Consider the following 56637-nt stretch of genomic DNA (forward strand, 5'->3'; position numbering starts at 1 on the left):
CGCACGGTCGCGATAAATGAGGCGTCCCACGGCAGGTCCTTTTCTGGCGCGCCGAAGCGTACCGGTTGAGCAGAGGGCGGGACCACGCCGGGAAGCGAGGCAATGCGGGGACAACCATTGTGCCATCCCGAAGCGTTCGAGAACGGCCTCAGCGCTTTCCAAGCGACGGCGGATACGGTTCTCCTCACCATCGACGACCCACGAGAGAGAATCCCCCGTGAGCCATCCCCGCACCTCCCCCGACCAGGAGGGCCGATCTTCGAGCCCCCTCGTTTCGAGAGGGGGTGAGATCCGATGCTCGCTGCTGTCCTGACGCTGCTTGTCGGCGTCGTCGTGACGCTGGCGATCATCGCCGCCTGCGGCTTCTTCGTCGCACAGGAGTTCGCGTACATGTCCGTCGATCGGGCGCGCTTGGCGGCGCGCGCCGAGAAGGGCGACGTGCAGGCGAAGCGTGTGCTCGCGATCACCCAGCGCACGTCGTTCATGCTGTCGGGCGCGCAGCTGGGCATCACCGTCACGGGCCTTCTGATCGGCTACGTGGCCGAGCCGCTCATCGGGGCCTCCATCGGGACCCTGCTCGGCGGCGCGGGCGTCGACCCCGGCGTGTCGATCGCGATCGGGACGGTCGCGGCGCTTCTGCTCGCGACCATCGTGACGATGATCTTCGGTGAGCTGTACCCGAAGAACCTCGCCATCGCGAACCCCGAGCCGCTCGCCCGGGCGCTCGCGGTGCCCACCCGCATCTACCTGCTCGCCTTCGGCTGGCTGATCACCGTCTTCGACGTCGCCGCCAACGCGCTGCTGCGCCTGGCGCGCATCGAGCCGCTGGAAGACGTCGACGAGAGCGCGACCGCGCGCGATCTGGAAGCGATCGTCGAGGAATCCCGCGCGAGCGGCGACCTGCCCGACGACCTCTCGATGATCATCGACCGCATCCTCGACTTCCCCCGGCGGGACGTCGAACACGCCATGATCCCCCGGTCGCACGTCGACTCGGTCCGTCCCGACACCACCGTCGGCGAGGTGCGGACGCTCATGGCCACCGGGCACACGCGCTACCCCGTGATCGGTGACGAAGACTCCCCCGTGGGAGTCGTGGAGCTCATCGACGTCCTCCGCGAGAAGCCGGATGCCGATACCCCGGTGTCGTCGGTCATGCGTCCGGCCGTCGTCCTTCCGACGTCGATGCTTCTGCCCGTCGCCCTCGACCGCATGCGCCGCAGCCGTAACGAGCTCGCGTGCGTGGTGGACGAGTACGGCAACTTCGATGGCATCCTGACGATCGAAGATCTCACGGAGGAAGTGATCGGCGAGCTGTCCGATGAGCACGACGTCGAGGTCGACGAGGTGGCCTCCATGGGCGAGGCCGCGTGGACCGTTCCCGGTGACCTGCACCTCGACGAACTGGAACGACTGATCGGGTACGACCTCGCGGACGGCGACGTCGAGACCGCCGCCGGCCTCGTGATCGACACCCACGGCGACCTCCCCGTCGTCGGTGCGGTCGTTCGGGTCGACCTGCCCGAACGGGCCGGCGAGGTGGTCCAGGGAATGCACGTGGATCGCTGGCTCGACATCGAGGTCATCGAGGTCGACCGGCACGTCCCGTCGCAGCTCGTCGTGCGTCTGCGCGAGAGGGACCGGGATGCCGACCCGGTCGAAGCCGCCGATGAGGAGGTGGCCCGATGAGCTGGTGGGTCGTCACCCTGATCACCGCGGCGCTCATCGTCGCGAGCGCGTTCTTCGTCATCGTCGAGTTCGCGCTGCTCGCCGCCCGCCGTCACCGGCTGGAAGAGGAGGCAGCGACCAGCGCCTCCGCGCGTGCGGCCCTGCGAGGAGTCAATGAGCTGACGGTCATGCTCGCGTTCGCGCAGCTCGGAATCACGGCCTGCACGTTCCTGCTCGGCGCGATCACGAAGCCGGCGATCGACTACGCCCTGGCGCCCGTCCTCGCGCAGTGGGGTCTGCCCGCCGTGCTCGCCGACGTGATCGCCTTCCTGCTGGCGCTGATCGTCGTGACGTTCCTGCACCTCGTCATCGGCGAGATGGCACCGAAGTCGTGGGCGATCGCGCACCCCGAGACGGCGGCGAAGGCCACCGGCATCCTGGCCCGCGCGATGACGTGGCCGCTGCGCCCGTTCCTTCTGTGGATCAACCGCATCGCGAACCGTCTCGTGCGCGCGTCCGGCGTCGAGCCGGTGGACAAGGCGGCGGCCGGCGGGCAGGACGCCGACACGATCCGCGAGCTCGTCGCGCACTCGCGGCGCGCGGGCACCCTCGACGAGCAGTACTCGGGGCCCATCGCCCAGGCCATCGAGATGGGCACGGTCACGGTCGGCGACATCGTCCGCACCGACCGGACGCCGACGGCGGTTTCGGCGGATGCCACGGCGGCCGACGTGCAGGCGGCGGCCGCGGCATCCACGCACCTCCGGATCCTCGTCGGAGCCGGTGCCTCGGCGCGGGTCGCGCACGTCCGCGACACGCTCGACGCAGCACCCACGACGCCCGCGGCGGCGATCGCGCGCGATGCGCTCGCCCTCGCCCCGGACACCTCGGCGTACGACGCTCTCGGCCGCATGCGCCGTGGCCGCGTGCAGCTGGCGACGGTGGTGGACGGCGAGCGGCTGCTCGGCGTCGTGACCCTCGATGACCTGCTCACGCGGATCCTGCCCGGGGCGGGACAGGTGGCGGACGCCGCGCGCTGAGCGCTCCGTGCCCCTCACCGCAGATACGCGTCGACGAGCAGCGAACCCCGGATGCCGCGGAACGTCTCGACCAGCCGGTCGAGCGCTCCGCGGTTCCAGGCCGTGAGCTGCAGATCGTGGGGGCCGAGGGGCTCGAGCTTGCCGGTGCGCAGGCGGACGACCTCCCAGCCGACGGCGCGGAGGGCCCGGTCTTTGCGGCGGTCGGCCTGCTCGCGTCGGCCGACGTGCTCGAGCCCGTGCCGCCCGATCGAGTCGTACTCGACGGCGATGCGCAGCTCGGGGAGCACGAGGTCGGGCCAGATCTCGAGGTGCTGGAAGAACGGCCGGGCCGCGCGGACCGCGTTCACCCCCTCGGTGAGGGCGAAGCGACCGAGCAGGTCTGCGCGGAGGCGGTCTTCGACCGCGGAAGCCGGTCGGGGGGCGCAGACCGAGACGAACGCGTCACCGGGGGGTAGCTCCGGTGTCTTCTCGCACACCGGCGGGGCCTTGCGCGGCCGTCGCGCGCGCAGCACGGCGGCTTTCGGCGGTGAGGGGTCGTCGACGGACTCGCGCATCGGCAACGCCACGACCCGGGTCGGCGCGGCGAGTTCGCTGCACTCCGGACACCACGCGCTGCGCCGCCGCTCGCGGCCCGGCCGGAGCCGCTGCTCGGTCGGTGTGGCCGCGAACCGGTGCCCGGAGTCGCACTGCCACAGCAGCAGCACGTCCGCGGCGGGCGGCACTTGACTCAGCGCGATCCCCGCGTTGAGGTCGGGGTGGTACTGACGGATCAGCGCCGGAAATGCGGCCCACGCCTCTCGGTATGCCCCGACCGCGTACGGCACATCAGCACCCTTCGACCACTGCCGCCGGGCCCACCACGCTTCGACTCGCTCCGCCACGCGAAGACGGTAGCGGTGACCACCGACACCGGGTCTCAGTCGTCCCAGCGGTCAGCGGCATCCCCGTCATCCGCCCGATCCCACGCGAGCCGGAAGCCGCACTCCCGGCACTCGTCGGCGTCGATGCCCTCGTCGATGAGCGGGTGCATCGTGATGCCGCACGAGGGACAGATCGGCTGCGCGCCGTCGTCGGGGTAGTCGGGGTAGCTCATGGTCACTCCGCTCGGGTCCGGCCCCACCCATCGCGGGTGCCCTCGACGAGAACGTTCCTGGTCCGCGGCGTGTTCCCGTCGTGCACCCCCGCCCGGGCGTCGGCCGCGAGATCACTCGCGTTTCCCGAGATGACCCGCCCTCGTCTGGAATGGCGGGTCGTGTCGGCGAAGGGCGGTGATCTCGGCGGCGGGCGCCGGCCGCGCCTCAGCCCCGCGCGCCGGCCGCGGCCAGCTCTGCGCGCGTGCGGGCGCCGTGCTTCCGGAGGAGGTTCGCGACGTGGAACTTGACGGTGTTCACGCTGATGCCGAGTCCTTCGGCGATCTCGCGATTGCCCACGCCGGTCGCCACGAGCCGCAGGACGTCGCGTTCGCGTTCTGTGAGGTCGGAGTCGGCCGCCGCTTCGGCCGAGCGCGGCGACGGGTCCAGCGGGAGCGAGATGTCGAGGGTGGAACCCCATCCCGGTGTGGACGCGATCGCGAGGTTCCCCTCGAGGGCGACGACCCGCTCCGCGATCGGACGGACGGCGTCGTCGTGCGCGCCGAGGGTGCCGGCTCCGTCGTCGCGCAGCTGCATAAGGAGATTCCGCCCGTCGCAGTCCCACTGGATGCGAACGCGGCGCGCCTCGCCGTCGTCGACGAGCGCCAGCACGGCGGTGCGCACGATCGCCCGCGCGCTGTGCGCGACGTCGCCGGGGAGTGCGCGACCGGTGGTGGGCGGTTCGACGAACTGCACGTCGAGTTCGCCGAACCGCACGAGGGGCCGCAGGTCGGCGCGCAGGCGCGAGAACGCACCGGTCACCGGCTCGAGCAGGGTGCTGCGCTGCCGGTCGGTCGCGGTGCGCAGCTCGATGAGGGCGGCGGAGGCGATCTCGACGGCTTCGGCGCGGGCGGCCGCGTCCGACAGACGCCCGGATCGGAGCGCCGCGAGGAGGGATTCGAGCGTCAGCGCGTGCGTGTCGGCCTGGTCCGCGACGGTGCGGGCGTGCTCGGACGCCGCCGTGCGGCTCGCGTGGATCTCTCCGTCTGTCGCCATGCGCTCGAACCTACTCGTCCTACCCGAAAGAGCGGTCCCACCCGATCGGATGGGGATGCCGCCTGGCCGGGCAGCAGCGGATGTCGCGGATCACGACGAGCATCGAGCCATGCCCCCCACCACGATCGCGGACGCCCTCGGCACGATCGGCAGCGAACTGCAGGACGTCGTGTCCGCTCTCCGCCACGCCGATCCTGCGCCGTTCGAGAGCGCGCTCCTGCTCCTGAGCGATGCCGACCGGGTGTTCGTGCACGGCGCCGGCCGATCCGGGTTGGCACTGCGTTCGACGGCCATGCGCCTCATGCACCTGGGACTCACGGTGCACGTCGTCGGCGAGGTCACGACCCCGGCGATCCGCCGCGGTGACCTCCTCCTCGTGGCGAGTGGCTCGGGCACGACCGGGGGCATCGTGCAGGCAGCGCGGACCGCGGCCGACGCCGGAGCGCGCGTGCTCGCCGTGTCGACCACCGATTCGTCGCCGTTGTCCGACCTCGCGGACACCACCGTCGTCATCCCGGCGGCGACGAAGACGGATCGGTCCGGAACGGCATCCGTCCAGTACGCCGGAAGCCTCTTCGAGCAGGCGGTCGCGCTCCTCGGCGACGCCGTCTTCCATGCCCTGTGGCAGCGCAGCGGTCGATCCGCCGACGACCTGTGGCCCCGCCACGCGAATCTCGAATGACCCGCGCCGGACACCCGGCGGCACACCCCACCGAAAGGACATCCCCCATGCAGCTCCAATTCGCCATGGACACCCTGACCACCGAGCACGCGCTCGACCTTGCGGGCAAGGCCGCGCCGTACGTCGACGTCCTCGAGCTCGGCACCCCGCTGATCAAGAGCGCCGGCCTCTCCGCGATCACCGCGGTCAAGCAGGCTCACCCCGACAAGATCGTCTTCGCCGATCTCAAGACGATGGATGCCGGCGAGCTCGAGGCAGACATGGCCTTCCAGGCCGGAGCCGACCTGGTGACCGTGCTCGGCGTCGCCGGTGACAGCACGATCGCCGGTGCCGTGAAGGCCGCGAAGGCGCACGGCAAGGGCGTCGTCGTCGACCTCATCGGGGTGCCCGACAAGGCCGCCCGTGCGAAGGAAGTGACCGCGCTCGGCGTCGAGTTCGTCGAGATGCACGCGGGCCTCGACGAGCAGGCCGAGGACGGCTTCACGTTCGAGACGCTGCTGCGCGACGGCGAGGCATCCGGTGTCGCGTTCTCGGTCGCCGGAGGCATCACCGCCGGCACCGTGCGCGCCGTGCAGGAGTCCGGCGCCCGGATCGCCGTCGCCGGCAGCGCGATCTACAGCGCGGACGACGTCGCCGCCGCGGCCGCCGAGATCCGCGCCGCGATCACCGCGGCTTGATCCGTTCGAACCGAAACGGGGGCTCGGCGCCGAAAGGTACCGGGCCCCCGTCGCTCGTTCGGGCCTCTGCGGCTGGGCCGCGGGAGTAGGGCGGGTGGGACTTGAACCCACGATCGTCGGGTTATGAGCCCGCTGCCTTGACCAGCTTGGCCACCGCCCCTCGCGGTTCCCGAGCCTACCGGCATCCCTCCCCGGCCGTGCGGCCGTGCTTCGAGCGCCGAGGACACACGATCCGGCCGAAAGCGCACGCCCGGGCCGTCCCCAACGTGTGCTCTCGACCCGAACGTGTGCCTTCGACCGAGCGTGAGCGCGGGACGGACCCGGGTCAGTGGACGCGCGGCTTCTTCGGCTTGCCGTCGGCCGTCAGCTGCGGGTGGTGGCGGGTCAGCTGGATGACGCCCCACGTGGCGATCGCGCCGGCGATGACGAAGCCGATCAGCGCCCACGCGGGGGCCGTCGACGCCTCACCGAGCACCGAAAGGCCGATGAGCACGGCGACGATCGGGTCGATCACGGTGAGGCCGGCGATCACGAGGTCGGGCGGACCGACCGAGTACGCGGTCTGCACGAAGTAGGCCCCCACGGCGACCGCGGCCAGCAGCGCCACGACGCACAGCAACGTCAGCCACTCGAAGTTTCCGGCCTGGATGCGGCTGATGATGACCTTCGCCAACGTGGCGACGAAACCGTAGATCACGCCCGCGGCCATGATGTAGAACAGCGCCTGCGCGCGACGCCGCACGAGGAACCAGAACACCCCGAACACGACGACGACCACGGCCAGGATGCCGAGGATGATCAACAGCTCGCGCGAGGTGACGACGTGCTCGGTGGCGAAGAACGCCGCGATCGTGACGAAGATGAAGATGCCGCCGACACAGGCGGCGATCGCGATGAGCGACTGCCGCGTGGGTTTGTGGTGGGTGACGCGGGCGTTGAGGATCGTCGTGATCACGAGCGCGATCGCGCCCAGGGGCTGCACGAGGATGAGCGGCGCGACGGACAGCGCAGCGAGCTGACACACGATCGCGAGACCGAGCATGACCGTGCCGGCGACCCACGACGGGCGCGTGAGCAGCGACGTCATCTGCGAACGCGACAGTCCGCCCGTCGTCTTGCCGGACAGGCGCTCCACCTTCTGCACGCCCCGGTGCTGATACTGCGCGCCGAACGACATGAAAACCGCGCCCAGCAGCGCCAACGGGATACCGAGCAGAATGCGGGGATCGCGGAAGACGCCGACGAGCTGATCGATACCGTCGGTGAGGGAGACATCGAGCGGAATCACCCTCCGACGATAGCCGCCGCATCGCCGCATAGGCTGGTGACGTGGCCGTTCTCGCTATCCGCATCATGGGCGATCCCGTGCTGCACGCCCCCGCTTCCCCTGTCGACGAGATCACCGACGACATCCGCACCCTCGTCGCCGACATGTTCGAGACGATGGATGCCGCTCCCGGCGTGGGCCTTGCCGCCCCCCAGGTCGGCGTTGGCCTGCGGATCTTCACGTACTCGTACGAGGACGACGAGGGCGAGCCGTGGCGCGGTGTCGTCATCAACCCCGAGCTGTGGATCCGTCCGCTCGAACCGGGCTACCCCGACCCCGATGAGGAGTCGGAAGGATGCCTGTCGTTCCCCGGCGAGCGGTTCCCGCTGCGTCGATCCGATGCGGCGCTGCTGACCGGCGTCGACCTCGACGGAGCGCCGGTGCGCATCGAGGTCTCGGGGTGGCGTGCTCGCATCCTGCAGCACGAGTTCGATCACCTCGACGGCGTGTTGTACGTCGACCGTCTGGACGAGGAAGACAGCCGCGCCGTCGCGAAGATCGCGAAGAAGCGCAAGTGGGGGAAGCCCGGCGCATCCTGGATGCCGGGCGTCGACGACATCGACGCGTGACGGGCTTCAGTACAGTCCGCGTGCCTGCAGCTCCTGCTGAAGGATGGGCGCGAGACGCTCGGCGAACGCCGGCGTCAGATGCGTCTCGTCGTACCGCACGGGGGTGTCTCCGGCGAAAGCCGGGCAGACGTTCTGCCAGCACGTGAACGGCAGCGCGCTGATCGCGTTGTTCCCCGTGGCCGCGGCTTCGGCCTCGGTGGCCGACTCCATCTGGGTCCACACGTCGTCCACGGCGGCGAGGCACGCGGACGGCCCGGTCACGGGGGAATAGCACCGGTCGAGGTCGGCGCCGTGGGGCGGCGGTGACAGGAAGACCGTGCGGCCGGGTGGTGCCCAGGCCCCGACCTCGGCGAACGTCGCCGTGGCCAGTTGCGCGGCGTCGAGCGACGCTCCGCCCACCGCCGTCCCGAGCGTGAACGCGTTGGACACGATCACGAGATCGGCGGGGTCGGCCGCGACCATCGCCCGCACCTGCTCCTTGCGCGCCGCGCAGTTGGCTGCGACCGCCGGATCACGGGTCTCGATCATGACGTCGGTGAAGCGGCATCCGTACATTCCGACCGTCGTCGCGCGCCACGCTCCCCCGCTCTGCTCGGCGAGGGTCGCGATCGTCGGCGCGTACGCCATCGCACTGGAGTCACCGACGAGATAGAGATGGTGGGATGCCGACGGGTCGCCGAACGTGCAGCGTCCGGGGTCGGGCGTGGCATCCGGCGTGAAGCAGTCGTGGGCACGGTTGTCGGAGGACGACTCGCGGATGACCTCGTCGAGTCCTGGATGCAGTTCCGGCCAGGCGTCGGCGCTCACGGCCGCGGCGAGCTGCGCCTGCAGCGTGGGCAGCGCGTCGGCGACTTCGGCCGGGTCGGGCGCGGCGACGGTTGTGATGCCGGGCAGCTGCAGGACCGGCGCACCGTAGGTCACGAAGACGGACAGCACCGTTGCTCCCGCCCCGATGGTGAGCACGGCGGCGGCCAGCCCGATGCGGGCCGAGAAGCGCTCGCGCCACGCGGCCCAGGTGAGCGGACGCGAAGGCGGAGCCGTCTCGGCGGCGGGCTCGGGCTGCGGATCGGGCGCGGTGGCGCTCGCGTGGTCGAGCGCGGCGGCGGGGACCGGCGCGGGCTCTGGCAGCGCCGAGGTCACGTGTTCCGGCTCCGGCAGTGCCGGGGTCACGTCCTCCGCCGGCCGTGGACGCGCGCCCGGGTAGTAGCGCTGGCCGGGCACCCATCCGGCAGGTCGGGATGCCAGCGCCGCCGGCCGAGCGACCGGTGCCGGCTCCGGCGCGACAGAGACGGGTTCGGAAGCGGCCGGGTTCTCCTCCGCGGCGGGGCGATGGCGCTCGAGCCACGGCGACCGGTGGATGGGCTGCTCGAGGCCCAGGTAGGTGGCGACCGTCAGCACGACCGTGGCGAGGAGCACGATCGGCATCCACGCGGGTCCGGCGGGCAGAAGGACGCCCGCGAACACGATCACGGGGAGGTGCCAGAGGTAGAGCGAGTACGAGACGTTGCCGACGGCCACGCTGAGGGGGTTCGTCAACGGGAAGAGATGCCGATGGCGCGGGTCTCCCCCGATACCGGCGGCGACGACCAGGGCGGCGCCCGTCACCGGCAGGGCAGCCCACGGTGCCGGGAACGGCGACGTGGGGTCGATGACGACGAACGCGGCGACGACCGCGCCGACGCCGGCCCAGGCGAGCAGGACACGTAATGCCGCCGGCATCCGTCCCAGGACGGGCGCGAGCGCGGCGAGGACGGCTCCGACGCCGAGCTCCCCCACGCGGGCGAGGGTCGAGAAGTACGCGCCGGTCGGGTCGCTCGCGGTCAACTGCACAGCGGCGACGGCGGAGGCGGCGACGAGGACGATCGCCACCCCGCCGACGAGCCAACGCCCCCCGACGCCCCGGCGGGAGGTGCGCGGGAGCAGCGCGATCACGACGAGGAGCAGCAGCGGCCACACGAGCGAGAACTGCTCTTCGATGGACAGCGACCAGAAATGCTGCAGCGGCGAGACGTCGGTGGAGGAGAAGTAGTCGCGCCCCTGGAGACCGAACCGCCAGTTCGACACGAGCCCCAGCGCGGACAGGGCGTCACCGAGCGTCTGTTCCGCGCGGGTCTGGTGGAAGAGGGCGAACCCCAGTGCCACGACGGTCGACAGCACGAGCAGTGCGGCCGGGAGCAGCCGCCGGATGCGTCGAGCGAAGAAGGCGCGCAGATCGATCGTCCCGGTGGCCGCGAGATCACGGAGCAGGATGCCGGTGACGAGGAACCCCGACACGACGAAGAACACGTCGACCCCCGCGAAACCGCCGGTCGGCCATCCCGTGAGATGGCTCGCCACGACGCCGAGAACGGCCAACGCCCGAAGCCCCTGGAGGTCGAGGCGGGTACGGCGGGGAACGACGGGCACGGGCGGGGCTTCCTCTCGGGTCGCGCAAGACGACCGCAGAGAGCTTAATGGAACCGCTCCCAGTGTGCCCTTCGGGATCGTCGGAAGAGCGCGTGTCGTGCGGGAGTCGCCGCTCAGCCGACCTCGAAGCTGTGGATGGCGAGGTCGTCACTCAGCGCCTCGCTCATGATGCGCCCGCGGACGCTCGTGCCCTGCTCATCGAGCGGCGGGCTCACGGTCGCGGCGCCGAGTCGTCCCGGGGCCGACAGGACGATCGCGCCGGACACGCTCGATTTCGCCGGGATGCCGACCGCTCGCATCCACCGACCCGATCCGTCGTAGACGCCGCACGTCGCCATCACGGAAACGACGTCACGAGCCACACGACGCGGGACGACGCGCTCGCCCGTGCGCGGGTTGAACCCACCGAAGGCGAGCGTGGCGCCCATGACCGCGAGGGTTTCTGTGTCGACGAGGGTCGCGCACGCGCGGGCGTACACGGCGACCGCGTCGTCGGCGCTCGGCGTGAGTGTGCCCTCGGCCCGCATGAGGTGGGCGAGCGCGTGATTGCGATCGCCGAGCAGGTGCTCGTTGTGGGCGACGTCATCGTCGACGTCAAGGGTCCGTCCGGCGAAGGCGGAGAGCCCCCGGGCGATGCGGTCGGCTCGCGCCTCCGCGTCCGAGCCGTCGACGAGAGAGGCCGTCAGCAGCGCACCGGCGTTCACCATCGGGTTCGGCGGACGCCCGGTGTCGCTCTCGAGCTTCAGCGCGTCGAAGGCCTCGCCGGTCGGTTCGATGCCGACGCGGTCCAGCGCCTCGCCGTCGGTGTCGAGGAGCGCAAGGGCGAAGAGGAACGGTTTGACCGCCGACTGGAGACTGAACGTCACATCGCAGCCGGTGCTCGTCCGCGCCGTGCCGTCGGGCAGCACGAGCGCGATGGCGACCAGGTCCGGATCGGCCTCGGCCAGCTGCGGGATGCTGTCGTCCACCCTCCCGCCGCGTTCGTCGCGCACACGTGCGCGCAGCGCTTCGAGGTCGTACCGGCGGGGGTCCGAGGGCGGGTTCACTCCCCCACCCTCCCAGTGATCGGTCGCATCGGACACCGTCCGGCCCCTTGTGGCTCCGCGATGTGCGACGGGAACGGGCGAGCGTGCGACTCTCGGAACGGCGCGCGGACGGCGTGTGAAGCACCGAAACTTTCGCGAACAGGCCGTAGAATCGCCGCATGAGCGCCGCAACCGGAGGGTCTCGCGTCCGTCTCGCCGACATCGCCGCCGAGGCGGAAGTGTCCGTCGCGACGATCTCCAAGGTGCTCAACGGCCACGGCGACATCTCCGCAGCCACGCGTGCTCGCGTCGAGGCATTGCTGACCGCGCGCGGCTATTCGCGCCGTGCCGTCGGCGAGAAGCCCCGCGGGGATCTCATCGAACTCGTCTTCCACGAGTTCGAGGCGAGTTGGTCGATGGAGATCATCGCCGGCGTCGAGGAGGTCGCGAAAGAGCGGGGACTCGCGGTCGTCGTCACAGAGAGCGGTGGCGCGCACTCCCTCGGCGAGGATTGGCTGGAGGGCGCCCTCCGACGTCGTCCCGCCGGCATCGTCCTGGTCGCCTCCGCGCTCGTGGGCCGTCAGCGGTTGCGCCTGGCCACCCGTGGCATCCCCCTCGTGATCGTGGACTCCGCGGGCGACCCGCCGGCGGACATCCCCTCGGTGGGTTCGGCGAACTGGTCGGGCGGTCTCGCCGCCACGCGGCATCTCATCGAACTCGGACACCGGCGTATCGCAGCGATCAGCGGGCCGAAGGACATGCTCTGCTCGCTCGCCCGCGTGGACGGGTATCGGTCCGCGATGGCGAGCGCGGGTCTGGACGTCGACCCGCGATGGGTGCGCTTCGGCACCTTCTACGTCGAGGGCGGGCGCGACGCCGCGCGCGAGCTCCTGTCGATGGACGACGCGCCCACCGCGATCTTCGCCGGGAACGATCTGCAGGCGCTGGGGGTCTACGACGCGGCGCGCGAGCGGGGAATGCGACTCCCCGACGATCTCTCCGTCGTCGGGTACGACGACATCGCTCCCGCGCGGTGGGTCAGCCCCGCCCTGACGACCGTGCATCAACCGCTGCGGCGGATGGGGGCGGAAGCGACGCGGATGGTCCTGGATGCCGCCACGCGCAGCGCCCCCGAGGTGGTCCCCCGCATGGATCTCGCGACGCATCTCGTCGTTCGCGGCAGCACCGCGCCGCCGCGCTGACCGCCTCCGGAAGGTCCGAGAGGCCGTGGGAGCGCGCCCACGGAACTTTCGCCGTGGTTTCGTAACGTTTGCGTAACCTGGCGATACGAGACCGTGGTCCGCGCGCATATGTTGTCTGCCACAACCAAACGCGCAAAGGAGCGCTCGTGCACAGACGCATATCCCCCCTGGTCTCCCTCGCCGCCGTGGGAGCCCTCATGCTCGGCGGTGCCGCCCCCGCGGCCGCCGCCCCGACCACCGTCAGCTCGGTCGACTTCGAAGACGGCACCACCGGCACCTGGACCCGCAGCGGCGGGACCGATGACACCCTGCGCGTCATCGACCTCGACGGCGGGAAGGTGCTCGAGGTCGCCGGACGCGACGCTGATTACGTCGGCATCCAGAGTCCGACCGGCATCTACGAGGCCGGCGCCACCTACGATTTCTCGCTCCGGGTGCGGTTGGCTCCCGGCACCCCCGACACGAGCGCCCGCCTGGTCATGAAGCCGGCGTACACCTGGATCGGCAACACCACGGTGACCGCATCGGGGTGGACGACGATCTCCGGCAGCTACACCGCCGAGGCCGGTGACGTCTCGGGGCTGCAGGCGTACATCGGCACCCCCGACATCGCCGGCACGCCCGCGTTCACCTACTACGTCGACGACATCCTCGTGACCTCCGAGGCCGCCCCCGGGGGCGGCGAAGCGCCCGACGTCGCACCGGGCGGTGCCGTCAACCCCACGGCGACGCCCGTCTCCGCCGCGCAGGGGACCGGGAACGTCGCCGCGCTCACCTTCGATGACGGGCCGAACCCCGGAACCACCCCCGCGCTGCTCGACTTCCTCGCCGAGAACGACATCACGGCGGTGTTCTGCGTCATCGGCCAGAACATCACCGCCCCCGGTGGTGCCGACATCCTCCGGCGCATCGTCGCCGAGGGGCACGTGCTCTGCAACCACTCGACCACCTACGACGACATGGGCTCGCTGACGCAGGCGCAGGCGTCCGCACGCATGGCGGAGAACCTCTCCCTCATCCGGACGGCGTTGGGGGACGACGACTTTCCCGTGCCGTTCTTCCGCGCGCCGAACGGTTCGTGGGGCAACACCCCTGCCGCGGCCGTGTCGCTCGGGATGCAGCCTCTCGCCGTGACCAACACGATCAACGACTGGGAGACGCAGGACGTCCCGACCCTCACGACGAACCTGCGTGCCGCGACCAAGGCCGGCCAGGTCGTGCTCGTGCACGACGGCGGAGGTGACCGCAGCGGGTCGCTCGCCGCGGTGCGCACGGTCGTGCCCGAGCGGCTGGCCGACGGCTGGACGTTCTCCCTTCCGGTGGGGGCGCCCGCCGCGCAGCCCGGTGGTGGCGAGGGTGATCCGCAGCCCGGGGACGTCCTCATCGAGTCCGACTTCGATTCCGGTGACCTCGACGGCTGGTCGGCTCGCGCGGGATCGGACACGTCGGACCCGGAGATCACCGTCGTCGACGGCGGTGCCGACGAAACCGTCTCGGCGGTTCAGGTCGGGCAGCGCACCCACGAGGGTGACGGCGTGCAGCATGACATCGCGGGTCTCCTCGAGCCGGGCGAGACCTACGCCGTGAGCGCGGCCGTGCGCTTCGCGCCCGGATCGACCACCGGCCAGGGGCTCACCCTGTCGGCACGGACCGTCTCCGGCGGCACGCCGAACTTCTCGAACCTGCTCCAGATCGAGAACGCGACCGCCACCGGGTGGACGACCGTGCGCGGCGAGTTCACGGTGCCGACCTACGACTCGGACGCCGAGATCTACTTCGAGGCTCGCTACAACAGCGGCAACACCTCGACATTCCTCGTGGATCAGGTCCGGATCTCGGTCCCGGAGGCCGCGCAGGTCGACACGGATCTCACCGGGCTGAAGGAGACGGTGGACTTCCCCCTGGGCGTCGCGATCGACTCCCGCGAGACGACCGGTGCTGCGTCACAGCTCCTGCTGCACCACTACGACCAGATCACTCCCGAGAACCACATGAAGGTCGAGGCCTGGTACACCGGTCCGGGGCAGTTCGCGCGCAACCCCGAGGCGACCGCCCTGCTCGACTACGCGCAGGCGGAGGATCTGCGGCTGTACGGGCACGTCCTGGTCTGGCACTCGCAGACCCCGGCGTGGTTCTTCCAGGACGACGCGGGTCGTGAGCTCACGACTTCGGATGCCGATAAGGAGCAGCTGCGCGAACGTCTGCGGACGCACATCTTCCGGGTGGCGGCATCCATCGCGGACGACTACGGACTGTACGGGTCCGACACGAACCAGCTCGTCGCGTGGGACGTGGTCAACGAGGTGATCTCGGATCAGGCGACGCCGGACGGTCTGCGCACCAGCCGGTGGTACCAGGTGTTGGGAGAGGAGTTCATCCGGCTCGCTTTCCGATACGCGGACGAGGCGTTCAACGATGAGTATGCGGCGCCGGGCACGGATCGTCCGGTCAAGCTCTTCATCAACGACTACAACACCGAGATCGACGCCAAGGGCGCACAGTACGAGGCTCTCGTCCGGCGACTGCTCGACGCGGATGTGCCGATCGACGGCGTGGGCCACCAGTTCCACACCTCGATCAACACGCCGATCTCGGCGCTGCGCGGTGCACTGGAACGGTTCGAAGGACTGGGTCTCCTGCAGGCGGTCACCGAGCTCGACGTGACGATCAACCCCGCCGACGACCCCAACCGGGTCCGGCAGGGCTACTTCTACCGCGACGTGTTCGCCCTCCTGCGGGAGTACCAGGCCGCGGCACCGGCTGCGGAGAAGATCTTCTCCGCCACGGTGTGGGGTCTCACTGACACGCGCTCATGGCGCGCCGAACAGCAGCCGCTGCCGTTCACGGGCGGACTCCAGCCGAAGCCCGCGTACTACGGGGCGATCGACGACAGCGCGGGACTCCCGCCGCTGGTCACGACCGCGAACGTGTTCGAGGGCGACGTTCAGCCCGGTGCCGGGTTCACGGACGCGCCGGAATGGCGCAACCTCCCGTTCCACCCGCTGACGGCGGATGCGGGCGGGTGGCAGGCGCGCTGGAACGACGACCACCTCGCGGTGATCGTCCGGTCGGCGGCGACGCCCGATCGGGTGGCCTTCACCTACGGGGGTCAGGAGTACTTCTTCGCCCCGGGTGTCTCCGGCTCGGTCGCGGGTGCGCAGGAAGTCGTCGACGGGGTGACCTTCACTCTGGCCCACCTGCCGCACTCGGGCGTGGAGGCCGGACAGGGCGCCGACTTCGACGTGCGTCTCCTGCGCGGAGGCGAGGTCGTCGGAGGGTGGAACTCCCCCGGCGCCACCGGCCGGCTCTCCTTCCTCGAACCGCTCTCGTTCCTGCAGGTGCCGGAGCTCGCGGCGCCGACAGTGGACGGGCAGGTGGATGCCGCTTACGCCGACGCCGCGGTGGCGACCACCGGTCGCACGGTGGAGGGGTCGGACGAGGGGGCGAGCGCCGAGGTGCGCACGCTCTGATATGGGAGTGGGGTTTGTCAAGGGGCAGGGGTGAGCGGACGCCGTGCCCGTCGGCTGCGGCGTCCGCTCGTTCCGGTCGTGTCGGGTGGTGACGCGCGTGTCGTGTTCGACGCGTTGTCACTCTGATATGCGCGGGTTGGTTACCGCATGACGGCTTGTTCGGCGGGGCGTTCACGCGAGTCTAGAGATCGAGCGTGGCCTGCTGGGCGGGTTGCTCATAGGGCGTGTCGCGAGTCGCCCGGACGCTGCCGTCACCACCGTCGGCGGCCGGAAGCTCAGGGCCGGGGTCAGGTCATGACGGCCAGGGACCAGCACCAGCCGGCCAGCTCGCGGGCGATCGCGGCGTTGGCGACGACGCTGCGCTTCCTGCGCGCCTGGAACCTGACCCACCGGTCGTGCAGACGCTGGTTGCCGGCATGCCCGCGGGCTCTCGCCTGGGCGCTGGCCCGGTCCCAGCGGGCGCGCATGACCGGTGAGGTGGGACGGTAGACGGGGCGGTGATGCCAGGCCGCTTCGATCAGCAGGCGACGGGCGTGGCTGTTGCCGGTCTTGGTGATCCCGCCCAGTGCGCGAGACGCGCCGGAGGAGGACTCTGACGGGGTCAGCCCGACATAGGCGCCGATGCGGTGCCCGTCCAGCCGGGTCCAGTCGCCGATCTCGACCGCGAGAGCGAAGCCGGTCAGCGTGGACACTCCGCGCAGGCAGCAGAGCCTGTTCACGACGTCGGTGAACTCGCTGTCCGCGGCCATGCGTGCGATCGCCGCGTCGAGTCGGTCACGGCGGTCGACGGCCTGGATCATCGCCTCGTAGGCAGCGTCGAACGCGGCCTGCAACCCGACCAGCTCAAACCGCTGGGATCGCAGCCACCCGTCGTGCGCGACGGTCCATGCCTTCCCGCCCGAGTACTGGATTCCCTGCCGCAGCAGCAGCTTGCTGACCCGGTGACGGGCGGACATCAGATCCCCGCGGGCATCCTCCCGAGCCCGCACCAGATCCCGGGCCGACTCCGCCTCGATGCTCGGGACCACCACCTCGACGACCTCGCCCAACCGCAGCAGCCGAGCCAGATGCACCGCATCCCGCGCGTCGGTCTTCACCCGGTCGCCCACCGGGCGCTGCAGCTTCGACGGAGCCGCGACCACGCACCGCGCTCCGGCAGCCGTGAGAGCGCGCGCCAACCCGAATCCGGTCGGCCCCGCCTCGTAGGTCGCAGCGACCGGCCCCGGAAGACCCGTCACCCAGGCGACGATCTCCTCGATGTCGGAACCCATGCGTCGCTGCACGAGCTCCCCGGTTCGCTCATCGATCGCGGCTGCGACCACGCTTCGCGCGTGCACATCCAGCCCGACACTCGTACGCTCAGATATCAACTGGGGCCTCCCTCACGTATGTGGCTCGGCAAGCCGGAACACCGGCCCGCAACCCACGGTCTACGCGAGTGGAGGCCCCAGGCTCAACCACTCATAGCGTCTGGCAGGGCAACACGCTCTACGCTCTGTTCGACGTGACCGACCCGGTCATCGATCTGTCGGGGAGCGATCCGTGGCAGCAGGACAGCGTCGAGCTCTTCCTGGACCTGGGGAACGCCAAGGCGGGCACCTACGGTCCGAACGACACCCAGATCCGCATCTCGGCGGACAACGTGCTGTCGTTCGGCTCGGGCAACACCGCCGTCCAGCAGGCGCGGGTGTCGTCGAGTGCCACCGCGCGCACCGACACGGGGTACCGCGTCGAGGTCGCGATCGATCTGGTGGGGCAGTCGGGCGGGCAGAGCAACGTGCCTCTGGGCGGTCTGGAGACCGTGCACGGCATCGACTTCCAGGTCAACGATGGTCGCCCCGACGGGCGGTTCTCGGTGAAGACCTGGGCCGATCCCACCGGCACCGGGTATCAGAGCACCGCCCGCTGGGGTGTGGCCGAGCTGGCGGCTGAGGTCACGGATCCCGGCACGGACCCCGGAACGGATCCGGGCACGGACCCCGGAACGGATCCGGGCACGGACCCCGGAACGGATCCGGGCACCGACCCGGGAACCGACCCCGGCACGGACCTCGGTACGGACCCGGCTACGGATCCCGGCACCGTTCCGGCCCCCGGCTCGGCATCCGGACCCGTGCCGCCGTCCCGCGGGTCGGCGGACGAACTGGCGACCACAGGCGGCGCGACGTCGCTGGGTGCCCTCGTCCTGGGCGCTCTGATGGTGCTCGGCGGCGCGGGGCTCGTCATCCATCGGCGACGGCAGCGCACCTGACCTTCCCCCCCGGGTCAGGCAACACGGAAGGGGGCGACCGCTCAGGCGGGCGCCCCCTTTCGCCGTGCTGCTCGACGTCGAGCTCACCGGCGAAAGGCGAAAAGAAAGGCCCGGGGTGGAAGCCCGGGCCTAAGGTGAGAGCCGCGCTAGATCAACGCGGGTCTCTCGCTCCCCGGCTTGGACTCGAACCAAGAACCTATCGGTTAACAGCCGATTGCTCTGCCAATTGAGCTACCGAGGATCATGCCCACCTGGCGGCGGGCAACCAGACGATACTAACAGCACCGCGGCGTCGCGAGAAAATCAGCCGGCCGAAATCCGTCGGTCGGGCGCGCCGCCCGGCGTCCACTGCAGGTCGTCGGTTCCGTGGCCGTAGGCGACGACATGACCGGCGCGCAGCACGAGAACATCGGCATCCAGGTCTCGGGGGGCATCGGAGTCGTTCGTGACGATGAGGGCGGACATTCCGCGCTCGTCTCGACGGCGAACGATCGCCGTCCGCACCGCCTGACGCACCTCGACATCGAGGTTGGCGTAGAGGTCGTCGGCGACGAAGAGGCGCGGCTCGAGGATGAGGGCGCGCGCGAGCGCGACGCGCTGCCGCATGCCCGCGCTCAGCTCGTAGGGGTATTTCGGTGCGGCCCCGAGCGGCAGTTCCATCTCGTCGAGCAGGGTCGCGACGCGCACCGCCAGGGCACGCGCGTTGACGCGGCGATCGCGTGCCGTGATCGGTTCGGAGATGACCTCGGACACCGTGAGACGCGCCGGCAGGTTCGCCCCCGCCCCCTGCGGGAGATATCCGGTGTGGAAGGTCCACTCGCGAACGGCGCGCCCGGGATGCCGCGCCGAGATGCCGTGAACGCGGGCGTCTCCCCCGACGACGGCGAGTCCTTCGTCGGGCCGTCCCGCCAGGAGCGACGCCAACGAGCTCTTCCCCGATCCCGTCGGTCCCATGACCACGAGGGTGTGTGCCGCCGCCAGGGTGAGGGTCACGCCGTCGATGACGCGGACGCCGCTTCGGGCGAGCGAGAGGTCATCGGCGCGGACGGCGACGGCGGTGTCGAGGGACCGGGGCATGTGAACATCCTCCCTGACCGGCGGCGCCGATGCCACCGCGACGTTTCAGGACTCGGTCAGCCGCTGGCGGTCGGCGTCCAGCTCGCGAAGCCGCAGACCCAGCTGGCGCGCCTCTTCGGAACCCGGCTGCACGCGCTGGATTCCTCGGACGAGTTCGGCCTTCTGCCGATCGAGCTCGCGCAGGAGGACGCGCCGCGCGAGGTCGTTGGCGGCCGCGACCGCACCTTCCTCGTTCCGCGCCGGGAAATCCGCCGTCAGCAGTTCGACGCCGAGCGTACGGAACGGTTCGCGGACCGCCTCGACCGCGGTGACGGCCCATCCCGGTTGAGAGAGATCGGTGGATGCCAGGGTGCTGCGCACCGCTTCGAGGGCGGGGTGGCCGAAGGGTGTCTGCAGCGCGCGGACGAACAGGTCGGGTTCGATCCGGTGGCCGTACTGCAGGAAGGCCATCATCGCCCCGCGCTCGAGGGCGACGTCGCGCGTGTTCGGCAGAGACGCCAGCGTGACCGACACGGCGACGGGCGCCGGAGCCTCGGTGCCTCCTCCGCGCTGCGCCTCGCGCTTCTCGGCTCTGTCGGCACCACGGGCGGCACGCTCGACGGCGCTCTGGACTTCGGGGATGTCGAGTCCCAGGCGCCGCGCCAGTACCCGCACGTACCCGGGGCGAAGGGCGGGGTCGCGGATGTCGGACACGATCGGAGCTGCAGCTCGCAGCGCGCCGGCGCGCCCCTCCACGCTGGAGAGGTCGTAATCCTTGAGGCGCTGGTCGATGACGAACTCGAACATCGGTGCTTTGTTGTCCATCAGCGCGCGCACCGCGCCGTCGCCGCGCTGGAGCCGCAGATCGCACGGATCGAGGCCCCCAGGGGCGACGGCCACGTACGTCTGGGCGGCGAAACGCTTCTCTTCGGCGAAGGCGCGGAGCGCCGCCTTCTGGCCCGCGGCATCCGGGTCGAAGGTGAAGACCACCTCTCCCGAGGCACTGTCGTCGCCCATCACGCGCCGCAGCACCGTGATGTGGTCGCTGCCGAACGCGGTGCCGCACGACGCGATCGCGGTCGTGATGCCGGCGAGGTGGCAGGCCATGACGTCGGTATAACCCTCGACGACGACGACCCGGTGCTCGCGTGAGATGTCGCGCTTGGCCAGATCGAGGCCGTAGAGCACCTGCGCCTTCTTGTAGATCGGCGTCTCGGGGGTGTTGAGGTACTTCGGTCCTTGATCGTCGTCGTACAGCTTCCGGGCGCCGAACCCGATCACCTGCCCGGTGACGTCGCGGATCGGCCAGACGACGCGCCCGCGGAAGCGGTCGTAGACGCCGCGCTGCCCCTTCGACACCAGCCCTGCCTGCACGAGCTCGTCGCGCGAGAACTTCTGGGCGAGCAAGTGGTCCATGAGCGAGGACCAGCCCTTCGGCGCATAACCCACGCCGAAGTGTGCGGCGGCTCCCGCGTCGAATCCGCGGTCGCCGAGGAAACGGCGAGCCGTGTCGGCCTCGGGCGACATCAACTGCGCGCGGTAGTACTCGGCCGCGGCCGCGTTGGCGGCGTAGAGGCGTGATCGCCCCGTCGTCTCGGGTGCGGCTCCGCCGTCTTCGTAGTGGAGCGTGTATCCGACGCGTGCGGCCATCCGCTCGACCGCCTCGGTGAAGGACACGTGGTCCATGGCGCGGAGGAACGAATAGACGTCGCCGGATTCGCCGCACCCGAAGCAGTGGTAGTAGCCGACCTGCGGGCGCACATGGAAGCTCGGGCTGCGCTCGTCGTGGAAAGGACACAGCCCCTTCATCGAGCCGACGCCGGCGGGCTTCAGCGCGACGCGCTCACCGACGACGTCGGCGATGTTGACCCGCGCCTTGACCTCGTCGATGTCGGCCTGCCGGATGCGCCCCGCCATCAGGCATCCGCTCCCCGCGGCGGTCGGGCGCCGGGCGCCCAGACGCCGAGCTCGGCGGCATCGACATCGCCCACGAGACGCCCGTACCAGGCGATCGCGAGCTGGTCCGTGAGGCTCGCGACCTGGTCGACGACGACGCGTCGACGGGCGACGTCGTCGGGGGCGTTCTCGAAGTCGGGTCCGTGCAGGGTGTCGAGAGACCCCGGGTTCTCCCACAGGGCGGATGCCAGTCGCTTCAGCACGCGGCGCTGCTCACGGTAGAGCGCCTTGCGGCCGTCGATCGACACGACGGTCGCGCCGATGATGCCCTTGAGGACGGCCATCTCGGCCTCGACGACGCGCGGGACGACGACATGCGCGCGATACCGCGTGAGATCGCGGACGGCGTACGCGTCGCGGGTCGCCGTCGTGGCGGCGCGTGCGAAACGTCCGATGAGGTCGGAGGTCAGGTTCTTCAGCCGGGCGAGCGCGGCGCGCGAGCCGTCGAACGCGTCGATCCACTCGGGCAACCGCATCAGGCGGTACAGGGCATCGGCGAGTTCGTCGCGCGAGAAGTCGTAGCCGACCCACGTCTGGATCGCGGTGAGGAGCGACTCGTAGCCCGCCGGGGATGCCAGGGCGGCGGGGTCGATGTATCGATTGACGACCGCGTCCTCGAAGTCGTGCACGGAGTAGGCGATGTCGTCGGAGAGGTCCATGACCTCGGCCTCGATGCACCGCACGCGGCCGGGGGCGCCCCCGCGCATCCAGTGGAAGACGGGTTCGTCGTCCGGGTAGACGCCGAACTTCAGCCGGCCGCCCGGGTCGGGAAGCGGCGCGTCCGCCGTCCAGGGGTACTTGCACGTGGCATCCAGGCTCGCCCGCGTGAGGTTGAGACCGAAGGAGTGGCCGTCGGGGCTGATGACCTTCGGCTCGAGGCGCGTGAGGATGCGGAGCGTCTGGGCATTGCCCTCGAAGCCGCCGATGTCCTCGGCCCACTCGTTGAGCGCCCGTTCGCCGTTGTGGCCGAAGGGCGGATGGCCGAGGTCGTGGCTCAGGCATGCGGTGTCGACGACATCGGGCGAGAGCTCGAGCGCCGTGGCGAGCTCGCGACCGACCTGCGCGACCTCGAGCGAGTGAGTCAGGCGGTTGCGCGCGAAGTCGGCGGGGCTCGCGGGGCTCAGCACCTGGGTCTTGGCGGCGAGGCGACGCAGCGCCGCCGAGTGCAGCACGCGGGCACGATCGCGCGCGAAGTCGTCGCGCAGCGAACGGTGCTGCTCTTCGTAGAACCGGGCGGCGTCGACGTCGTCGTACCCGGAGGGTCGAGCGAGGCCCGACGCGGTTTCACCCGCCACTGTGGTGGAGCTCCGCATCTGCGAGGGCAAGGCCCGCGGCGTCGCCGATCTCGCGGGAGTCGAGCCAGCCGTCGGGCAGGGCCGGGCGCTTGGGCGTGCCGGCGCGACCTCGCTGGCCCTCGGCGGCCTCGCCGGGGTAGGGTGCGTCGAGGTCCATCGTGGAGAGCAGGTCGTCGATCTCTTCCAGAGTCGAGGCGGTGGCGAGGCTGGCGCGCAGCTCGCCGCCGACCGGGTACCCCTTGAAGTACCAGGCGACGTGCTTGCGGATGTCACGGCATCCGCGACCCTCGTCCTCGAAGAACTCGACCAGCAACTCCGCGTGCCGACGGAACGCGCGCGCGACGAATCCGAGCGTCGCATCGACGGGTTCACCCGACGCGGCACCGGGGCGGCCGAGAGCGCGCGCCAGGTCTCCGAACAGCCACGGGCGGCCGAGGCAGCCGCGGCCGACCACGACGCCGTCGCAGCCGGTCTCGTCCATCATGCGGACCGCATCCGACGCCGACCAGATGTCGCCGTTGCCGAGGACCGGAACGCTCGTGACCGTCTCTTTGAGCTTCGTGATCGCGCTCCAGTCGGCGGTCCCGGAGTAGAACTCGGATGCCGTGCGCGCGTGCAGCGCGATCGAGGCGACACCCGCACCCTCCGCGATGCGGCCGGCCTCGAGGTAGGTGAGATGGTCGGCGTCGATGCCCTTGCGCATCTTGATCGTGAGTGGGAGGTCACCCGCGGCGCGCACCGCGCGCTCGACGATCTCGCGGAAGAGAGTGAGCTTCCACGGCAGCGCGGCCCCGCCGCCGCGCCGCGTCACCTTCGGCACGGGGCAGCCGAAATTGAGGTCGATGTGGTCGGCGTGGTCTTCCGCGACGATCATCTGCACGGCGGCCTCGACGGTCGCCGGGTCGACGCCGTACAGCTGGATCGAGCGGGGCGTCTCCGACTCGTGGTGGCGGATCAAGCGCATCGTCGTGTCGTTGCGTTCGACGAGCGCACGCGTCGTGATCATCTCGCTGACATAGAGCCCGGCGCCGTACTCGCGGCACAGTCGCCGGAACGCCGTATTGGTGATGCCGGCCATGGGCGCGAGCACGACGGGCGCGTCGAGTTCGATGGGGCCGATGCGCAGCGCACGCGCCGGGGCCAATGCCGTGGTCATCGTTCCATTCTCCCAGACCCCGCGCCCGTGCGGTGTCGCGGCGGGCGCGGGGCGGTCTGGGGAGGAGGGGTCACGCCTGCGCGGTCTCCGGCTCGCTGGCCGCCGCGCGACGCTCGCCCCACACCTGACGGGCGATCTGCGTGAAGGCCTCGACCGGCTGCGCGCCGCTGACGCCGTACTTGCCGTCGATCACGAAGAACGGCACGCCGCTGATGCCGTAGGCCTGCGCCTGTGCCTGGTCGGCGCGCACCGCGTCGCGGAAGCGACCGGACGTGAGCGCCTCACGGGCGAGCTCGGCGTCCAGGCCGATCTCGACCGCGAGCTCGATGAGGTCGTCGTCGCGGCCGACGTGCTTGCCCTCGAGGAAGTACGCCGCCATGAGGCGCTCGGACAGGTCGAGCTGGCGACCCTGCTCCTTGGCGAAGTGGAGTAGCTCGTGCGCCTTCACGGTGTTGGTGTGCTGCAGGATGTCGAAGCGGTACTCGAGACCCGCCTCCGCGGCGACACCGGTCACGCGGTCGAGCATCTCCCGCGCCTGCGAGGGCGAGATGCCCTTGTGCTGCGACAGGTAGTCCACCTCGCCGCCGACGAAGTCGACGGGGGTGTCGGGCGAGAGTTCGAACGAGTGGTACTCGATCTCGACGACGGGCGCGTCGTCGTCATCGGCGGTGGCGGCGAGGCCGTTCTCGAGGTTGCGCTTCCCGATGAAGCACCAGGGGCAGGCGATGTCGCTCCACACGTCGATCTTGATGGCATCCGTCATGTCGTGAGAAACCTTTCGGGTGACGGGCTTATTCCGAAAGCGGCATTCACTTCGTGTCGGGTGTGTCGACGGCGCCGCCGAACCGTCGATCGCGGGAGAGGTACAGGCCGATCGCGTCCCACAGGTGCGTGCGACGGAAGTCGGGCCACAGGGTGTCAAGGAACACCATCTCGGCGTACGCCGACTCCCACAAGAGGAAGTTCGAGGTGCGCTGCTCGCCGCTCGAACGCACGAACAGATCCACGTCGGGCATGTCGGGCTGGTACAGGTTCCGGCGGATCAGCTTCTCGGTGACGGCCGACGGCTTGAGCCTCCCGGCGGCGATCTCCTCGCCGATCCGGCGGACCGCGTCCACGATCTCGACTCGTCCGCCGTAGTTGACGCACATCGTCAGGGTGAGGCCATCGTTGCCCGCGGTGAGTCGCTCGGCCGCCTGCAGCTCGTTGATGACCGAACCCCACAGGCGCGGCCTGCGGCCGGCCCAGCGGATGCGCACGTTCCACTCGTTCAATTGGTCGCGGCGTCGGTGGAGGACCTCGCGGTTGAAACCCATGAGGAAGCGCACCTCGTCGGGCGAGCGCGACCAGTTCTCGGTGGAGAAGGCGTACACGGACAGGTGCTTCACGCCCGCCTGGATGGCTCCGGCAGCGACGTCGAGGAGAGCGGCCTCGCCTTCGCGGTGCCCCTCGATGCGGGTCAAGCCCCGCCGGTTGGCCCACCGGCCGTTGCCGTCCATGACGATCGCGACGTGTTCGGGTACCGAACCCTTGGGGAAGGTCGGGGGGTACTCCCCCGTCCAGTCGAGCGGGCGGTACGGGACGGCGTCGCGGTGCGTGTACGGCTTCGGGGTCATCGACTCGATTCCAGGTGCGAGAGGGAGCGGATACCCCGCTCCAGATGGAATTGGGTGTAGGCCGCGACGAGACCGGAGGCGGAGGCGGTGGTGCGGTCGGGGGCGGCATCCACGACGTCCCACTCCCCCGCGATCAACGCGCGCATCAGGTCGACGGTCTCGCGGGCGACGCGCGGCGAACCCGCCGGCGCGCACGCGGAGCACACGACACCGCCGAGCTGGGCGAGGAAGTAGTCGTGGTCGCCCACCGTGCCGCAGCGCGCGCACTCGCCCAGGCCGGGCGCCCACCCCGACAGCGCCATCGCGCGCAGAAGGTAGGAGTCGAGCACGCTGCGCGCGGCGTGATCGCCGCGCGCGAGGGCGCGGAGTCCCCCGACCAGGAGCAGATACTGCTGCGGGGTCGCCTCGGCCTCGTTCAATCGGTCGGCCGTCTCGACCATCGCACTGGCGGTGGTGTAGCGGTCGTAATGCTGCGCGATCTCGGCACCGTACGCCCCGAGGGACTCGGCTTGCTGGACGATGTCGAGGGTACGGCCCTGGTAGAGCTGCACGTCGGCGACCATGAACGGCTCGAGCCGCGACCCGAACCGCGATGAGGTGCGCCGGACGCCCTTCGCCACCGCGCGGATCTTGCCGTGGCGACGGCTGAGGAGGGTGACGATGCGGTCCGCCTCCCCGAGTTTGTGGGTACGCAGGACCACGACTTCGTCGCGGTAGGTGGGCACAGTCCATTATCGTCCCGCGACCCCGGGAGTCGGCGGTGCGCCGCGCGCGGGCCTGCGCCGGCGGGGCGGGAGAATGGATGCCGTGAACCCGCCCGTCTTCATCATCCCGCTGTGGGCCGACCTCACCGCCGTGGCCCTGGGCGGAGTGCAGGGCGCGCTCTTCGCCTCCGGCTTCCAGGGACAGCGCCGCCTCGATCTCCTCGGCGTGGCAATCATCGGCATCCTGCTCGGGATGGGCGGCGGACTCATCCGCGATCTCCTTCTCGGGCTGACCCCCGCGACCCTGCAGAACAACTGGTATCTGCTCACGGCGATCGCCGCATCGCTCGTGGGCATGTTGCTGTCGGGGATCTTCCAGCGCCTGAACCGCGCGATCATCATGCTCGACGCCGTCGTGATCGGCCTGTTCGGAGCGTTCGGCACGTCGAAGGCGCTCGCGCTCGGTCTTCCCGCGGTGCCCGCGGTGTTCGTCGGCGTCGTGGCGGCGGCGGGTGGGAGCGTGTTGCGCGACGTGCTGATGGGGCTTCCGGTCGCCATCATGCACGTCGGTTCGCTCTACGCGGTCGCGGCCGGTGGTGGATGCGCGGTGCTCGCGACGGCCGCGGCTTTCGGCGTGCCTCTGCCCGTCGCGGCGGTGATCGGTGTCGTGGTCACGACGGTGATCCGCATCCTCGCCGTGCTGTTCGATCTCTCGCTGCCCGAGCAGCGCAAGCTCCACCGCCGCAAGGTCGCGGTCGAGACGACGGGCATCCCGATCATCCGGGTCGACGACCCGGACGTGTGAGGGGCCACGCTCTGTCGCTTCGGAGGCCCGTAGGTGACCGATAGTGACCTCTCACGCGCGCGGTTCGAGCAGCGCGCCGAGGATGTGCGCGGCCTGATCGCCGTCGACATCGCGGAGCGCGGGAAGGTCGAGGAAGTGGCGTGCGATGGTGACCCCCAGGATGCTCGAGACCAGAATCGCGGCGCGCGTCCGCCCCTCGTCACCACGACCGTCGGCGAGTGCCTCTGCACGGTTTTCGAGGTGGGCGCGCAGAGCCTGAGCCGCGTCCGGCGACGTCAGCATCGATCGCAACAGGGCTCGTGTGGCGGGATCGAGTACGCGGAGGCGCACGTCGAGCACGTCGCTGAGGTGGGACTCGACGTCCCTGTCGCCGAGGTCGGCCACCGGTTCGACCGCGAGCGCGAACAGTGCGGCCTTCGAGCCGTAGTGCTGGAGCACCAGGGACGGGTCGATGCCTGCGCGCGCCGCGATCCCCCGGATCGTCGCGCCCTCCATCCCGCGGTCGCCGAACTCGTCGCGGGCCGCCCGGAGAATGCGTTCCGCCGTCGCCGCCCGCTTCTCGGCGCGTGATCCTGAGACGTTCATGTGTTCACTCTACAACTGATGAGCGAAGGCGTAGAGTTCCACTCATCGCTTGTTGAGTGGAGGATGCCATGACACACACGCCCCTGTTCCACCGGTCGGTTCTCGTGGTCGGTGCCTCGCGCGGTCTCGGCCTCGCGATCGCCCGGGCTTACGTCGATCGCGGCGCACACGTCGTCGCGACCGTGCGCGGCGATGTTCCTGAACCGCTCCGGGCGGTGCGGGATGCCGCGTCCGACCGCGTCGAGTTCGAGCACGTGGACATCGCCGACGGCGCTCAGATCGCCGCTCTGGCGAGCCGTCTGCGCGGCCGCACCTTCGACCTGCTGTTCGTTGTCGCCGGAATCTCGCTCGCGCCTCGAACCCAGGCGGCGGCCGACATCGACGACGACGACTTCGCCCGGACTCTCGCCACCAATGCGCTCGGGGCGATGCGTGTCGTCGAGAGGCTGCACCCGCTGGTCGCTGAGACGGGAACGATCGCGGTCCTGTCGTCGGGCCAGGGCAGCATCACGAACAACACCTCAGGGGGATTCGAGGTCTACCGCGCCTCGAAGGCGGCGTTGAACCAGCTCATGCGCAGTTTCGCCGCCCGTCACGCGGACGACGCGCGCGCCCTACTGCTCCTCGCCCCCGGTTGGATCCGCACCGACATGGGTGGTGCCGGCGCGGGCCTCGAGATCGACGAGGCGATTCCGCCCCTTATCGACACCGTCGAGGAGCAGCGCGGCACGCCCGGCCTCCGCTTCCTGGATCGAACCGGCACCCCGGTCTCCTGGTGACCGGACGCGCGAGGGGTCACTTTCTGTCGCTTCGGGCGCGCCCAGGCGACAGAAAGTGACCCCTCAGGCGAGTCAGGAGCGGGCCAGGATCTCGCCGTGGGGCATCAGGAACCAGCCGTCGGGATGCTCGGCCCACTCGCGCCACGCGTCGGAGATGCGCTGAAGCAAGGCGTGGTCGGCGAGACCCAGGCGCAGCGCGTGCCCGGCGAACGCCGAAGCCAGGATGCGGTCCGCCCACATCCCGCCCCACCACGCGCGCTTCTCCGGCGTGTCGAACACCCAGACGCTCGCACTCGCGTCGATGCGCGTGAAGCCCGCCTCGCGCGCCCACGCCTTGAGCACGCGTCCGGCGTTCGGCTCGCCCGACACTCCGCGGTGCACCGCGTCATAGAGCACGAGCCACTCGTCGAGAGCGGGGATCCGCGGATGCCAGATCACGCCGCCGTAGTCCACGTCGCGCGCCGCGACGAGGCCGTCCGGGCCGGCCACCCGCCGGAACTCCCGCAGCGCGTCCACCGGGCGGGCCAGGTGCTGGAGGGTCTGATGCGCGTGGACGATGTCGAACGAGCCGTCCGGAAGGTCCAGCGCGTACGCGTCGCCGACGCGGAACTCGACGTTCGTGCGGTCCCCCACCGCGGCGCGCGCGATCTCGATGACGTCGGGCGCGGCATCCATCCCGACGACGCGTCCCGGGGAGACCCGGTCGGCGATGTCGACGGTGATGGTGCCGGGGCCGGCGCCCACGTCGAGGACGCGGGCGCCGGCGAACAGCGAGGACACCAGGTAGGCCGCCGAATCGGCGACGGTCCGTGCGGCGTGGGAACGCAGCACGCTCTCGTGGTGTCCGTGGGCGTAGGCCACGGCCGGGGGCTCAGACGCCGGCGAGGGCGCCGGAGCGCTGACGCGTGCGGATGGCGCGGTTGACGCCGGACACGATCGCCTTGAGCGACGCGGTGGAGATGTCGTTGTCGATCCCGACACCCCACAGGCGCTGATCGTCGACCTGCAGCTCGACGTAGGCCGCGGCCTGCGCGTCGCCGCCGGAGCTGAGCGCGTGCTCGACGTAGTCGTACAGCGTGACCTCGAAGCCCTGCGCCCGAACGATCTCGAGGAACGCCGCCACGGGGCCGTTGCCGACCGCCGAAGCCGCCTGGATCGACTCACCGTCGCGCAGCGTCACCTCGAGCGAGACATCGCCCGACATGTCGCTCGACGACCGCGTCGAGAGGAGCTCGAAGCGGCCCCAACGCTGATCGTCGTCGGTGGTGGGCAGGTACTCGTCGGTGAAGATGTCCCAGATCTGCGCGCTCGAGACCTCGCCGCCCTCGGCGTCGGTGCGGGCCTGCACGACGCCGGAGAACTCGATCTGCAGCTTGCGGGGCAGGTCGAGCGCGTGGTCGGCCTTCAGCAGGTAGGCCACGCCACCCTTGCCCGACTGCGAGTTGACGCGGATGACGGCCTCGTAGGAACGTCCGAGGTCCTTCGGATCGATCGGCAGGTACGGGACCGCCCACTCGATCTCGTCGATGGTCTTGCCCTCGGCCTCCGCGCGGGCCTCCATCGCTTCGAAGCCCTTCTTGATGGCATCCTGATGCGATCCACTGAAGGCGGTGAAGACCAGGTCTCCCGCCCACGGGCTGCGCTCGGGCACGGGCAGCTGGTTGCAGTACTCGACCGTGCGCTTGACCTGGTCGATGTCGCTGAAGTCGATCTGGGGGTCGATGCCCTGCGTCAGCAGGTTCACGCCCAGCGCGACGAGGTCGACGTTGCCGGTCCGCTCGCCGTTGCCGAACAGGCAGCCCTCGATGCGGTCGGCGCCGGCCATGTAGCCGAGCTCCGCCGCCGCGACCGCGGTGCCGCGGTCGTTGTGGGGGTGCAGCGACAGGATGACGTTCTCGCGGTGGTTCAGGTTCCGCGACATCCACTCGATCGAGTCGGCGTAGACGTTGGGCGTGGCCATCTCGACGGTGGCGGGCAGGTTCAGGATGACCTTGCGCTCGGGTGTCGGCTGGAAGACCTCCAGCACCTCGTTGCAGATGCGCAGCGCGAATTCCAGCTCGGTGCCGGTGTAGCTCTCGGGCGAGTACTCGTAGTAGACCTGCGTCTCGGGAATCGTCGCCTCGTACTTCTTGCAGAGGCGCGCGCCCTCGAGCGCGATGTCGACGATGCCCTGCTGGTCGGTGCGGAAGACGACCTCGCGCTGCAGCACGGACGTGGAGTTGTACAAGTGGACGATGGCCTGTTTGGCGCCGGCGATCGCCTCGTACGTGCGGGAGATGAGGTGCTCACGGGCCTGGGTCAGGACCTGGATCGTCACGTCGTCGGGGATGAGGTCTTCCTCGATCAGCTGACGGACGAAGTCGAAATCGGTCTGGCTGGCGCTCGGGAACCCCACCTCGATCTCCTTGTAGCCCATCTGCACGAGCAGGTCGAACATGACCCGCTTGCGCTCGGGGCTCATCGGGTCGATGAGGGCCTGGTTGCCGTCGCGCAGGTCGACCGCGCACCAGCGGGGTGCGGTCTCGATGCGCGTGCTCGGCCACGTGCGGTCGGGCAGATCGACGCGGATCTGCTCGTGGAACGGACGGTACTTGTGGACCGGAGCGGACGTGGGCTTTTGCGTGTTCTTCATGACGGGGTCGCTTCTCTTGTCTGTCTGGAGGGGCCGACGACGAGCTCCGCGACGAGGAAGGCCCTTAGAACGAGGACTCGTCGCGGCAGCTAAGAAGAAGCAGGCCACGGAAGCGCATTCTGCGATGTTAGCACTCGCGCGAGCCGCGGCTCACTCCCCCGGCATCCATTCGCGCGCGAGGATGGCGTAGTCGACCTCGTCGCTCCACCGGCCCTTGAACCATTCGTTCTCGATCAGGTGCGCTTCCCGACGCATCCCGAGGCGTTCGGCAAGGGCGATCGAGCGGGCGTTGTCGGCGTCGATGCGGGCGACGAGGCGGCGCAGCCCGTACACCGAGAACGCCGTGTCGATCAGTGCGCGAACGGCTTCTGTCGCGAGGCCGCGTCCGGCGGCGACGGGGCTCACGACCCAGCCGATCTCGGCGGAGCCGGCGTCGGCATCCAGGTGAAACAGCACCAGATCGCCGATCACCGTGGCGTCCTCCACCCGCTCGACGGCGAGGACGACGCCTCCGCGCTCCCCCTCGAGGCTCGTCCCGCCGAAGAGGTGGCCGATGCGCTCGCGGATGTCGTCGGCGCTCTGCGGCTCGAACGGCAGGAAACGGCACACCGCGGGATCGCCGCGGTACGTGACCAGCGCGGCGAGGTCGGAGTCGACGACGGGGCGCAGTCGGACGCGCTCGCGCACGACGTCCAGACGGGCCGGAGCCGGGGGCAGAACGAACGGCGAATCGCTCACGGAAGCAGCGCGACCTTGCCGCCCGGGTGGCCGTCCATCACGAACTGCACCGCGTCGACCGCGTCGGCGAGAGGGAACGTGCGAGCGATGGGGACCTCGAGCACCCCGGATGCCGCGAGCTCCAGGATGTGGGCGCGAGCGATGTCGCGGAAGCGGGTGCTCTCGGGTCGGGCCCCGGCGATCCAGAGGAACCCGTCGGATTCCGCGCGCTGCGGCGCCACGATCGTGACGATGCGGTCGCGCTCGGCGACGAGGGCGAGCGAGACGTCGATCGCCTCATCGGTTCCGGCCGCGTCCCACGCGGCGACGATCGGTTCACCGCCGGCCGCCTCGATGGCACGTTCGCGCAGGCCATCCCCGTAGGCGACGGGGATGCCGCCGAACCGACGCACGCGCGCGGCGGACTCCTCGCCATCCGGGCCGACGGTGCCGATCACCCGGATGCCGAGCTCGCGGGCCTGCTGCAGCAGGCTCACGCCGACGGCGCCGGAGGCGGCGTGCAGCAGGACGGTCTCGCCGGCCGTTGCACGCGTGACCTGGATCATCTCGGCGGCGGTGGTGCCGGCCAGGAGCAGGTTCGCCGCCTCGGCGTGCGACAGCGTCGCGGGCTTGGCGAACACGTCGCGCGCGGGGACCGTGACGTCGGTGGCGTACGCCCCCTGGACACGGAACGCGACGACCTCGTCCCCCACCGAGAGCGGTCCCGTCCCGCCGAGGGCGTCGGGGCCCACCGCCGCGACCTCGCCCGACAGCTCGTAGCCGATGGGCGTCGGGAACGAGGCACCCGGTCGTGCGGCGGCGACGTGCTTGGCATCCGGTCGTGCGGCGGCGACATGCTTGGCATCCGCGGGGTTGATCCCCGCCGCGTGGACGCGGATCGTCACTTCTCCGGGGCCCGGGGCCGGTACCTCGACCTCGTCGAACGTCCAGTCCTCGACCGGACCGGGCTGATGTGCGCGCCACTGCTTGGCCATGATCGTCGTCCTCTCGTCGCGGTCGGCCGGCTCAGAAACCGAGTCGCCCGAGCTGTTTGGGGTCGCGCTGCCATTCCTTGGCCACGCGCACGTGCAGGGACAGGTACACCCGGCCGCCAACGAGGGGCTCGATGCCCTTGCGTGCCCGTGCGCCCACGTCGGCGAGGCGCGAGCCCTTGTGGCCGATGATGATCGCCTTCTGGCTGTCGCGCTCGACGACGATGTTCGCGTACACGTCGGTCAGATCGCTGTCTTCGCGTGCCGACACGTCATCGACGGTGACCGCGATCGAGTGCGGCAGCTCGTCGCGGACGCCCGCGAGGGCCGCCTCGCGGATGATCTCGGCGATCCGGTCCTCGAGCGACTCGTCGGTCGCCACGTCGTCGGGGTACAGCGCGGGACCCTCGGGCATGAGAGCGAGGAGTTCATCGCTGAGCACGTCGAGCTGCTCGCGGGTGACCGCGGACAGCGGGATCACCGCCGCCCAGTCCTCGCGCAGCGCGTCGACCTCGATCAGGCGCTCCGTGATCTGCTCGCGCGTGGCCGCATCGGTCTTCGTGACCAGTGCGACCTTCTTCGCACGCGGATAGCCCGAGAGCGACTCCGCGATGCGGCGGTCACCGGGACCGACCTTCTCGTTGGCGGGCACGCAGAACGCGATCACGTCGACGTCACCGAGCACTTGCTCGACCAGGTCGTTCAGTCGCTGCCCGAGCAGCGTGCGCGGACGATGGATGCCGGGAGTGTCGACGACGACGAGCTGACCGGCGGGCCGGTTGACGATGCCGCGGATCGCGCGGCGTGTCGTCTGCGGCTTGTCGCTCGTGATGGCGACTTTCTCGCCCACGAGGGCGTTCGTGAGCGTGGACTTCCCCACGTTCGGGCGGCCGACGAAGGTCACGAAGCCGGATCGGTTGTCGCTCATCTGTCGTTCCTCTCGCGGCCGGTGCCCGCGGGCGCCGACTCGTCGTCTTCGTCGTCGTTCGCGGCCCGCTCCACGATCACGGTCGCGATGCCGCGGTTGCGCCCGCGCGACGCTCCCCCGGTCATCACGAGGCCGGAGTGCTCTGCCGTGGCTCCGGGTTGCGGGATGCGACCCAGCGCCTTGCCCAGCAGGCCCCCGATGGAGTCGACGTCCTCGTCATCCAGTTCGAGGCCGAACAGGTCGCCGACCTCGTCGAGGCCGAGACGCGCGCTCACGCGGAATCGGCCGTCGTCGAGCGGTACGACCTCCGTCGAGGGGGCGTCGTATTCGTCGGAGATGTCACCGACCAGTTCCTCGATCAGGTCTTCGAGCGTCACGAGCCCCGAGACGCCGCCGTACTCGTCGATCGCGAGGCACACGTGCACGGCATCCCTCTTCATCTGCTGAAGCAGGGTCTCGGCTTTCATCGACTCCGGCACGAAGACCGCGGGACGCGCGATGCGGCGGATCGGCGCGTCGCGCCACCCCTCCTCCTCGCGGAACCCGAACTGCACGAGGTCTTTCAGATACAGCATGCCGACGATGTCGTCGGCATCGTCGTCGGCGAGGGGCACGCGCGAGACGCCCTTGTCGAGGAACAGCGCGAGGGCTTCTCGGGTCGTGGCTGCGGCATCCACGGTCACCATGTCGGTCCGGGGGACCATCACCTCGCGCACGTAGCGGTCGGTGAAGTCGAACACGGAGTGGATGAGCTCGCGGTCGTCCTGTTCGATGAGTTCGTTCTCGGCGGCCTCGTCGATGATGCTGAGGAGCTGCTCCTCGGACGCGAACGACGTCGACCGGGCGACGCCGGGGGTGATGCGGTCTCCCACCGCGACCAGTCCGTGGGCGAGCGGTCCCAGCAGGATGCGCATGCCGCTGATCACCGGAGCCCCGCCGCGGAGGAGGCCCGTCGCGTGCTGCCGGCCCACCGACCGGGGACTCGCCCCCACGAGGACGAACGAGATGCCGGTCATGAGGACCGCCGCGGCGATGAGCGCCAGCCAGATGTTGTCGAACAGCAGCATGAACGCCGCCGCCACCAGGACCGCGGCGCTGGTCTCGGCGAGCACGCGGATGAACGTCACGGCCGTGATGTGGGCGCTGGGGTCGTCGGCGATGCGCTGGAGCGAGCGGGCGTTGCGGCCGCTCGTGCCCAGTTCGGCCAGATCGGCGCGCGACGTGACGCCCAGCGCCGCCTCGGACGCGGCCATGAAGCCGCCGAAGGCGACGAGGAGGAGCGCGAGGACGAGGAGGACGGCCGCGGTCATGCGCGGCGGCGACGCTCGACGGCCTGGAAACCGGTGATGAGCTCGCGCTGCAGACCGAACATCTCGCGCTCCTCGTCGGGCTCGGCGTGGTCGAAGCCGAGGAGGTGGAGGAGGCCGTGCGTGGTGAGCAGGATCAGCTCGTCCTGAGTCGAGTGCTTCGCGGCGACGGCCTGCGTCTCGGCGACGGCCGGGCACAGCACGATGTCACCCAGCAGGCCCGCCGGGGTGGGCGAGTCCTCGGTGCCGGGGCGCAGCTCGTCCATCGGGAAGCTCAGGACGTCGGTCGGACCGGGCTCGTCCATCCACTGCACGTGGAGGGACTCCATGGCACCCTCGTCGACCAGCACGATGGCGACGTCGGCATCCGCGCTCACGTGCAACTCGGCGAGGTTGTACTCCATCAGTCGCAGGAGGACCTGCTCGTCGACCTCGTGGCCGGATTCGTTGTTGATTTCGATCGTCATGAGCGGTTTCGTCTCGGGAGGTGATCGCGCGGACCCGCGGGACGGGCCGCGCCGCGGCGTTCGGCACGGTTCGAGAGTTCGGAGGCCTCGTCGCGTTCGCGCCGGGCCACGAGACGCTTCTCGTCGTACTCGCTGTACGCATCGACGATACGGCCCACCAGGGTGTGCCGCACGACATCGTCGCTCGTGAGATACGAGAAGTGGATGTCATCGATGTCGCCGAGGACGCGAGTGACCAGGCGAAGCCCCGACGCGCCCTGCGGCAGGTCGATCTGCGTGATGTCGCCGGTGACCACCATGCGCGTGCCGAAGCCGAGACGCGTGAGGAACATCTTCATCTGCTCGGGCGTGGTGTTCTGCGCCTCGTCGAGCACGACGAACGAGTCGTTCAGGGTGCGCCCGCGCATGTAGGCCAGCGGCGCGACTTCGATCGTGCCCGTCGCCATGAGCTTCGGGACGATGTCGGGGTCCATCATCTCGTTGAGCGCGTCGTAGAGGGGGCGCAGGTACGGGTCGATCTTGTCGGTCAGGCTGCCGGGGAGGAAGCCCAACCGCTCCCCCGCCTCGACGGCCGGACGCGTGAGGATGATGCGGCTGACCTCTTTGCGCTGCAGCGCCTGCACGGCCTTGGCCATCGCGAGGTACGTCTTTCCGGTACCGGCCGGACCGATGCCGAACACGATCGTGTTCTCTTCGATCGCATCGACATAGGCCTTCTGCCCGAGAGTCTTAGGCCGGATGACCTTGCCGCGGGACGACAGAATCGCCTCGCCGAGCACCTCGGACGGACGAGGGCCGCCGTCCGAACGCAGGATGCGGCTCGAGCTCGACACGTCGGCCGGATCGAGACCCTGCCCGTTGCGCGTCATCGTGAGCAGCTCCTCGACGAGGCCTTTCGCCGCGGCCACGGCGGACGCGCCGCCGGAGAGAGTGATCTCGTTGCCGCGCACGTGGACGTCGACGTCGGGGTGCTCCTTCTCGACCACGCGCAGCAGGCGGTCTTGGGGGCCCAGAAGCTGGACCATGGCCACGCCGTCGGCGTACAGACGCTCGACGACGGGTTCTTCGGGGGAATCAGCCACCCGTGCTCTTTTCGTTCAGTCCGCCCGCGAGAACGTGGGCGTGTACATGGAAGACGGTCTGACCGGCACCGGCGCCGGTGTTGAAGACGAGGCGGAAATCGCCGTCCGCGTGCTCGGCGGCGACGGAGTTGGCCAGGCCCACGATCTCGGTGAGGAGATCGGGGTCTCCCGCGGCCAGCTCGACGACGTTGCGGTACTGCTCGGTCTTGGGGATCACGAGCAGATGCACCGGCGCCTGCGGCGCGATGTCGCGGATCGCGAAGGCGTTCTCGGTCTCGGCGACGATCTCGGCGGGAATCTCGCCTCGGAGGATGCGCGTGAAGATCGACGGCTCGGTCATGGCATCCAGTCTATCGACGGGGTCAGACAGGGGGTCGGGCGCGCGTCCGCGATCTGCGGTCGGGCGTTGCCGGGAGGCCGGTCGGGAGGGGCTACCAACGCCCCGTCGCGGCCGAGAGCACCGAGATCGCCGCAGCTCCCGCGGTCGAGGTGCGCAGGACCGTGTCGCCGAGGCGGACGAGGCGCGCCCCGGCATGGTGCAGTGCCTCGAGCTCGTCCGGCGCGATCCCGCCCTCGGGGCCGACGACGAGGACGACGTCGCGATCATCGGACGGGTCGGATGCCACAGCCGCGAGGCGCTCCTCGGCGGAGGGCTCGAGCACCAGCACGCGCGCCCCGTTCGCGCGAGACACGAGATCGGCGAGGCGTGCCACCCCCTCGATCTCGGGGATCCATGCGCGATGGGCCTGCTTCGCGGCCTCGCGCACGATCGTGCGCCAGCGGGTGAGGCCTTTCTCGGCCTTGGCATCCCACCGCGAGACACTGCGCGCGGCCTGCCACGGGACGATCGCATCGACCCCCAGCTCGGTCGCCGCCTGCACCGCGAGCTCGTCGCGGTCCCCCTTCGCGAGGGCCTGCACCAGGACGATCCGCGGCGAGGGGCCGGGAAGCTCGGCGCGGGCGGTGATCCGCACGTCGACCTGCTTCGGGGCGGCGGCCGTCACGAGGCCCTCGAGCCAGACTCCGTGACCGTCGCCGAGGGTGACGGCCTCGTCGACGCGGACACGGCGAACCGCGGCCGCGTGGTGCGCCTCCGGACCGGTGAGCACCACGACGTCGCCGACGCCGGCGGCCGACGCGTCGTCGGTCACGAAATGCAGCGCCACGATCAGTGCCGGAAGCGGTCGCGGAACTTCGAGAACATCCCCTGCTGGTGTTCGGCCAGCCGGGGCGCAGGGGCCTTCGTGCGCTTGGCGAATTCCTCGATGAGCGCGCGTTCCTTGTGATCCAATCGCGTCGGGGTCACCACGTGCACGCCCACCTTGAGGTCACCGCGCTGACTGCCCCGCAGCGGCGTGATGCCGCGGCCCTTGATCGTCAGCACGTCACCGGACTGCACGCCCGCCCGCACCTCGAGGTCGACGCTGCCGTCGAGCGACTCGATCGTCGTGGTCGCGCCGAGGATGGCATCCGGCATCGACACCTCGAGGGTCGCGACGAGGTCGTCGCCCTCGCGGCTGAACGAGTCGTGCGATTCGACGGTGATCTCGAGGTACAGGTCACCGTTGGGACCACCCGCGGGGCCGACCTCGCCCGACCCGGGGAGCTGGAGGCGCAGACCCGTCTCGACGCCCGCGGGGATGTCGACCGACACGGTACGGCGGGCACGGACACGACCCTGGCCCTGGCACGTTCCGCATGGGTACGGGATCGTCGTTCCGTACCCCTGGCACACGCTGCAGGGCTGGCTGGTCACGACGTTGCCGAGGAGGCTGCGGACCGTGCGCTGCACGTGACCGGAGCCGTGACAGATGTCGCAGGTGACTTCGCTCGTGCCCGGCTGCGTGCACGCGCCCTGACACGTCTCGCAGAGGACGGCCGTGTCGACCTCGAGGTCGCGGTGGACGCCGAACACGACGTCGCCGAGCTGCAGCGAGACGCGCACGAGCGCATCCTGTCCGCGCTCCCGACGCGACCGGGGCCGGGGGCCGCGGCCACCGCCGCCCTGTGCTCCGCCGAAGAACGTTTCGAAGATGTCGCTGAAGCCGCCGAAGCCCGCCGCTCCCCCACCGCCGAATGGGCTCTGGTCGCCGCCCATGTCGTAGCGGCGGCGCTGCTCGGGGTCGCTCAGCACGTCGTAGGCATGGGTGACGAGCTTGAAGCGCTCGGACGCGTCCGCGCCCGGGTTGACGTCGGGGTGGAGCTCGCGCGCCAGACGCCGATACGCGCGCTTGATGTCGTCGGGGCTGGCGTCGCGCGCGACGCCGAGGACCTCGTAGTGGTCAGCCACAATCGCCTTCCTGCCCGCTCACGCGGGGTCGATCAGATTCGGTGCGGGTCTCGTCAACGAGCGTTGTCGTCGTCTTCGAGCATCCGGGTCAGATAGTGCGCGACGGCGCGGACCGCCGCGAGGTTGGAGGAGTAGTCCATGCGCGTCGGACCCAGAAGGCCCACCCGCGCACCGCCGGCGGTACCGTCGTACCGGCTGGCGAGAACGGATGCCTCGACGAGACCGAACGGTTCGTTCTCGCGGCCGATGCTGGCCGACAGACCCTGCTCGTCGGCGACCATCTCGCTCATGAGCCGCAGCAGGGTCACCTGCTCCTCGATCGCCTCGAGGAGCGGATAGATACTGCCGCGGAAGTCGGACTCGCGTTTGGCGAGGGTCGCCGCGCCCGCCATGACGAGGCGGTCCTGGCGGAACTCGTCGAGCTCTTCGCCCACCACCCGGAGGACGGCGTCGGAGATGAGGTCGACGGCGATGCCGGGCCGGGGGCCGTCGACGGTCGCGGCGGCCACCGCCTGCGCGCAGTCCGCGACGCTCCGGCCGACCAAGAGGGCGCCCACGCGGGCGCGCAGCTGCACGATGTCGCCCTCCGTCGGCTCGACGGGCACGAGCGCGATGCGTTGCGAGACACGCCCCGTGTCGGTCACGAGGATGACGAGCACGCGAGGGCCGCCGAGGGCCACGAGTTCCACGTGGGAGAGGTTCGCCCGGGCGAACGAGGGGTACTGCACGATCGCGACCTGACCGGTCAGCTGCGTGAGCGCCCGGACCGTGCGCGCCAGGAGATCGTCGAGGTCACCGGCCTCGTCGAGGAACGAAGTGATCGCGCTGCGCTGGGCCGTCGACAACGGCCTCAACTCGGCCAGGTGGTCGACGAAGACGCGGTACCCCTTGTCGGTCGGCACCCGTCCGGAGGAGGTGTGCGGCGCGATGATCAGGTCTTCGTCTTCGAGCTGTGCCATGTCGTTGCGGATCGTCGCCGCGGAGACCCCGAAGGCGTGCCTCTCGACGATGGCCTTGCTGCCGACGGGTTCGCGCGTGTCGACGTAGTCCTGGACGATGGCGCGGAGCACCTGCAAGCCGCGTTCGGACACCATGGCGGGCTCCCTCCTTCTGGCACTCCGGACTCCTGAGTGCCAATTCTAGAACACCCGCCCGGCGGTGAGTCGGAAGCGCGCTCAGGCGGTGAGGGCCCGGACGACGGCGTCGGCGAGCAGCCGACCCCGGCGGGTCAGCACGATGCGCCCGCGGACGGCATCCGCTCCGTCGACGAGGCCATCGGCGATGAGGGATGCCACGGCCTTCCGGCCCTCGCCGAGCAGTTCGGATACCGGCAGACCGTCGCGGATGCGGCTGCGGAGCAGGACGGACTCGAGGCGTCGCGCGGTGTCATCCGGACGTTCCCGGGCCGCCGCGGGCGACTCGGCCGCCGCCAGACGCTGCGCGTAGGCCGCGGGATGTTTGACGTTCCACCAGCGGAGGCCCGCGACATGGCTGTGCGCGCCGGGTCCGAAACCCCACCAATCGGTGCCGCGCCAGTAGGCGAGGTTGTGGCGCGAGCGGTGCGCGCCGTCGGTCGCCCAGTTGGACACCTCGTACCAGTCGTACCCGGCGCCGGCGAGCAGATCGTCGGCCAACTCGTACATGTCGGCCTGAAGGTCGTCGGAGGGCTCGGCGACGACCCCGGAGCGGATCTGTCGCGCGAGCTTCGTGCCGTCCTCCACGATCAGCGCGTACGCGGAGATGTGGTCCGGGCGCAGAGCGATCGCCGTCTCGAGCGACGCGCGCCAGTCGTCGAGCGACTCCCCCGGTGCCCCGTAGATCAGGTCGAGCGAGACGTCGAGTCCGGCGGTTCGCGCCGACGCCACCGCCGTGGCGACGTTGCGAGGATCGTGCGTGCGGTCGAGCACGGCGAGCACGTGCGGCTGGGCGGACTGCATCCCGATCGACAGGCGGGTCACACCGGCCTCGGCGAGCGTCGCCGCGACGCGGTCGTCCACCGTGTCGGGATTGGCTTCGACCGTCACCTCTGCGCCGTCTCGGATGCCGAACTCGTCGCGCACCGCGTCGAGCATCCGCGCGAGGTCGCCCGGCGGCAGCAAGGTCGGGGTGCCGCCCCCGAAGAAGACGGTGGATGCCGCCCGCCGGGCGCCCGCGGCATCCATGACCGTCCCGGCCAGGCGCACTTCGGCCGCGAGCGTGTCGGCGAAGTCTTCCTGCCGCGCACCGCGCAATTCGCTCGAGGTGTACGTGTTGAAGTCGCAGTAGCCGCAGCGGACCCGGCAGAACGGGACGTGCAGGTAGACGCCGAAATCGGCCGTCGGGTCGATCGGCAGGTCTTCGGGCAGGCGCCCGTCGACGGGCGCCGCATCGCCGAGCGGCAGTGGTCCGCCCATCAGGATGTGTATAGCGGCGAGATCGCCCGGAGGTAGCGCTGGAAGAGCGCACGGCGGCGCCGGTTCACGAGTCCGATGAACACCCGGTACGACGGGGCGGTGGGTCGGTCGAACGCCCGGACCACGAACCACACCTCGTCGTTGTCGCGCCATTCGACGGCGAACAGTTCCTCGCCGCTGACGATCGAATGACCGACCGTGCCGAGGATGAAGCCGACGCGGCGAGGTTCTTCGAACACCGAGATCACGCGCAGATGCGCGTCGGCGCGGTGACCGTCGACCTTGCCGTGCAGACGCACACTCGACCCGGGGCTGACGAACGGCGTGCCGTCGGCGGCGAATCGCTGCTCCGAGGCGACGCGGCTGGGAGCGATCGGGGCACCCTCGGCGTCGAAGCCGACACCGGAGTATCCCCCGTCGGTCGCCGGACGCACGTCGCTGATGCTCAGCTCCTCCGAGCGCAACGGTGCCCACGACAGCAGCAGCTCGCCGGCGGCGGTGAACCGCTCCTCGCCGCTGCCGATTCGCCAGGAGTCCTCAGCGGGAACCGAATGTTCGGGCGGGTACTGCATGAGGTCGTGCGCCTGCGTGGCGCCGACGGCCGCATAGTCGACGGTGTCGTCGGTGAAGTTCTGCCGGCGCATAGTTTCCAGTCTCCTCTGCGCGGATGGGAGGACGATGGGCGTCGCTACTTCTTGGTCTCGACGTCGCCGGAAAGGGCGGCGATGAACGCCTCCTGCGGCACCTCGACCCGGCCCACCATCTTCATGCGCTTCTTGCCCTCTTTCTGCTTCTCGAGCAGCTTGCGCTTGCGGGTGATGTCACCGCCGTAGCACTTGGCGAGGACGTCCTTGCGGATCGCGCGGATGTTCTCGCGCGCGATGATCCGCGCGCCGATCGCGGCCTGGATGGGTACCTCGAACTGCTGGCGCGGGATGAGCTTGCGCAGGCGCTCGGTCATCATCGTGCCGTAGCTGTACGCCTTCTCGCGGTGGACGATCGAGCTGAAGGCATCCACCTTCTCGCCCTGCAGCAGGATGTCGACCTTCACCAGATCGGCGGTCTGCTGGCCGGCGGGCTCGTAGTCGAGGCTTGCATAGCCCTGCGTGCGGCTCTTGAGGTGGTCGAAGAAGTCGAAGACGATCTCGCCGAGGGGCATGTTGTAGCGCAGCTCGACGCGGTCTTCGCTGAGGTAGTCCATGCCGAGGAGGGTTCCGCGGCGCGACTGGCACAGCTCCATGACCGTGCCGACGTAGTCCTTCGGCAGCAGGATGCCGGCCTTGACGATCGGCTCGGACACCTCGGCGACGCGTCCGTCGGGGTACTCGCTCGGGTTGGTGACCGACACGGTCTCACCGGTGTCGGTGGTGACCTCGTACGTCACCGACGGGGCGGTGGTGATGAGGTCGAGGCCGAACTCGCGCGAGAGGCGCTCGGTGATGATCTCGAGGTGCAGCAGCCCCAGGAAGCCGGCGCGGAAGCCGAAGCCCAGGGCGACCGAGGTCTCGGGCTCGTACTGCAGCGAGGCGTCCGAGAGCTTGAGCTTGTCGAGGGCCTCGCGCAGCTCGGCGTAGTCGCTGCCGTCGATCGGGTAGATGCCCGAGAAGACCATGGGCTTCGGGTCGGTGTACCCGGCGAGGGCTTCGGTGGCGGGCTTGCGGTGGTTGGTGATCGTGTCGCCGACCTTGGACTGCCGAACGTCCTTCACACCGGTGATGAGGTAACCGACCTCGCCGACGCCGAGACCCTTCGTGGGTACCGGCTCGGGGCTGGAGACGCCGATCTCGAGCAGTTCGTGCGTCGCGGTGGTCGACATCATCTGGATCCGCTCGCGCGGCGACAGCGCGCCGTCGACCATGCGGACGTACGTCACGACACCGCGGTACGCGTCGTAGACGGAATCGAAGATCATGGCGCGGGCGGGAGCATCGGCCTTGCCCACCGGGGCCGGGATCTTCTCGACGATGAGGTCGAGCAGGTCTTCGACGCCCATACCCGTCTTGCCGCTCACGCGGAGGACGTCTTCCGGCTTGCCGCCGATGAGACCCGCGAGTTCGGCCGCGTACTTGTCGGGGTCGGCCGCCGGAAGGTCGATCTTGTTCAGCACCGGGATGATCGTCAGATCGTTCTCGAGCGCGAGGTAGAGGTTCGCGAGCGTCTGCGCCTCGATGCCCTGCGCGGCGTCGACGAGGAGGATCGCGCCCTCGCAGGCGGCGAGCGATCGGCTGACCTCGTACGTGAAGTCGACGTGGCCGGGCGTGTCGATCATGTTGAGCGCGAACGTCTCGCCCCCGACGGCCCACGGCATCCGCACGGCCTGCGACTTGATCGTGATGCCGCGCTCGCGCTCGATGTCCATGCGGTCGAGGTACTGCGCACGCATGTCGCGGTCGGCGACGACGCCGGTGATCTGCAGCATGCGGTCGGCCAACGTCGACTTGCCGTGGTCGATGTGGGCGATGATGCAGAAGTTGCGGATCTGCGCCGGCGGCGTGGCGGACGGCTCAAGGGGCTTCAGGGCGCGCGGTGACATGTTCCGTCGATTCTACGGGCGGCGGCCGACATCGCCGTCCCGGGTGGGTGCACAGGCGGCGTTCGTAGGGTGGATGCCATGACGGTCCAGGTCGTGTTGGTGCACGGCATCCGCACGTCCGCGACGATGTGGCGCGCCCAGGTCGAGCATCTGCGGCAGCGCGGGAACCCCGTCACGGCGGTGGATCTGCCGGGGCACGGGACGCGCCGTGGCGAGACGTTCACCCTCGATGAGGCGTTCGCGACGATCGATCGGGCGGTTCGGGATGCCGCGACCCGCGGTCCCGTGCTGCTCGTCGGGCACTCCATGGGCGGCCTCCTGTCGATCGAGTACGTCGGCCGCGAGGATCCGCCGCCGGTCGCCGCGTTCGTCGCGGCATCCTGCACGTCGATCCCCCGGGGTGCGGGACTCGCCGCGTACCGCTTCTTCGCGCGGCGGCTGGATGCCTTTCCCGACCGCGGCATGCGCGTGACGAACTACGTGCTCGAGCGCACGCTGCCGCCCGAGACCCGCGAAGACTTCGGCGCGGGCGGGTACGCCTTCGACGCGCAGGACACGGCGTTGCGCAGCCTGTCGGTGCTCGACCTGCTCGCGGCGCTCCGGCGCATCGCCGTGCCGCTGTGGTTCGTCAACGGGCAGTGGGATCAGCTGCGGGTGAACGAGAAGCTGTTCACCTCGGTCGCGCGCGACGCCGAGCTCATCGTCGTGCCGCGGACGACGCATCTCGTGACGGCGATGCGGCCGCGCGTGTTCAACGCGGTGCTGGACGTGGCGCTCACCACGGTGGAAGCCTCGACCTGATAGACTCGGTCCTTGGCTTGCGTGTGGGGTTTTCCCCGACCTCCACGACCGCCGGTGCAGCGCCCCTCTACCGCTCGCCCGGCATTTCCATACTCACTCAAACGAAAGACCGTCGAACGTGGCGAACATCAAGTCGCAGATCAAGCGCAACAAGACCAACGAGAAGGCGCGCGAGCGCAACAAGGCCGTCAAGAGCGAGCTGAAGACGCACGTGCGTCGCACTCGCGAGGCCGTCCTCGCCGGTGACAAGGAAGCCGCCGAGAAGGCCCTCGTCGTCGCCGGTAAGAAGCTCGACAAGGCCGTGAGCAAGGGTGTCATCCACCAGAACCAGGCCGCGAACCGCAAGTCGGCCATCGCGAAGCAGGTCGCCGCTCTCTGAGCCACATCCTTTCGACAGCCCGTCCCGCACCGCGGGGCGGGCTTCGTCGTTTCCGGGCGTCGCAGGATCGCGGCGCGGCGGCGCGGCGGCGCGGCGGCGCGTTCGGCCGGCGGACGCGTTCCGGAGCGGAGGAGATTCCGCGGGCGGAGGATGCGTGCGAGGGTTTCTGTCCTCCGCTCCCCGAATCTCCTCCGCTCCAGGACTCTCGCGCGGAGACGAGAGAGGCGAAAGGCCGACCGCGGCGACGACGCCCAGGCAGCGTATCCGAGGCGTTCGAGCGCCTCGGCCGGCGTCGTGCGGCGGTCGCGAGGTCAGCGGCCGTAGGGCTGGCGGGTGGCGATGATGGTGATCATCCGCTCGAGCGCGAAGACGGCGTCGCGCGAGGCGCCCTTGACCTCGGCGTCCGCCCGGGCGGTGGCGTGGATCGCCATGCCCAGGGTCGAGGCGCTCCAGCCGACGAGGTCGCGGCGGGCGCGGTCGACCTGCCAGTCCTTCATGCCCAGGCGCTGAGCCAGCGCCGACGACGACTCGCGGTTGCCGGCCACGCGCGCCATCGTCCGCAGCTTCATCGCCACGGCGGCGACGAGCGGGACGGGGTCGGCACCGGATGCCAGGGCGTGCCGCAGCGCGAGGAGCGCGGGTCCGTAGTGGCCGGCGATCGCCGTGTCGGCGACCGTGAAGGCGGACGTCTCGACGCGGCCGCCGTAGTAGCGCTCGACCGTGCGCTCGTCGATGTCGCCCGGGACGTCGGCGATGAGCTGTTGGCACGCGGCCGCGAGCTCGGTGAGGTCGTCGGCGAACGCCGAGACGAGGGACCGCAGCGCGACCGGGGCGATGCGCTTCTGCGCGGCCTTGAACTCCCCGACCGCGAAGTCGAAGCGGTCGGAGTCGCGCTTGACGGCAGGGCAGGCGATCTCGATGCCGTTCCCCTGGCCGGCGCGGATGGCATCCAGGAGTTTCTTGCCCCGGACGCTCGCGCCGGTGTGGCGGAGGACGACCGTCGCGCCCTCCTGCGGGTGTTCGAGGTAGGCGAGCGCCTCGGTGAGGAAGGTGTCGGAGCACTTCTCGACACCACCCACACGGACGAGGCGGGGCTCGCCGAACAGCGACGGTGACGTGACGCCGAGCAGGGTGCCGGCGGTGTAGTCGTCGGCGCGGACGTCGGTGACCTCGAGGCTCGGGTCTTCGCTCTTGAGGAACTCACGGATGCCGGCGGTCGCGCGCTCGGCGCAGACTTCTTCGGGCCCGGAGATCAGCACGATCGGCGCGGGCTGCGGGGTGCGCCAGGCGATCTGCGGAATGGCCGACTTCGCCTTCGCGGGGGCGGAGCGTCGGGGGGCCGGGGTCACTCCCCCAGCCTACCGACCGGGTCGGACATGGATGCCGAGGATCGGTGGACGCGGTCAGCCGTTCGCCTCCGTGGAGGTGAGGGTCTTCGGGGCGGCGTAACGAGCCCGCATCTGCGGACCGGCGGCCGGTCCGGCGCGGAAGGCGAATCGCGGATCCGAAACGGACAGGCCGGTGTGGGGATCGATCGTCGCCGGCTCCACCTCCTCGCCCGTGGTGACGTCGACGAGGACCATGGCGCGGTCGGCGGGCGCCAGCTGCGCGTTCCGCCATGCCGCCATCGCGACGAGGATCGGCCGAAGCGATCGGCCGAAGTCGGTGAGCACGTACTCGTGCCGAACGGGGCGCTCCTGGTACACGCGCGTCGTGAGGATGCCGTTCTCGACGAGCAGCTTGAGCCGCTTGGTGAGCATGCTCGACGAGAGGCCGATGTTCGCCTCGAACTCATCGAAGCGGGTGTACCCGTCGAAGCAGTCGTGGAGGATCAGCATGGTCCACCACTCGCCCACGTACGACATCGCCGTCGACAGTGGGCACTCGCGGTCTTCGACCCGGATGCGTGCGGACATGAGGGGTTCCTCCGGTGACGCGGATGGGGTGCGGTAGTGACTGCTACTCTAGCAGCCATGGTGACTGTCAATTCAGAAGTAACTCGATCGGACTCCGATCCCGGACCTGCTCTGCGACGGGCCGTCGTCAGCGGAGGCACGAGGGGCACCGGTGCGGCGGTGGTTCGTCGCCTGCAGGATGCCGGGATGCAGGTCACCGCGATCGGTCGCACGCCCGTCGTGATGGACGACGTCCGCTTCGTGTCCGCGGACGTGACCGACGCTCACGCGGTCCGCGAGGCGGCGCGCACGGTCCTCGAGGAGGGAACCCCCGACGTCCTCGTCCACGTCGCGGGCGGATCCCACTCCCCCTCGGGTGGGTTCGGTGCTCTCGGTGAGGCCGACTGGGCGCGAGAGATCGACCTGAACCTGCTCTCCGCGGTGCGTCTGGACCGTGAGCTCCTCCCCGCCATGGTCGCGTCCGGACGCGGAGCGGTGGTGCATGTGTCCTCGATCCAGGCACGGATGCCGCTGTGGGACGGGACTCTGGCCTACGCCGCGGCGAAGGCGGCGCTGCGCGCATACAGCAAGGGCCTCGCGGGCCAGCTGGCACCCCACGGGGTCCGGGTGAACACGGTCTCGCCGGGCGGCATCCAGACCGAGGGAGCCGATGCGCTCGTTCGGCGTCTCGCCGCGAAGTATGACTGCGACGAAGACGCCGCGTGGGACTCGCTGGTCTCCGCGCTCGGCGGCGTTCCCTCCGGGCGCTTCGCGACGCCGGATGAGATCGCGGCAGCGATCGCTTTCCTTGTCTCGGACGCCGCGGCCAACGTCATCGGTGCCGACATCGTCATCGACGGCGGCACCCTGCGAACCATCTGACCCCCGAACGATTCACGAAGAGGAATGACCATGACCGATTTCGCGCCGTACGATCCGAACGTCCTCCCCGCCCCGGTGCTCGCCTATCTCGATGCTCGCGACCAGCAGCGCCACTCGGACGCCGCTGATGCTTTCACACCGGACGCGGTCGTCCTCGACGACGGCGGCACCTATCGAGGGATCGACGAGATCTCGCGGTGGATCGCGTCCTCGTCGACGGAGTTCACGTACACGAGCACCCGCCTCGGCCAGCGGGTGCTCGACGGCGACCGCGCGGACGTGCAGGTGCGGCTGGACGGTGACTTCCCCGGCGGTACCGTCGTTCTCCGATATCGCTTCGATCTGCGGGACGAACTCATCGCGCGTCTCGTGATCGAGATCTGAGGTCGCACCACAGCGGCGACGGGTGACGCAGCGGACAGCCGGACTCACGGCGCCCTCTGCCGCCACAGCGTCAGTCGCCCCTCGCCGTCGTGCCACACCGCGAGGACGCCATCGAGGTCGGTGCGGGCGGCCACGGTTCCGTTCTGCTGCAGGATGTCGAGCAGACGAGCCGTCGGATGCCCGTAGCTGTTGTCCGCACCGACGCCGATGAGTCCCAGGTCGGCGTGGAGTCGGCGGTACAGTTCCGGGTCCTGGTCGGCGCTGCCGTGATGAGAGACCTTGACGACCTCGACGCGTGGAACGGCGATGCGGCGCAGGAGGGCGGCTTGAGGTTCGGCTCCGAGATCGCCGAGCATCACGGTGTGCGGAAATCCCGGACCGGTGACGTCGATCGCGACGCTGGCGTCGTTGCCCGGTTCCATCCCGGGCAGCGGGCCGAGAGCTTGCCAGCGGGTGTCGCCGAGCTCCCCCGTCATCCCGACTGCGGCGGCGATCAGCCGGGCGCCGCCGGCCGCGTATCGCTCCAGCAGTCGCTCGTCGGCGGGCTCTCCGGTCGGACCGTGCACGACGGCATCGGCGCGACCCAGGATCGCGGCCGAGCCGCCGACGTGGTCCTTATCGAAGTGCGTCAGGACCACGAGGTCGAGGCGATCGATCCCGAAGGTGCGGAGGCACTCGGCGAGGGGTTCGGGTTCCGGTCCGGTGTCGACGAGCGCGACAGAGGACCCGGACCGCCACAGCGTTGCATCCCCCTGCCCGACGTCGCACATCGCCACCTGCCACCCGGTCGGCACGGTGAGCGGGCCGGCGACCGTGCGGATCGTGCTCGTTCCACCGATCGCACCGACTACGCCGGCGACGAGGAGCGTCGCGATGGCGGTCAGCCGTGGCACGCGGCTCGGACGGGCTATCGCTACCGCGATCGCAGCGCCCATCACGGCGAGAAGGCCCGCGCCCGGGAGACCGTCCGGCCAGGGGAGATTCTGCGCCGCGAAGGAGGCCGTCGTCTGCGCGACGCCGGCGATCCAGGCGGCCGGAATCCACGCCAGTGCTGTCAGCCCGTCGCGTAGCCAGGGGAAGGGTGCGACGCACGCGAGCGCCCCCGCAATCGTCGCCGGCGCCGCGGCGGGGTCAGCGAGCAGGTTGGCGGCGATACCGAGCAGAGGCACATGCGGATCAATCAACACGATGAGCGGACCGCACACGAGCTGCGCCGACGTCGGCACCGCCAGGGCGAGAGCGAGGGGTCTCGGCATCCCGCGCGCGAGTCCGTCGGCGAGCGGCCGGGCGAGGACGAGCAACGCCGCGGTGGCGGCGGCCGAGAGCGCGAAGCCCAGGGAGCGGCACAACCAGGGATCCGCGATGAGCAGCCCGGTCACCGCCGCGGACAGTATCGCGATACCAACGAGCGGTCTGCCGAAGCCGAGGGCCAGGATGCCGATCGCGCTCATCGCCGCGGCACGCACGACACTCGGTTCCGGTGTGACGAGGATGACGAACCCGGTGAGCACGAGCAGCGCGCCCACGACGCGGACCCATCGCCGAGCACCGCACGCCGCGAGAAGCGCGAACGCTGCACCAACCACGAGGGCACAATTGGCCCCGGACACCGCCGTGAGGTGCGACAGCGAGGACGCGTTCATCGCCTCTTCGGTCGCGGCGTCGAGGCTCGACGTATCACCCACGGCCAACCCCGGGATCAACCCGGCACCCGGCTGCGGCAGCCCGCGTGTGGATGCGACGAGTCCATCCCGCAGGTCTTCGAACACGGCCCACACCCCCTCGGGCGGCGGCGCGCGCTCCACGTCGGTCGCCCGCAGCACCAGAACAGCCCGTTCGGCGGGGTCTGCCGGGATCGCGCGGCCGACGAGCACCACCTCGCTCCCCTGCCCCACCACGGAGAGGCGCTCGCGGCCTTCGATGTCCACACCGATCCGGGCGGGGATCACCCCGCGTACGGTCGTGTCGTCCGCCGAGACCGCTGACACGGTCGCATCGAACCACGCGCCGCCGTCAGCGCTCCCCGACATGTGGCCTGTCACGGTCGCCGTCACGTGGAGATGGCGACCCCCGTTCACCGCCAGATTGTCGATCGCCTCACGGGTCGGCGCGAGCGAGGCGACGGTGCCTCCCGCCGCGGCCGCGGAAGCCAGTGCGACCGTCGCAACCAGCACGGTGGGATGGCGGAAGCGGGCGAACGCGGCCGCCGCGATACCGACGGCGACGGCGAGACCGGCCACCCCCATCCACGCCATCGGCACGGCCGTTGCGACGGCAGCGCCGATCCAGGTCGCGGCAGCGACGGCGACCGGGCGCCACGCGCGTCGGCGGAGCCCCTGTCGCTCGCTCACACGCGCACCAGGTCGCGAAGGCTCGCGAGCATCTTGTCACCGATGCCGGGAACCGACCCGAGGTCGTCGACGCTGGTGAAGCGGCCGTTCTGCTCCCGCCACGCGAGGATGCGGTCCGCCAGCGCCGGACCGATCCGAGGGAGCGCGTCGAGTTGCTCCCTCGTCGCAGTGTTGAGGTCGAGGGGGCCGGACGCCGCTCCCCCGCCGACGGTCGCGCCCGGGCCCGCGGTCGCGGGCTCAGCGCCCACGACCGGCACCACGATCTGTTCCCCATCGGTCACCTCGCGGGCGAGGTTCACCCCGTCGCGGGCGGCATCCTCGGCGAACCCGCCCGCGTGGGCGATGGCATCCGCGACTCGATCTCCGACCTCGAGCCGGTAGAGGCCGGCCGCACGCACGGCGCCGGCGACGTGCACGTACACCCCCGCACCGGGAGCGGCGCTCACACCACCGCTCGGTGTCGGCGACGTCGTCACGGTCTCGGCGCCGGTCGCTCCGCGGAAGATGCCGATCCCGACGGTCACCGCGAACGCGGCCAGCACCAACACGATGACCGCGCCGACGCCGAGGCGTCGGCGCGGATGGAGGCGCGCAACGGCGGTGTCGGGATCCGGAGCCGTGGTCACGCGAGGACGCTACGGAAGGGCGAGCAGGTCGCGCGGGCCACAACGCCCCAACGGTGCACAGCTGAAACGATCCCCTCCCTGGGGAGGACCGGCGCTGAGCCTGTGGCGATGAACGCGAACGCCTGGCGCGCAACCCTCGCCGCCCTCGCCGACGACGCCGCTCGCGGGGTCAACGCGCGGGCGCGGCTCGGTCCGCCGGTCGCCGCCGTCCTCGCGGCGGTGTCGGCCGCGCGTGGCGGGGACGCGCTCGTCCGCCGGTGAACGACGGATGCCACGCCCCCGCGCTCCGCAGAGCGCCGGGGACGTGGCATCCGGAACGAAGAACTACTTCGTCGAGAAGCTGACCACCTTCGGCGGACGCACGACCGCGCGTACGATCTCGCGGTCACCGAGGGCTCGGCGCACCTTCTCGTCGGCGCGGGCGGCGGCCTCGAGGTCGTCGGCACCGATCTTGGCCGAGACCTCGAGCGTGCCACGCACCTTGCCGTCGATCTGCACGACCGCGGTCACGGTGTCTTCGACGAGCAGCGTCGGGTCGGCCTGACGCCAGGTCGCGAGGCCGACGAAACCGTCGTAGCCGAGCGTCTGCCACATCTCTTCCGCGGTGTGCGGGGCGAACAGGTCGAGGGTCATCGCGATGACCTCGGCCGCCTCGCGGACGGCGGGGTCGCTCGCGCCGGCCGCGCCGTCGATCGCCTTACGCGTGGCGTTGACCAACTCCATGAGGCGCGCGACGACGACGTTGAACTTCGTCTGCTCGACGAGGTTCGGCGCCTCGGCCAGGAGGCGGTGCGTCACGCGGCGCAGCGCCGTGTCGCCCTCGGCCCACACCACGTCGGTCTCGCTGTCGACGTCGTGCGCGATGCGCAGGGCGCGGGCGAGGAACTTCGCCGCACCCGTGGTCGAGACGTCGTTCCAGTCCTTGTCGTCCTCGACGGGGCCGGCGAACGCCAGTGCCACACGCAGCGCGTCGGCGCCGTGGGCGTCGAGCTCCTCCTGGAAGAGAACGAGGTTTCCCTTGCTCTTCGACATCTTCGAGCCGTCGAGGATGACCATGCCCTGGTTGATCAGGCTCGAGAACGGCTCGGTGAACTCCACCAGACCCATGTCGAACAGCGCCTTCGTGATGAACCGGGCGTACAGCAGGTGCAGGATCGCGTGCTCGACACCGCCGATGTAGAAGTCGACGGGGCCCCACTTGCGGGCTTCCCCGAGGGAGAACGCCTCGTTCGGGTCGTTCGGCGAAAGGAAGCGCAGGAAGTACCACGAGCTGTCGACGAATGTGTCCATCGTGTCGGGGTCGCGCAGCATCGTCTGCCCCGTCTCGGGGTCGGTGACCTCCACCCACTCCGTCGCGGCCCCCAGCGGCGACGACCCCTTGGGCTTGAGATCGAGACCCTCGACCGAGGGCAGCACGACGGGCAGCTCGTCCTCGGGGACGGGCACGATCGTGCCGTCCTGGGCGTGCAACATCGGGATGGGCGTCCCCCAGTAGCGCTGGCGCGAGATGAGCCAGTCACGGAGGCGGTAGGTCTTGGCCGCCCGTCCGACGCCCCTCGTCTGGAGCTCGTCGATCATGCGCGCGATCGCGTTGCGCTTGGACAGGCCGTTGAGCGATCCCGAGTTGATCATGCGGCCCTCGCCGGTCAGCGCGATGCCGGTCTTGACGGGGTCGAGATCGTCGACGTCGCCCAGCGGATCGATCGGAACGCCGTCCTCGTCGACCTCGATGACGGGGATGGCGCCCGTGACGGGGGCGTTGGTGTCGACGACGACCTTCACCGGCAGGTCGAACGCCCGCGCGAAGTCGAGGTCGCGCTGGTCATGGGCGGGAACCGCCATGACGGCGCCGTGACCGTAGTCGGCCAGCACGTAGTCGGCTGCCCAGATCGGCAGCCTTTCGCCGTTGATCGGGTTGATCGCGTAGTGGCCCAGGAACACGCCGGTCTTCGGACGGTCGGTGGCCTGCCGTTCGATGTCGGTCGCGCGCTGCACCTCGGCGAGGTAGGCCTGGAACTTCTGCCGCACCTCGATGTCGGCGGATGCCGCGAGCTCGGCCGCGAGGTCGGACTCGGGGGCCACGACGAAGAACGTCGCGCCGTGCAGGGTGTCGGGGCGGGTGGAGAAGACCGTGATCTTCTCGTCGCGACCCTCGATCTCGAACTCGATGTCGGCACCGATCGAACGGCCGATCCAGTTGCGCTGCATCTGGATGACCTTGCTCGGCCAGAAGCCCTCGAGCTGGTTGAGGTCGTCGAGCAGGCGGTCGGCGTAGTCGGTGATGCGCAGGAACCACTGCGTCAGCTTCTTCTTCACCACGACGGCGCCGCTGCGCTCGCTCGTGCCGTCCGGCAGCACCTGCTCGTTCGCGAGCACGGTCTGGTCCACGGGGTCCCAGTTGACCAGGGCGTCCTTGCGGTACGCCAGGCCCTTCTCGTACAGCTTCTGGAACAGCCACTGGTTCCAGCGGTAGTACTCGGGGTCGCTCGTGTGCAGCACGCGGCTCCAGTCGAACGAGACGCCGTAGTCCTTCAGGCTCTCCTTCTGCTGCGCGATGTTCGCGTAGGTCCACTCGACCGGGTCGGCGCCGCGCTTGATCGCGGCGTTCTCGGCGGGAAGGCCGAACGAGTCCCACCCGATGGGGTTGAGGACGTTGTAGCCGCGGTGGCGCCAGAAGCGGGCGACGATGTCGGAATAGAGGTAGTTCTCGGCGTGCCCCATGTGGAGGTCGCCCGAGGGGTACGGGAACATCGCGAGCACGTACTTGCGCGGACGCGTGTCGGCGTCACCGCCGGCGCGGAACGGGTCTTTCTCGGCCCACGCCTGCTGCCACTTCGCCTGGATCTCGTGAGGGTCGAAGCCTCCGTCGGCGGACGGCGCGGGAGAGGGGTTCTGTGACACGGGTGAGACCAATCGTGAAAGTCGGGAGGCCACGAGGGCCAACGTCCAGGCTACCGGACCACGCGCGGCACCTTCCGGCGGTCCCGGGCCCTCACCATCCGGGAGGGACGACGGCGCCCACCGCCGCCAGCGGAGCACGCGCCTTGATCCCCACCTCGGCCACCTCGGATGCCGCCACCGACCGCCACGTGATCCCTCCGCCGGCGCCGACCCAGGTGGCATCCGGTTCCACGACGATGCTGCGGATGACCATCGCGAGATCGGCCGCGCCGTCGTCGCCGATCCACCCGAACGCGCCCGAGTAGACGCCGCGCGGGGCGCCCTCGAGCTCGGCCAGGATCTCCATCGCCGACGCCTTGGGGGCACCCGTCATACTCCCGGCGGGGAAGGCGGCGTCGAGCAGGTCGCGGATCGTCGTTCCGGCCCGCAGGGTCCCCGACACCTCGCTCACGAGCTGGTGCACCGTGGGGTACGTCTCGACCTCGAGCAGACGGTCCACACCCACCGACGACGGTTCGCAGACCCGCGAGAGGTCGTTGCGCATGAGGTCGACGATCATGACGTTCTCGGCGCGTTCTTTGGCATCCGTCCGCAGGTCTTCGGCGAGGGCCGTGTCACGAGCGGGATCCGGATGCCGGGGGCGCGTGCCCTTGATCGGGTGCGTGTGCACGCGGCCGTGACGGACCTCGAGGAAGCGCTCGGGCGACGCGCTCACGAGCGCTGTGTCGCCGATGCGGAGGAAGCCGGCGTGGTGCGACGAGGCACCCCGGCGGAGCCGACGGAAGGCCGCGAGAGCGTCGGTGGGTCCCGGGAGGGTGAATCGCGTGGTGAGGCAGAGCTGGTACGCGTCGCCATCGGCGATCCGCTCCCGGCAGGCGGCGATGAGCGCGGCGTATTCCTCCGGCGTATGGCGGGCGGATGCCATCCCCCGCGGCGGCGCTTCGGGCGGGGCCGGGGCAGTCGGCACGTCGGCCGCGGCGGTGGCGAGGGCCGCGGCGGAGTCCGTCACGGAGACGGCCCAGACTCGGCGCGCGGCGTGATCGAACGCGAGCAGTTCGTCGACGCGCAGCCATGCGGAGACACCCTCGTAGGAGATCCAGCCCACCCATCCGCCGCGGAACGCGGGCGCGTCGTCGGGGACGGGAGCGGGGGTCGTGGCATCCCTCGCCAAGGGTGCGTCCGCCGCGGCGCGGTGACCCGTCCCGAGGAAGCTCCAGCCGGTCTCGGCCTCGGCTCCGGCGTCGAGCCAGAAGGCGTGCGGGGCGTCCGTGAACAGCGCGGCGAAGACATCGTCGGGCTCCTGCCAGCGCGGCAGGGCGACCGTGGAGACAGAGCGCGGCACGCTCCCAGGCTAGACGCTATGAGTGGTTGAGCCTGGGGCCTCCACTCGCGTAGACCGTGGGTTGCGGGCCGGTGTTCCGGCTTGCCGAGCCACATACGTGAGGGAGGCCCCAGTTGATATCTGAGCGTACGAGTGTCGGGCTGGATGTGCACGCGCGAAGCGTGGTCGCAGCCGCGATCGATGAGCGAACCGGGGAGCTCGTGCAGCGACGCATGGGTTCCGACATCGAGGAGATCGTCGCCTGGGTGACGGGTCTTCCGGGGCCGGTCGCTGCGACCTACGAGGCGGGGCCGACCGGATTCGGGTTGGCGCGCGCTCTCACGGCTGCCGGAGCGCGGTGCGTGGTCGCGGCTCCGTCGAAGCTGCAGCGCCCGGTGGGCGACCGGGTGAAGACCGACGCGCGGGATGCGGTGCATCTGGCTCGGCTGCTGCGGTTGGGCGAGGTCGTCGAGGTGGTGGTCCCGAGCATCGAGGCGGAGTCGGCCCGGGATCTGGTGCGGGCTCGGGAGGATGCCCGCGGGGATCTGATGTCCGCCCGTCACCGGGTCAGCAAGCTGCTGCTGCGGCAGGGAATCCAGTACTCGGGCGGGAAGGCATGGACCGTCGCGCACGACGGGTGGCTGCGATCCCAGCGGTTTGAGCTGGTCGGGTTGCAGGCCGCGTTCGACGCTGCCTACGAGGCGATGATCCAGGCCGTCGACCGCCGTGACCGACTCGACGCGGCGATCGCACGCATGGCCGCGGACAGCGAGTTCACCGACGTCGTGAACAGGCTCTGCTGCCTGCGCGGAGTGTCCACGCTGACCGGCTTCGCTCTCGCGGTCGAGATCGGCGACTGGACCCGGCTGGACGGGCACCGCATCGGCGCCTATGTCGGGCTGACCCCGTCAGAGTCCTCCTCCGGCGCGTCTCGCGCACTGGGCGGGATCACCAAGACCGGCAACAGCCACGCCCGTCGCCTGCTGATCGAAGCGGCCTGGCATCACCGCCCCGTCTACCGTCCCACCTCACCGGTCATGCGCGCCCGCTGGGACCGGGCCAGCGCCCAGGCGAGAGCCCGCGGGCATGCCGGCAACCAGCGTCTGCACGACCGGTGGGTCAGGTTCCAGGCGCGCAGGAAGCGCAGCGTCGTCGCCAACGCCGCGATCGCCCGCGAGCTGGCCGGCTGGTGCTGGTCCCTGGCCGTCATGACCTGACCCCGGCCCTGAGCTTCCGGCCGCCGACGGTGGTGACGGCAGCGTCCGGGCGACTCGCGACACGCCCTATGAGCAACCCGCCCAGCAGGCCACGCTCGATCTCTAGACTCGCGTGAACGCCCCGCCGAACAAGCCGTCATGCGG

General features: G+C 70.4%; 53 protein-coding genes and 2 tRNA genes (1 of these 55 running past the window's edge). 16 read left to right on the forward strand and 39 right to left on the reverse strand.

The window, feature by feature from the left end:
• Positions 1-30 carry the beginning of a DUF7882 family protein gene (locus AC3WLZ_RS08430; RefSeq protein ID WP_412924538.1) on the reverse strand. 312 nt of this gene lie to the left of the window's left edge, so the window shows 30 of its 342 coding nt (coding positions 1-30); its start codon is at positions 28-30; its stop codon lies beyond the left edge, outside the window.
• Between the two features lie 264 nt (positions 31-294).
• On the opposite strand from AC3WLZ_RS08430, the gene AC3WLZ_RS08435 reads away from it, so the two are divergent.
• Both AC3WLZ_RS08435 and AC3WLZ_RS08440 read left to right on the forward strand, forming a co-directional pair.
• Positions 295-1689, forward strand: a complete 1395-nt coding sequence (locus tag AC3WLZ_RS08435; RefSeq protein ID WP_492469727.1) for a hemolysin family protein — start codon at positions 295-297, stop codon at positions 1687-1689.
• Positions 1686-2708: a CNNM domain-containing protein gene (locus tag AC3WLZ_RS08440; RefSeq protein WP_492469728.1), complete on the forward strand. Its 1023-nt coding sequence runs from the start codon at positions 1686-1688 to the stop codon at positions 2706-2708. Before AC3WLZ_RS08435 ends, AC3WLZ_RS08440 begins: the two co-directional genes overlap by 4 nt.
• Before the next feature lie 14 nt (positions 2709-2722).
• On the opposite strand, the gene AC3WLZ_RS08445 is transcribed toward AC3WLZ_RS08440, so the two are convergent.
• The 3 genes from AC3WLZ_RS08445 to AC3WLZ_RS08455 all read right to left on the reverse strand — a co-directional run bounded on the left by AC3WLZ_RS08445 (position 2723) and on the right by AC3WLZ_RS08455 (position 4834).
• Entirely contained in the window at positions 2723-3589 is an 867-nt protein-coding gene (locus tag AC3WLZ_RS08445; RefSeq protein WP_492469729.1) for a zinc-ribbon domain-containing protein, read from the reverse strand.
• A gap of 35 nt (positions 3590-3624) precedes the next feature.
• Entirely contained in the window at positions 3625-3801 is a 177-nt protein-coding gene (locus tag AC3WLZ_RS08450; protein WP_412924543.1) for a TFIIB-type zinc ribbon-containing protein, read from the reverse strand.
• A 205-nt stretch (positions 3802-4006) separates the two neighbouring features.
• Positions 4007-4834: a helix-turn-helix transcriptional regulator gene (locus AC3WLZ_RS08455; protein ID WP_492469730.1), complete on the reverse strand. Its 828-nt coding sequence runs from the start codon at positions 4832-4834 to the stop codon at positions 4007-4009.
• Between the two features lie 109 nt (positions 4835-4943).
• Here AC3WLZ_RS08455 and hxlB point away from each other — a divergent pair, with 109 nt between their 5' ends.
• Together hxlB and hxlA are read left to right on the forward strand one after the other, a co-directional pair.
• Positions 4944-5516, forward strand: coding sequence for a 6-phospho-3-hexuloisomerase (hxlB, locus tag AC3WLZ_RS08460; RefSeq protein ID WP_492469731.1), 573 nt, complete (start codon positions 4944-4946; stop codon positions 5514-5516).
• 47 nt (positions 5517-5563) lie between these two features.
• Positions 5564-6193, forward strand: a complete 630-nt coding sequence (hxlA, locus tag AC3WLZ_RS08465) for a 3-hexulose-6-phosphate synthase (protein WP_412924546.1) — start codon at positions 5564-5566, stop codon at positions 6191-6193.
• 86 nt (positions 6194-6279) lie between these two features.
• Here the strand turns inward: hxlA and AC3WLZ_RS08470 are convergent.
• Together AC3WLZ_RS08470 and AC3WLZ_RS08475 are read right to left on the reverse strand one after the other, a co-directional pair.
• A tRNA-Ile gene (locus AC3WLZ_RS08470) sits at positions 6280-6353 on the reverse strand.
• Positions 6354-6518: 165 nt separating this feature from the next.
• Positions 6519-7481, reverse strand: a complete 963-nt coding sequence (locus AC3WLZ_RS08475) for a DMT family transporter (protein ID WP_412924547.1) — start codon at positions 7479-7481, stop codon at positions 6519-6521.
• Between the two features lie 41 nt (positions 7482-7522).
• Between AC3WLZ_RS08475 and def the strand changes: the two genes are divergently transcribed.
• Complete coding sequence (gene def, locus AC3WLZ_RS08480) at positions 7523-8089, forward strand: peptide deformylase (protein WP_412924548.1); 567 nt, start codon at positions 7523-7525, stop codon at positions 8087-8089.
• 6 nt (positions 8090-8095) lie between these two features.
• On the opposite strand, the gene AC3WLZ_RS08485 is transcribed toward def, so the two are convergent.
• Positions 8096-10495, reverse strand: coding sequence for an acyltransferase family protein (locus AC3WLZ_RS08485; RefSeq protein WP_492469732.1), 2400 nt, complete (start codon positions 10493-10495; stop codon positions 8096-8098).
• A gap of 113 nt (positions 10496-10608) precedes the next feature.
• Complete coding sequence (gene glsA, locus AC3WLZ_RS08490; RefSeq protein WP_492469733.1) at positions 10609-11577, reverse strand: glutaminase A; 969 nt, start codon at positions 11575-11577, stop codon at positions 10609-10611.
• A 122-nt stretch (positions 11578-11699) separates the two neighbouring features.
• On the opposite strand from glsA, the gene AC3WLZ_RS08495 reads away from it, so the two are divergent.
• Together AC3WLZ_RS08495 and AC3WLZ_RS08500 are read left to right on the forward strand one after the other, a co-directional pair.
• Positions 11700-12722 carry a LacI family DNA-binding transcriptional regulator gene (locus tag AC3WLZ_RS08495; protein WP_492469734.1) on the forward strand — a complete coding sequence of 341 codons (1023 nt, stop codon included), beginning with the start codon at positions 11700-11702 and terminating at the stop codon, positions 12720-12722.
• 146 nt (positions 12723-12868) lie between these two features.
• A complete protein-coding gene (locus AC3WLZ_RS08500; RefSeq protein WP_492469735.1) occupies positions 12869-16192 on the forward strand; it encodes an endo-1,4-beta-xylanase in 3324 nt (1107 codons plus the stop codon).
• A 287-nt stretch (positions 16193-16479) separates the two neighbouring features.
• Here the strand turns inward: AC3WLZ_RS08500 and AC3WLZ_RS08505 are convergent, their stop codons facing one another.
• Positions 16480-17562, reverse strand: a complete 1083-nt coding sequence (locus AC3WLZ_RS08505) for an IS110 family RNA-guided transposase (protein WP_492469184.1) — start codon at positions 17560-17562, stop codon at positions 16480-16482.
• A 68-nt stretch (positions 17563-17630) separates the two neighbouring features.
• On the opposite strand from AC3WLZ_RS08505, the gene AC3WLZ_RS08510 reads away from it, so the two are divergent.
• Positions 17631-18443: a sugar-binding protein gene (locus AC3WLZ_RS08510; RefSeq protein ID WP_492469736.1), complete on the forward strand. Its 813-nt coding sequence runs from the start codon at positions 17631-17633 to the stop codon at positions 18441-18443.
• Between the two features lie 168 nt (positions 18444-18611).
• On the opposite strand, the gene AC3WLZ_RS08515 is transcribed toward AC3WLZ_RS08510, so the two are convergent.
• The 8 genes from AC3WLZ_RS08515 to recO all read right to left on the reverse strand — a co-directional run bounded on the left by AC3WLZ_RS08515 (position 18612) and on the right by recO (position 26247).
• Positions 18612-18684, reverse strand: a tRNA-Asn gene (locus AC3WLZ_RS08515).
• A 62-nt stretch (positions 18685-18746) separates the two neighbouring features.
• The gene (locus tag AC3WLZ_RS08520; RefSeq protein WP_412924553.1) at positions 18747-19520 is read right to left on the reverse strand and encodes an ATP-binding cassette domain-containing protein; all 774 of its coding nucleotides are present in this window, start codon (positions 19518-19520) and stop codon (positions 18747-18749) included.
• Positions 19521-19565: 45 nt separating this feature from the next.
• Positions 19566-21416, reverse strand: coding sequence for a DNA primase (gene dnaG / locus AC3WLZ_RS08525; RefSeq protein WP_492469737.1), 1851 nt, complete (start codon positions 21414-21416; stop codon positions 19566-19568).
• Positions 21416-22768: a deoxyguanosinetriphosphate triphosphohydrolase gene (locus tag AC3WLZ_RS08530; protein WP_492469738.1), complete on the reverse strand. Its 1353-nt coding sequence runs from the start codon at positions 22766-22768 to the stop codon at positions 21416-21418. Before AC3WLZ_RS08530 ends, dnaG begins: the two co-directional genes overlap by 1 nt.
• Positions 22740-23906, reverse strand: a complete 1167-nt coding sequence (gene dusB / locus AC3WLZ_RS08535; RefSeq protein ID WP_492469739.1) for a tRNA dihydrouridine synthase DusB — start codon at positions 23904-23906, stop codon at positions 22740-22742. The genes AC3WLZ_RS08530 and dusB overlap by 29 nt, the downstream gene beginning before the upstream one ends.
• A gap of 70 nt (positions 23907-23976) precedes the next feature.
• On the reverse strand, positions 23977-24669 hold the full coding sequence (locus tag AC3WLZ_RS08540) for a DsbA family oxidoreductase (RefSeq protein ID WP_412924557.1): 693 nt from the start codon (positions 24667-24669) through the stop codon (positions 23977-23979).
• Positions 24670-24715: 46 nt separating this feature from the next.
• A complete protein-coding gene (locus tag AC3WLZ_RS08545) occupies positions 24716-25522 on the reverse strand; it encodes an isoprenyl transferase (RefSeq protein WP_412924558.1) in 807 nt (268 codons plus the stop codon).
• Complete coding sequence (recO, locus tag AC3WLZ_RS08550; RefSeq protein ID WP_492469740.1) at positions 25519-26247, reverse strand: DNA repair protein RecO; 729 nt, start codon at positions 26245-26247, stop codon at positions 25519-25521. Before recO ends, AC3WLZ_RS08545 begins: the two co-directional genes overlap by 4 nt.
• 73 nt (positions 26248-26320) lie before the next feature.
• On the opposite strand from recO, the gene AC3WLZ_RS08555 reads away from it, so the two are divergent.
• Complete coding sequence (locus AC3WLZ_RS08555) at positions 26321-27031, forward strand: trimeric intracellular cation channel family protein (protein WP_492469741.1); 711 nt, start codon at positions 26321-26323, stop codon at positions 27029-27031.
• Positions 27032-27082: 51 nt separating this feature from the next.
• Here AC3WLZ_RS08555 and AC3WLZ_RS08560 read toward each other — a convergent pair whose 3' ends face one another.
• Positions 27083-27616: a TetR/AcrR family transcriptional regulator gene (locus tag AC3WLZ_RS08560; protein WP_412924561.1), complete on the reverse strand. Its 534-nt coding sequence runs from the start codon at positions 27614-27616 to the stop codon at positions 27083-27085.
• Between the two features lie 68 nt (positions 27617-27684).
• Between AC3WLZ_RS08560 and AC3WLZ_RS08565 the strand changes: the two genes are divergently transcribed.
• Positions 27685-28395, forward strand: coding sequence for an SDR family NAD(P)-dependent oxidoreductase (locus AC3WLZ_RS08565; protein ID WP_412924562.1), 711 nt, complete (start codon positions 27685-27687; stop codon positions 28393-28395).
• Between the two features lie 72 nt (positions 28396-28467).
• Here the strand turns inward: AC3WLZ_RS08565 and AC3WLZ_RS08570 are convergent, their stop codons facing one another.
• The 15 genes from AC3WLZ_RS08570 to lepA form a co-directional block, all read right to left on the reverse strand.
• Positions 28468-29256: a methyltransferase domain-containing protein gene (locus AC3WLZ_RS08570; RefSeq protein ID WP_492469742.1), complete on the reverse strand. Its 789-nt coding sequence runs from the start codon at positions 29254-29256 to the stop codon at positions 28468-28470.
• Positions 29257-29266: 10 nt separating this feature from the next.
• Positions 29267-31027, reverse strand: coding sequence for a 2-isopropylmalate synthase (leuA, locus tag AC3WLZ_RS08575; protein WP_492469743.1), 1761 nt, complete (start codon positions 31025-31027; stop codon positions 29267-29269).
• Positions 31028-31177: 150 nt separating this feature from the next.
• Complete coding sequence (locus tag AC3WLZ_RS08580; protein WP_492469744.1) at positions 31178-31765, reverse strand: GNAT family N-acetyltransferase; 588 nt, start codon at positions 31763-31765, stop codon at positions 31178-31180.
• Positions 31762-32739 (reverse strand): quinone oxidoreductase family protein, encoded by a 978-nt coding sequence (locus tag AC3WLZ_RS08585; RefSeq protein WP_492469745.1) that lies wholly within the window; start codon positions 32737-32739, stop codon positions 31762-31764. The genes AC3WLZ_RS08580 and AC3WLZ_RS08585 overlap by 4 nt, the downstream gene beginning before the upstream one ends.
• A gap of 31 nt (positions 32740-32770) precedes the next feature.
• Complete coding sequence (era, locus tag AC3WLZ_RS08590; protein WP_492469746.1) at positions 32771-33664, reverse strand: GTPase Era; 894 nt, start codon at positions 33662-33664, stop codon at positions 32771-32773.
• Positions 33661-34974 carry a hemolysin family protein gene (locus tag AC3WLZ_RS08595; RefSeq protein WP_492469747.1) on the reverse strand — a complete coding sequence of 438 codons (1314 nt, stop codon included), beginning with the start codon at positions 34972-34974 and terminating at the stop codon, positions 33661-33663. The genes era and AC3WLZ_RS08595 overlap by 4 nt, the downstream gene beginning before the upstream one ends.
• Positions 34971-35438 carry an rRNA maturation RNase YbeY gene (gene ybeY, locus AC3WLZ_RS08600; protein ID WP_412924569.1) on the reverse strand — a complete coding sequence of 156 codons (468 nt, stop codon included), beginning with the start codon at positions 35436-35438 and terminating at the stop codon, positions 34971-34973. Before ybeY ends, AC3WLZ_RS08595 begins: the two co-directional genes overlap by 4 nt.
• Positions 35435-36463, reverse strand: coding sequence for a PhoH family protein (locus AC3WLZ_RS08605; protein ID WP_492470960.1), 1029 nt, complete (start codon positions 36461-36463; stop codon positions 35435-35437). The genes ybeY and AC3WLZ_RS08605 overlap by 4 nt, the downstream gene beginning before the upstream one ends.
• A gap of 49 nt (positions 36464-36512) precedes the next feature.
• Complete coding sequence (locus tag AC3WLZ_RS08610) at positions 36513-36860, reverse strand: HIT domain-containing protein (protein WP_492469748.1); 348 nt, start codon at positions 36858-36860, stop codon at positions 36513-36515.
• Between the two features lie 91 nt (positions 36861-36951).
• Positions 36952-37686 carry a 16S rRNA (uracil(1498)-N(3))-methyltransferase gene (locus AC3WLZ_RS08615; RefSeq protein WP_492469749.1) on the reverse strand — a complete coding sequence of 245 codons (735 nt, stop codon included), beginning with the start codon at positions 37684-37686 and terminating at the stop codon, positions 36952-36954.
• Positions 37687-37688: 2 nt separating this feature from the next.
• Positions 37689-38810, reverse strand: coding sequence for a molecular chaperone DnaJ (gene dnaJ, locus AC3WLZ_RS08620; protein WP_492469750.1), 1122 nt, complete (start codon positions 38808-38810; stop codon positions 37689-37691).
• Positions 38811-38863: 53 nt separating this feature from the next.
• The gene (hrcA, locus tag AC3WLZ_RS08625) at positions 38864-39904 is read right to left on the reverse strand and encodes a heat-inducible transcriptional repressor HrcA (protein WP_412924572.1); all 1041 of its coding nucleotides are present in this window, start codon (positions 39902-39904) and stop codon (positions 38864-38866) included.
• A gap of 81 nt (positions 39905-39985) precedes the next feature.
• The gene (gene hemW, locus AC3WLZ_RS08630) at positions 39986-41203 is read right to left on the reverse strand and encodes a radical SAM family heme chaperone HemW (RefSeq protein ID WP_412924573.1); all 1218 of its coding nucleotides are present in this window, start codon (positions 41201-41203) and stop codon (positions 39986-39988) included.
• On the reverse strand, positions 41203-41847 hold the full coding sequence (locus AC3WLZ_RS08635; RefSeq protein WP_492469751.1) for a DUF1990 domain-containing protein: 645 nt from the start codon (positions 41845-41847) through the stop codon (positions 41203-41205). The genes hemW and AC3WLZ_RS08635 overlap by 1 nt, the downstream gene beginning before the upstream one ends.
• Positions 41848-41891: 44 nt before the next feature.
• A complete protein-coding gene (gene lepA / locus AC3WLZ_RS08640; RefSeq protein WP_492469752.1) occupies positions 41892-43736 on the reverse strand; it encodes a translation elongation factor 4 in 1845 nt (614 codons plus the stop codon).
• A gap of 78 nt (positions 43737-43814) precedes the next feature.
• On the opposite strand from lepA, the gene AC3WLZ_RS08645 reads away from it, so the two are divergent.
• Both AC3WLZ_RS08645 and rpsT read left to right on the forward strand, forming a co-directional pair.
• Positions 43815-44537: an alpha/beta fold hydrolase gene (locus AC3WLZ_RS08645; RefSeq protein WP_492469753.1), complete on the forward strand. Its 723-nt coding sequence runs from the start codon at positions 43815-43817 to the stop codon at positions 44535-44537.
• A gap of 118 nt (positions 44538-44655) precedes the next feature.
• Positions 44656-44916, forward strand: a complete 261-nt coding sequence (rpsT, locus tag AC3WLZ_RS08650) for a 30S ribosomal protein S20 (RefSeq protein WP_412924578.1) — start codon at positions 44656-44658, stop codon at positions 44914-44916.
• 311 nt (positions 44917-45227) lie between these two features.
• Here the strand turns inward: rpsT and holA are convergent, their stop codons facing one another.
• Complete coding sequence (gene holA / locus AC3WLZ_RS08655) at positions 45228-46265, reverse strand: DNA polymerase III subunit delta (protein ID WP_492469754.1); 1038 nt, start codon at positions 46263-46265, stop codon at positions 45228-45230.
• Positions 46266-46319: 54 nt separating this feature from the next.
• Complete coding sequence (locus AC3WLZ_RS08660) at positions 46320-46832, reverse strand: winged helix-turn-helix transcriptional regulator (RefSeq protein WP_492469755.1); 513 nt, start codon at positions 46830-46832, stop codon at positions 46320-46322.
• A 57-nt stretch (positions 46833-46889) separates the two neighbouring features.
• Here AC3WLZ_RS08660 and AC3WLZ_RS08665 point away from each other — a divergent pair, with 57 nt between their 5' ends.
• Both AC3WLZ_RS08665 and AC3WLZ_RS08670 read left to right on the forward strand, forming a co-directional pair.
• Entirely contained in the window at positions 46890-47693 is an 804-nt protein-coding gene (locus AC3WLZ_RS08665) for an oxidoreductase (protein ID WP_492469756.1), read from the forward strand.
• Between the two features lie 30 nt (positions 47694-47723).
• Positions 47724-48077, forward strand: coding sequence for a nuclear transport factor 2 family protein (locus AC3WLZ_RS08670; protein WP_492469757.1), 354 nt, complete (start codon positions 47724-47726; stop codon positions 48075-48077).
• 44 nt (positions 48078-48121) lie between these two features.
• On the opposite strand, the gene AC3WLZ_RS08675 is transcribed toward AC3WLZ_RS08670, so the two are convergent.
• Together AC3WLZ_RS08675 and AC3WLZ_RS08680 are read right to left on the reverse strand one after the other, a co-directional pair.
• Positions 48122-50428, reverse strand: a complete 2307-nt coding sequence (locus tag AC3WLZ_RS08675; RefSeq protein WP_492469758.1) for a ComEC/Rec2 family competence protein — start codon at positions 50426-50428, stop codon at positions 48122-48124.
• Positions 50425-51054: a helix-hairpin-helix domain-containing protein gene (locus tag AC3WLZ_RS08680; protein WP_492469759.1), complete on the reverse strand. Its 630-nt coding sequence runs from the start codon at positions 51052-51054 to the stop codon at positions 50425-50427. Before AC3WLZ_RS08680 ends, AC3WLZ_RS08675 begins: the two co-directional genes overlap by 4 nt.
• 108 nt (positions 51055-51162) lie before the next feature.
• On the opposite strand from AC3WLZ_RS08680, the gene AC3WLZ_RS08685 reads away from it, so the two are divergent.
• Positions 51163-51315, forward strand: coding sequence for a hypothetical protein (locus AC3WLZ_RS08685; RefSeq protein WP_492469760.1), 153 nt, complete (start codon positions 51163-51165; stop codon positions 51313-51315).
• 63 nt (positions 51316-51378) lie between these two features.
• On the opposite strand, the gene leuS is transcribed toward AC3WLZ_RS08685, so the two are convergent.
• Together leuS and pabB are read right to left on the reverse strand one after the other, a co-directional pair.
• Entirely contained in the window at positions 51379-53955 is a 2577-nt protein-coding gene (gene leuS, locus AC3WLZ_RS08690) for a leucine--tRNA ligase (protein ID WP_492469761.1), read from the reverse strand.
• 91 nt (positions 53956-54046) lie between these two features.
• Positions 54047-55297, reverse strand: a complete 1251-nt coding sequence (gene pabB / locus AC3WLZ_RS08695) for an aminodeoxychorismate synthase component I (RefSeq protein WP_492469762.1) — start codon at positions 55295-55297, stop codon at positions 54047-54049.
• A gap of 113 nt (positions 55298-55410) precedes the next feature.
• Here pabB and AC3WLZ_RS08700 point away from each other — a divergent pair, with 113 nt between their 5' ends.
• Positions 55411-56493 carry an IS110 family RNA-guided transposase gene (locus AC3WLZ_RS08700; protein WP_492469184.1) on the forward strand — a complete coding sequence of 361 codons (1083 nt, stop codon included), beginning with the start codon at positions 55411-55413 and terminating at the stop codon, positions 56491-56493.
• The last annotated feature ends 144 nt before the right edge of the window (positions 56494-56637 follow it).

It is taken from the genome of Microbacterium sp. FW305-3-2-15-F-LB2 (assembly GCF_058787255.1).

What these genes read in the sequence shown, in the direction of transcription:
- AC3WLZ_RS08435 (WP_492469727.1), top strand. Translation starts at nt 295, where the DNA reads ATGCTCGCTGCTGTCCTGACGCTGCTTGTCGGCGTCGTCGTGACGCTG.
- AC3WLZ_RS08440 (WP_492469728.1), top strand. Translation starts at nt 1,686, where the DNA reads ATGAGCTGGTGGGTCGTCACCCTGATCACCGCGGCGCTCATCGTCGCG.
- AC3WLZ_RS08450 (WP_412924543.1), bottom strand. Translation starts at nt 3,801, where the DNA reads ATGAGCTACCCCGACTACCCCGACGACGGCGCGCAGCCGATCTGTCCC.
- AC3WLZ_RS08455 (WP_492469730.1), bottom strand. Translation starts at nt 4,834, where the DNA reads ATGGCGACAGACGGAGAGATCCACGCGAGCCGCACGGCGGCGTCCGAG.
- hxlB (WP_492469731.1), top strand. Translation starts at nt 4,944, where the DNA reads ATGCCCCCCACCACGATCGCGGACGCCCTCGGCACGATCGGCAGCGAA.
- hxlA (WP_412924546.1), top strand. Translation starts at nt 5,564, where the DNA reads ATGCAGCTCCAATTCGCCATGGACACCCTGACCACCGAGCACGCGCTC.
- AC3WLZ_RS08495 (WP_492469734.1), top strand. Translation starts at nt 11,700, where the DNA reads ATGAGCGCCGCAACCGGAGGGTCTCGCGTCCGTCTCGCCGACATCGCC.
- AC3WLZ_RS08520 (WP_412924553.1), bottom strand. Translation starts at nt 19,520, where the DNA reads ATGCCCCGGTCCCTCGACACCGCCGTCGCCGTCCGCGCCGATGACCTC.
- dnaG (WP_492469737.1), bottom strand. Translation starts at nt 21,416, where the DNA reads ATGGCGGGGCGCATCCGGCAGGCCGACATCGACGAGGTCAAGGCGCGG.
- AC3WLZ_RS08530 (WP_492469738.1), bottom strand. Translation starts at nt 22,768, where the DNA reads ATGCGGAGCTCCACCACAGTGGCGGGTGAAACCGCGTCGGGCCTCGCT.
- dusB (WP_492469739.1), bottom strand. Translation starts at nt 23,906, where the DNA reads ATGACCACGGCATTGGCCCCGGCGCGTGCGCTGCGCATCGGCCCCATC.
- AC3WLZ_RS08540 (WP_412924557.1), bottom strand. Translation starts at nt 24,669, where the DNA reads ATGACGGATGCCATCAAGATCGACGTGTGGAGCGACATCGCCTGCCCC.
- AC3WLZ_RS08545 (WP_412924558.1), bottom strand. Translation starts at nt 25,522, where the DNA reads ATGACCCCGAAGCCGTACACGCACCGCGACGCCGTCCCGTACCGCCCG.
- AC3WLZ_RS08555 (WP_492469741.1), top strand. Translation starts at nt 26,321, where the DNA reads ATGGATGCCGTGAACCCGCCCGTCTTCATCATCCCGCTGTGGGCCGAC.
- AC3WLZ_RS08560 (WP_412924561.1), bottom strand. Translation starts at nt 27,616, where the DNA reads ATGAACGTCTCAGGATCACGCGCCGAGAAGCGGGCGGCGACGGCGGAA.
- AC3WLZ_RS08565 (WP_412924562.1), top strand. Translation starts at nt 27,685, where the DNA reads ATGACACACACGCCCCTGTTCCACCGGTCGGTTCTCGTGGTCGGTGCC.
- leuA (WP_492469743.1), bottom strand. Translation starts at nt 31,027, where the DNA reads ATGAAGAACACGCAAAAGCCCACGTCCGCTCCGGTCCACAAGTACCGT.
- AC3WLZ_RS08585 (WP_492469745.1), bottom strand. Translation starts at nt 32,739, where the DNA reads ATGGCCAAGCAGTGGCGCGCACATCAGCCCGGTCCGGTCGAGGACTGG.
- era (WP_492469746.1), bottom strand. Translation starts at nt 33,664, where the DNA reads ATGAGCGACAACCGATCCGGCTTCGTGACCTTCGTCGGCCGCCCGAAC.
- AC3WLZ_RS08595 (WP_492469747.1), bottom strand. Translation starts at nt 34,974, where the DNA reads ATGACCGCGGCCGTCCTCCTCGTCCTCGCGCTCCTCCTCGTCGCCTTC.
- ybeY (WP_412924569.1), bottom strand. Translation starts at nt 35,438, where the DNA reads ATGACGATCGAAATCAACAACGAATCCGGCCACGAGGTCGACGAGCAG.
- AC3WLZ_RS08605 (WP_492470960.1), bottom strand. Translation starts at nt 36,463, where the DNA reads ATGGTCCAGCTTCTGGGCCCCCAAGACCGCCTGCTGCGCGTGGTCGAG.
- AC3WLZ_RS08610 (WP_492469748.1), bottom strand. Translation starts at nt 36,860, where the DNA reads ATGACCGAGCCGTCGATCTTCACGCGCATCCTCCGAGGCGAGATTCCC.
- hrcA (WP_412924572.1), bottom strand. Translation starts at nt 39,904, where the DNA reads ATGGTGTCCGAACGCGGCTTGCAGGTGCTCCGCGCCATCGTCCAGGAC.
- hemW (WP_412924573.1), bottom strand. Translation starts at nt 41,203, where the DNA reads ATGGGCGGACCACTGCCGCTCGGCGATGCGGCGCCCGTCGACGGGCGC.
- AC3WLZ_RS08635 (WP_492469751.1), bottom strand. Translation starts at nt 41,847, where the DNA reads ATGCGCCGGCAGAACTTCACCGACGACACCGTCGACTATGCGGCCGTC.
- lepA (WP_492469752.1), bottom strand. Translation starts at nt 43,736, where the DNA reads ATGTCACCGCGCGCCCTGAAGCCCCTTGAGCCGTCCGCCACGCCGCCG.
- AC3WLZ_RS08645 (WP_492469753.1), top strand. Translation starts at nt 43,815, where the DNA reads ATGACGGTCCAGGTCGTGTTGGTGCACGGCATCCGCACGTCCGCGACG.
- AC3WLZ_RS08660 (WP_492469755.1), bottom strand. Translation starts at nt 46,832, where the DNA reads ATGTCCGCACGCATCCGGGTCGAAGACCGCGAGTGCCCACTGTCGACG.
- AC3WLZ_RS08665 (WP_492469756.1), top strand. Translation starts at nt 46,890, where the DNA reads ATGGTGACTGTCAATTCAGAAGTAACTCGATCGGACTCCGATCCCGGA.
- AC3WLZ_RS08670 (WP_492469757.1), top strand. Translation starts at nt 47,724, where the DNA reads ATGACCGATTTCGCGCCGTACGATCCGAACGTCCTCCCCGCCCCGGTG.
- AC3WLZ_RS08685 (WP_492469760.1), top strand. Translation starts at nt 51,163, where the DNA reads ATGAACGCGAACGCCTGGCGCGCAACCCTCGCCGCCCTCGCCGACGAC.